The sequence below is a fragment of the Pseudomonas sp. DW-iso17 genome, from assembly GCF_058725345.1.
The window spans coordinates 114,003-171,327 of the sequence record NZ_JBZXEA010000047.1; the positions used below are offsets into that span (position 1 = coordinate 114,003).

General features: G+C 61.2%; 52 protein-coding genes, 1 other RNA gene and 1 riboswitch (2 of these 54 only partly in view). Of the genes, 22 read left to right on the plus strand and 31 right to left on the minus strand.

Going from position 1 to position 57,325, the window contains the following annotated elements; genetic code table 11:
- The 3 genes from AC4PS6_RS26875 to AC4PS6_RS26885 form a co-directional block, all read left to right on the plus strand.
- Positions 1 to 831, plus strand: the 3' portion of a protein-coding gene (locus AC4PS6_RS26875; RefSeq protein WP_014716988.1) for a chemotaxis protein CheV. Its footprint begins 72 nt before the window's first position; only the last 831 of its 903 coding nucleotides appear in the window; its start codon lies off the left edge, out of view; it ends in the stop codon at positions 829 to 831.
- 3 nt (positions 832 to 834) lie between these two features.
- Positions 835 to 1,317, plus strand: a complete 483-nt coding sequence (locus AC4PS6_RS26880; RefSeq protein ID WP_020301249.1) for a GNAT family N-acetyltransferase — start codon at positions 835 to 837, stop codon at positions 1,315 to 1,317.
- Between the two features lie 108 nt (positions 1,318 to 1,425).
- On the plus strand, positions 1,426 to 2,169 hold the full coding sequence (locus tag AC4PS6_RS26885; protein ID WP_014716986.1) for a YkgJ family cysteine cluster protein: 744 nt from the start codon (positions 1,426 to 1,428) through the stop codon (positions 2,167 to 2,169).
- Positions 2,170 to 2,240: 71 nt separating this feature from the next.
- Here AC4PS6_RS26885 and AC4PS6_RS26890 read toward each other — a convergent pair whose 3' ends face one another.
- Positions 2,241 to 3,023 carry a transporter substrate-binding domain-containing protein gene (locus AC4PS6_RS26890; RefSeq protein WP_014716985.1) on the minus strand — a complete coding sequence of 261 codons (783 nt, stop codon included), beginning with the start codon at positions 3,021 to 3,023 and terminating at the stop codon, positions 2,241 to 2,243.
- Between the two features lie 162 nt (positions 3,024 to 3,185).
- Positions 3,186 to 3,419 (minus strand): hypothetical protein, encoded by a 234-nt coding sequence (locus AC4PS6_RS26895; RefSeq protein ID WP_014716984.1) that lies wholly within the window; start codon positions 3,417 to 3,419, stop codon positions 3,186 to 3,188.
- 214 nt (positions 3,420 to 3,633) lie between these two features.
- Between AC4PS6_RS26895 and AC4PS6_RS26900 the strand changes: the two genes are divergently transcribed.
- The 6 genes from AC4PS6_RS26900 (at position 3,634) to AC4PS6_RS26925 (ending at position 13,248) form a co-directional block, all read left to right on the plus strand.
- Positions 3,634 to 4,800 (plus strand): efflux RND transporter periplasmic adaptor subunit, encoded by a 1,167-nt coding sequence (locus tag AC4PS6_RS26900; protein WP_336827001.1) that lies wholly within the window; start codon positions 3,634 to 3,636, stop codon positions 4,798 to 4,800.
- Complete coding sequence (locus AC4PS6_RS26905; protein ID WP_336827002.1) at positions 4,797 to 7,892, plus strand: multidrug efflux RND transporter permease subunit; 3,096 nt, start codon at positions 4,797 to 4,799, stop codon at positions 7,890 to 7,892. Before AC4PS6_RS26900 ends, AC4PS6_RS26905 begins: the two co-directional genes overlap by 4 nt.
- A gap of 7 nt (positions 7,893 to 7,899) precedes the next feature.
- On the plus strand, positions 7,900 to 8,592 hold the full coding sequence (locus tag AC4PS6_RS26910) for a heavy metal response regulator transcription factor (protein WP_137270406.1): 693 nt from the start codon (positions 7,900 to 7,902) through the stop codon (positions 8,590 to 8,592).
- Positions 8,582 to 9,946, plus strand: coding sequence for a heavy metal sensor histidine kinase (locus AC4PS6_RS26915; RefSeq protein WP_019816941.1), 1,365 nt, complete (start codon positions 8,582 to 8,584; stop codon positions 9,944 to 9,946). The genes AC4PS6_RS26910 and AC4PS6_RS26915 overlap by 11 nt, the downstream gene beginning before the upstream one ends.
- Before the next feature lie 380 nt (positions 9,947 to 10,326).
- On the plus strand, positions 10,327 to 11,649 hold the full coding sequence (locus AC4PS6_RS26920; RefSeq protein WP_336827003.1) for an OprD family porin: 1,323 nt from the start codon (positions 10,327 to 10,329) through the stop codon (positions 11,647 to 11,649).
- 102 nt (positions 11,650 to 11,751) lie between these two features.
- Entirely contained in the window at positions 11,752 to 13,248 is a 1,497-nt protein-coding gene (locus tag AC4PS6_RS26925; protein WP_014716978.1) for a GGDEF domain-containing protein, read from the plus strand.
- A 173-nt stretch (positions 13,249 to 13,421) separates the two neighbouring features.
- On the opposite strand, the gene lpxC is transcribed toward AC4PS6_RS26925, so the two are convergent.
- From lpxC to rsmI, 18 genes are all read right to left on the minus strand, one after another.
- Positions 13,422 to 14,333 (minus strand): UDP-3-O-acyl-N-acetylglucosamine deacetylase, encoded by a 912-nt coding sequence (gene lpxC / locus AC4PS6_RS26930; protein ID WP_003171886.1) that lies wholly within the window; start codon positions 14,331 to 14,333, stop codon positions 13,422 to 13,424.
- 112 nt (positions 14,334 to 14,445) lie between these two features.
- A complete protein-coding gene (gene ftsZ, locus AC4PS6_RS26935) occupies positions 14,446 to 15,642 on the minus strand; it encodes a cell division protein FtsZ (protein WP_014716977.1) in 1,197 nt (398 codons plus the stop codon).
- Positions 15,643 to 15,717: 75 nt separating this feature from the next.
- Positions 15,718 to 16,980: a cell division protein FtsA gene (gene ftsA / locus AC4PS6_RS26940; RefSeq protein ID WP_336827004.1), complete on the minus strand. Its 1,263-nt coding sequence runs from the start codon at positions 16,978 to 16,980 to the stop codon at positions 15,718 to 15,720.
- A gap of 15 nt (positions 16,981 to 16,995) precedes the next feature.
- Complete coding sequence (locus AC4PS6_RS26945; RefSeq protein ID WP_019816943.1) at positions 16,996 to 17,865, minus strand: cell division protein FtsQ/DivIB; 870 nt, start codon at positions 17,863 to 17,865, stop codon at positions 16,996 to 16,998.
- A 4-nt stretch (positions 17,866 to 17,869) separates the two neighbouring features.
- The gene (locus tag AC4PS6_RS26950) at positions 17,870 to 18,826 is read right to left on the minus strand and encodes a D-alanine--D-alanine ligase (RefSeq protein WP_106111002.1); all 957 of its coding nucleotides are present in this window, start codon (positions 18,824 to 18,826) and stop codon (positions 17,870 to 17,872) included.
- The gene (murC, locus tag AC4PS6_RS26955; RefSeq protein WP_003188677.1) at positions 18,823 to 20,271 is read right to left on the minus strand and encodes a UDP-N-acetylmuramate--L-alanine ligase; all 1,449 of its coding nucleotides are present in this window, start codon (positions 20,269 to 20,271) and stop codon (positions 18,823 to 18,825) included. Before murC ends, AC4PS6_RS26950 begins: the two co-directional genes overlap by 4 nt.
- Positions 20,264 to 21,334, minus strand: a complete 1,071-nt coding sequence (gene murG / locus AC4PS6_RS26960; RefSeq protein ID WP_019816945.1) for an undecaprenyldiphospho-muramoylpentapeptide beta-N-acetylglucosaminyltransferase — start codon at positions 21,332 to 21,334, stop codon at positions 20,264 to 20,266. Before murG ends, murC begins: the two co-directional genes overlap by 8 nt.
- On the minus strand, positions 21,324 to 22,547 hold the full coding sequence (gene ftsW / locus AC4PS6_RS26965) for a putative lipid II flippase FtsW (protein ID WP_003188673.1): 1,224 nt from the start codon (positions 22,545 to 22,547) through the stop codon (positions 21,324 to 21,326). The genes murG and ftsW overlap by 11 nt, the downstream gene beginning before the upstream one ends.
- The gene (gene murD, locus AC4PS6_RS26970) at positions 22,544 to 23,890 is read right to left on the minus strand and encodes a UDP-N-acetylmuramoyl-L-alanine--D-glutamate ligase (protein WP_014716972.1); all 1,347 of its coding nucleotides are present in this window, start codon (positions 23,888 to 23,890) and stop codon (positions 22,544 to 22,546) included. Before murD ends, ftsW begins: the two co-directional genes overlap by 4 nt.
- A 6-nt stretch (positions 23,891 to 23,896) precedes the next feature.
- Complete coding sequence (gene mraY / locus AC4PS6_RS26975; protein ID WP_003188670.1) at positions 23,897 to 24,979, minus strand: phospho-N-acetylmuramoyl-pentapeptide-transferase; 1,083 nt, start codon at positions 24,977 to 24,979, stop codon at positions 23,897 to 23,899.
- On the minus strand, positions 24,979 to 26,349 hold the full coding sequence (locus tag AC4PS6_RS26980) for a UDP-N-acetylmuramoyl-tripeptide--D-alanyl-D-alanine ligase (protein WP_336827006.1): 1,371 nt from the start codon (positions 26,347 to 26,349) through the stop codon (positions 24,979 to 24,981). Before AC4PS6_RS26980 ends, mraY begins: the two co-directional genes overlap by 1 nt.
- Positions 26,342 to 27,805: a UDP-N-acetylmuramoyl-L-alanyl-D-glutamate--2,6-diaminopimelate ligase gene (locus tag AC4PS6_RS26985; protein WP_019816948.1), complete on the minus strand. Its 1,464-nt coding sequence runs from the start codon at positions 27,803 to 27,805 to the stop codon at positions 26,342 to 26,344. Before AC4PS6_RS26985 ends, AC4PS6_RS26980 begins: the two co-directional genes overlap by 8 nt.
- On the minus strand, positions 27,805 to 29,547 hold the full coding sequence (locus AC4PS6_RS26990; RefSeq protein ID WP_019816949.1) for a peptidoglycan D,D-transpeptidase FtsI family protein: 1,743 nt from the start codon (positions 29,545 to 29,547) through the stop codon (positions 27,805 to 27,807). The genes AC4PS6_RS26985 and AC4PS6_RS26990 overlap by 1 nt, the downstream gene beginning before the upstream one ends.
- Entirely contained in the window at positions 29,547 to 29,840 is a 294-nt protein-coding gene (ftsL, locus tag AC4PS6_RS26995) for a cell division protein FtsL (RefSeq protein WP_003188663.1), read from the minus strand. The genes AC4PS6_RS26990 and ftsL overlap by 1 nt, the downstream gene beginning before the upstream one ends.
- Entirely contained in the window at positions 29,837 to 30,784 is a 948-nt protein-coding gene (gene rsmH / locus AC4PS6_RS27000) for a 16S rRNA (cytosine(1402)-N(4))-methyltransferase RsmH (protein ID WP_003188661.1), read from the minus strand. The genes ftsL and rsmH overlap by 4 nt, the downstream gene beginning before the upstream one ends.
- On the minus strand, positions 30,781 to 31,236 hold the full coding sequence (mraZ, locus tag AC4PS6_RS27005; RefSeq protein WP_003171868.1) for a division/cell wall cluster transcriptional repressor MraZ: 456 nt from the start codon (positions 31,234 to 31,236) through the stop codon (positions 30,781 to 30,783). Before mraZ ends, rsmH begins: the two co-directional genes overlap by 4 nt.
- A 355-nt stretch (positions 31,237 to 31,591) precedes the next feature.
- Positions 31,592 to 31,945, minus strand: an RNA gene (gene rnpB, locus AC4PS6_RS27010) — RNase P RNA component class A.
- 96 nt (positions 31,946 to 32,041) lie between these two features.
- Positions 32,042 to 32,947, minus strand: a complete 906-nt coding sequence (gene rsmI / locus AC4PS6_RS27015) for a 16S rRNA (cytidine(1402)-2'-O)-methyltransferase (protein ID WP_102666466.1) — start codon at positions 32,945 to 32,947, stop codon at positions 32,042 to 32,044.
- A gap of 176 nt (positions 32,948 to 33,123) precedes the next feature.
- Between rsmI and AC4PS6_RS27020 the strand changes: the two genes are divergently transcribed.
- The 4 genes from AC4PS6_RS27020 to AC4PS6_RS27035 all read left to right on the plus strand — a co-directional run bounded on the left by AC4PS6_RS27020 (position 33,124) and on the right by AC4PS6_RS27035 (position 36,571).
- On the plus strand, positions 33,124 to 34,935 hold the full coding sequence (locus AC4PS6_RS27020) for a penicillin-binding protein activator (protein ID WP_014716968.1): 1,812 nt from the start codon (positions 33,124 to 33,126) through the stop codon (positions 34,933 to 34,935).
- The gene (locus tag AC4PS6_RS27025) at positions 34,935 to 35,306 is read left to right on the plus strand and encodes a YraN family protein (protein ID WP_133633243.1); all 372 of its coding nucleotides are present in this window, start codon (positions 34,935 to 34,937) and stop codon (positions 35,304 to 35,306) included. Before AC4PS6_RS27020 ends, AC4PS6_RS27025 begins: the two co-directional genes overlap by 1 nt.
- Positions 35,307 to 35,399: 93 nt before the next feature.
- A complete protein-coding gene (locus AC4PS6_RS27030; RefSeq protein WP_007904374.1) occupies positions 35,400 to 35,993 on the plus strand; it encodes a phosphoheptose isomerase in 594 nt (197 codons plus the stop codon).
- A complete protein-coding gene (locus tag AC4PS6_RS27035) occupies positions 35,990 to 36,571 on the plus strand; it encodes a BON domain-containing protein (protein ID WP_003188655.1) in 582 nt (193 codons plus the stop codon). The genes AC4PS6_RS27030 and AC4PS6_RS27035 overlap by 4 nt, the downstream gene beginning before the upstream one ends.
- Positions 36,572 to 36,793: 222 nt before the next feature.
- On the opposite strand, the gene AC4PS6_RS27040 is transcribed toward AC4PS6_RS27035, so the two are convergent.
- Entirely contained in the window at positions 36,794 to 37,564 is a 771-nt protein-coding gene (locus AC4PS6_RS27040) for a YiaD family glycine zipper/OmpA-like lipoprotein (RefSeq protein ID WP_020301258.1), read from the minus strand.
- Positions 37,565 to 37,742: 178 nt separating this feature from the next.
- Positions 37,743 to 38,387 (minus strand): MBL fold metallo-hydrolase, encoded by a 645-nt coding sequence (locus AC4PS6_RS27045; RefSeq protein WP_014716965.1) that lies wholly within the window; start codon positions 38,385 to 38,387, stop codon positions 37,743 to 37,745.
- A 155-nt stretch (positions 38,388 to 38,542) separates the two neighbouring features.
- Here AC4PS6_RS27045 and AC4PS6_RS27050 point away from each other — a divergent pair, with 155 nt between their 5' ends.
- The 4 genes from AC4PS6_RS27050 to AC4PS6_RS27065 are packed head-to-tail and all read left to right on the plus strand — an operon-like array spanning position 38,543 to position 41,976.
- Positions 38,543 to 39,133, plus strand: coding sequence for a paraquat-inducible protein A (locus AC4PS6_RS27050; RefSeq protein ID WP_014716964.1), 591 nt, complete (start codon positions 38,543 to 38,545; stop codon positions 39,131 to 39,133).
- The gene (locus AC4PS6_RS27055) at positions 39,130 to 39,774 is read left to right on the plus strand and encodes a paraquat-inducible protein A (protein WP_014716963.1); all 645 of its coding nucleotides are present in this window, start codon (positions 39,130 to 39,132) and stop codon (positions 39,772 to 39,774) included. The genes AC4PS6_RS27050 and AC4PS6_RS27055 overlap by 4 nt, the downstream gene beginning before the upstream one ends.
- Entirely contained in the window at positions 39,755 to 41,404 is a 1,650-nt protein-coding gene (locus AC4PS6_RS27060) for a PqiB family protein (RefSeq protein WP_014716962.1), read from the plus strand. The genes AC4PS6_RS27055 and AC4PS6_RS27060 overlap by 20 nt, the downstream gene beginning before the upstream one ends.
- 14 nt (positions 41,405 to 41,418) lie before the next feature.
- Entirely contained in the window at positions 41,419 to 41,976 is a 558-nt protein-coding gene (locus AC4PS6_RS27065) for a PqiC family protein (protein WP_019816952.1), read from the plus strand.
- Positions 41,977 to 41,985: 9 nt separating this feature from the next.
- On the opposite strand, the gene AC4PS6_RS27070 is transcribed toward AC4PS6_RS27065, so the two are convergent.
- Complete coding sequence (locus AC4PS6_RS27070) at positions 41,986 to 44,715, minus strand: winged helix-turn-helix domain-containing protein (RefSeq protein ID WP_014716960.1); 2,730 nt, start codon at positions 44,713 to 44,715, stop codon at positions 41,986 to 41,988.
- An 89-nt stretch (positions 44,716 to 44,804) separates the two neighbouring features.
- Between AC4PS6_RS27070 and AC4PS6_RS27075 the strand changes: the two genes are divergently transcribed.
- Positions 44,805 to 44,969, plus strand: coding sequence for a hypothetical protein (locus AC4PS6_RS27075; RefSeq protein WP_153649474.1), 165 nt, complete (start codon positions 44,805 to 44,807; stop codon positions 44,967 to 44,969).
- Positions 44,970 to 45,045: 76 nt separating this feature from the next.
- Here AC4PS6_RS27075 and AC4PS6_RS27080 read toward each other — a convergent pair whose 3' ends face one another.
- The 4 genes from AC4PS6_RS27080 to AC4PS6_RS27095 form a co-directional block, all read right to left on the minus strand.
- A complete protein-coding gene (locus AC4PS6_RS27080; RefSeq protein ID WP_014716959.1) occupies positions 45,046 to 46,410 on the minus strand; it encodes a DUF1329 domain-containing protein in 1,365 nt (454 codons plus the stop codon).
- A 42-nt stretch (positions 46,411 to 46,452) separates the two neighbouring features.
- The gene (locus tag AC4PS6_RS27085) at positions 46,453 to 48,312 is read right to left on the minus strand and encodes a DUF1302 domain-containing protein (RefSeq protein WP_003188640.1); all 1,860 of its coding nucleotides are present in this window, start codon (positions 48,310 to 48,312) and stop codon (positions 46,453 to 46,455) included.
- A gap of 332 nt (positions 48,313 to 48,644) precedes the next feature.
- Entirely contained in the window at positions 48,645 to 50,327 is a 1,683-nt protein-coding gene (locus tag AC4PS6_RS27090) for a fatty acid--CoA ligase (RefSeq protein ID WP_492181065.1), read from the minus strand.
- 265 nt (positions 50,328 to 50,592) lie between these two features.
- A complete protein-coding gene (locus AC4PS6_RS27095; RefSeq protein ID WP_014716957.1) occupies positions 50,593 to 51,225 on the minus strand; it encodes a LysE family translocator in 633 nt (210 codons plus the stop codon).
- 84 nt (positions 51,226 to 51,309) lie between these two features.
- On the opposite strand from AC4PS6_RS27095, the gene AC4PS6_RS27100 reads away from it, so the two are divergent.
- The 3 genes from AC4PS6_RS27100 to AC4PS6_RS27110 all read left to right on the plus strand — a co-directional run bounded on the left by AC4PS6_RS27100 (position 51,310) and on the right by AC4PS6_RS27110 (position 54,148).
- On the plus strand, positions 51,310 to 52,275 hold the full coding sequence (locus tag AC4PS6_RS27100; protein WP_058409900.1) for a 2-hydroxyacid dehydrogenase: 966 nt from the start codon (positions 51,310 to 51,312) through the stop codon (positions 52,273 to 52,275).
- A gap of 30 nt (positions 52,276 to 52,305) precedes the next feature.
- Positions 52,306 to 53,304, plus strand: a complete 999-nt coding sequence (locus AC4PS6_RS27105; RefSeq protein ID WP_014716955.1) for a methyltransferase — start codon at positions 52,306 to 52,308, stop codon at positions 53,302 to 53,304.
- Between the two features lie 50 nt (positions 53,305 to 53,354).
- Positions 53,355 to 53,476: riboswitch (yybP-ykoY riboswitch) on the plus strand.
- Between the two features lie 87 nt (positions 53,477 to 53,563).
- Entirely contained in the window at positions 53,564 to 54,148 is a 585-nt protein-coding gene (locus AC4PS6_RS27110) for a TMEM165/GDT1 family protein (protein ID WP_014716954.1), read from the plus strand.
- 231 nt (positions 54,149 to 54,379) lie between these two features.
- Here AC4PS6_RS27110 and AC4PS6_RS27115 read toward each other — a convergent pair whose 3' ends face one another.
- The 4 genes from AC4PS6_RS27115 to AC4PS6_RS27130 all read right to left on the minus strand — a co-directional run bounded on the left by AC4PS6_RS27115 (position 54,380) and on the right by AC4PS6_RS27130 (position 56,452).
- The gene (locus tag AC4PS6_RS27115) at positions 54,380 to 55,198 is read right to left on the minus strand and encodes a M48 family metallopeptidase (protein ID WP_014716953.1); all 819 of its coding nucleotides are present in this window, start codon (positions 55,196 to 55,198) and stop codon (positions 54,380 to 54,382) included.
- Positions 55,199 to 55,318: 120 nt separating this feature from the next.
- Positions 55,319 to 55,939 (minus strand): SOS response-associated peptidase, encoded by a 621-nt coding sequence (locus AC4PS6_RS27120; RefSeq protein WP_014716952.1) that lies wholly within the window; start codon positions 55,937 to 55,939, stop codon positions 55,319 to 55,321.
- Between the two features lie 37 nt (positions 55,940 to 55,976).
- Positions 55,977 to 56,237, minus strand: a complete 261-nt coding sequence (locus AC4PS6_RS27125) for a putative signal transducing protein (protein WP_014716951.1) — start codon at positions 56,235 to 56,237, stop codon at positions 55,977 to 55,979.
- A 32-nt stretch (positions 56,238 to 56,269) separates the two neighbouring features.
- On the minus strand, positions 56,270 to 56,452 hold the full coding sequence (locus AC4PS6_RS27130) for a CPXCG motif-containing cysteine-rich protein (RefSeq protein WP_032903367.1): 183 nt from the start codon (positions 56,450 to 56,452) through the stop codon (positions 56,270 to 56,272).
- 132 nt (positions 56,453 to 56,584) lie between these two features.
- On the opposite strand from AC4PS6_RS27130, the gene AC4PS6_RS27135 reads away from it, so the two are divergent.
- On the plus strand, positions 56,585 to 57,325 hold the 5' portion of the coding sequence (locus AC4PS6_RS27135) for a 1-acyl-sn-glycerol-3-phosphate acyltransferase (protein WP_014716949.1). It continues 423 nt past the right edge of the window; the window shows 741 of its 1,164 coding nt (coding positions 1-741); its start codon is at positions 56,585 to 56,587; its stop codon lies beyond the right edge, outside the window.

The window sequence follows — 57,325 nt, forward strand, 5'->3', positions numbered from 1 at the left end:
GCCATCAACCTGTTGAAAGTCAGTGAGATCATCCCCTGCCCGCCGTTGACCAAGCTGCCGGAGTCCCACCCGCACGTCAAAGGCATCGCCACCTTGCGCGGCGCTTCGTTGTCGGTGATCGACTTGAGCCGCGCCCTGGGTGAAATGCCTTTGCAAGACCCGGACGGCGGCTGCCTGATCGTCACCGATGTCAGCCGTTCCAAGCAGGGCCTGCATGTTCAGGCGGTGAGCAAGATCGTGCATTGCCTGACCACCGATATCCGCCCGCCGCCCTACGGCTCCGGCGGCAATCGGGCGTTTATCACCGGTGTGACCCAGGTGGAAGGTGGCCTGGTGCAGGTGCTGGATATCGAGAAAGTCATCCATGGCATCGCCCCGGCACCGATTGAAGCGGCGCCGACCGACCTGACCATGGAAGAAGCCGAAGTGCTGGGCAACGCCCGCATCCTGGTGGTGGACGACAGCCAGGTGGCTTTGCAGCAATCGGTACACACCCTGCGCAACCTCGGCCTGACCTGCCACACCGCCCGCAGCGCCAAGGAAGCCATCGACGTGTTGCTGGAACTGCAAGGCACGGTTGAACAGATCAACGTGGTGGTGTCGGACATCGAGATGTCTGAGATGGACGGCTACGCCCTCACCCGCACCCTGCGCGAAACCCCGGATTTCAAGGACCTCTATGTGCTGTTGCACACCTCCCTGGACAGTGCGATGAACAGCGAAAAAGCGCGCCTGGCCGGCGCCGACTCGGTGCTCACCAAGTTCTCATCCCCAGAGCTGACCAAATGCCTGGTGGTCGCCGCGCAAACCGTGGCGCAAAAGGGGCTGTAAGCCTTGGCCGAGTATTACCAGTTGCTGCGTCGCGACCTCACCGGCAGCCTGCCCGCCCCGCAGTGGCCAGCGAATACCCGGCTGGATCATTATCGCGATGAGCTAGCTCCGGCGATCCATGCCGTGCTGCGCATGACCCAGGACCAGGGCGGCGGCCGTGTCGGCCACCTGGAGGAGTGGCGCCAGCAGTTCGTCACCGATGCCGACTACGACCCGACGCTGTGCCTGGTGGCCAGTAACCACGACGGTGTTCTCGCAGTGGCCCAATGCTGGACCAGCGCCTTTATCAAGAACCTGGCCGTACACCCCTGTGCCCAAGGCCAAGGGCTGGGCCGCGCCTTGCTGCTGCACAGCTTCCAGGTGTTCAAGCAGCGCAGCGAACCCTATGTCGACCTCAAGGTGCTGGAGAGCAACCTGCGCGCCCGGCAACTGTACGAAAGTGCGGGCATGCGATTTGTGCTGCGCGACGTCGTATCCAAGGGCTGATCCTCACTGGCGCATAACTTGCTTCCAGAGCCCCTGAGCGGTAGATAGAGGTAAAAACCCGTCACCCCTCAAGCGTGCCCTCTGACCTTGCCTGGTGACAGATCCGCCATGAACACACACTTTTCCTGCGTCGGTTGCGGTAAATGCTGCAGCGACCATCACGTGCCCCTGACCCTCGAAGAAGCCCGCAGTTGGGCGGCGGACGGTGGCAACGTCATCGTTCTGGTCGAGGGCTTTCTCGGCAATGGCCTGGGCCTGCCCCTGCAACAACGGGAACACGCCGAGCGCCGCTCAGTGGTCGTGCCCAGCGGCAATACCGAGGCGTTTGTGGCAATTACCTTTGCCGCCTACAACGCCGGACGCTGCCGGAATCTTGACGAAGACAACCGCTGCCGCATCTACGAACGGCGCCCGCTGGTGTGCCGCATCTACCCGATGGAGATCAACCCGCATATCCCGCTGAACCCGAGCGCCAAAGACTGCCCGCCCGAATCCTGGGAGCAAGGCCCCGCGCTGATCGTCGGTGGCGAGTTGATGGACGCACAACTGGCCGAACTGATTCGCCGCTCACGCCAGGCCGACCGTGATGACGTGCAGACCAAAGAAGCGGTGTGCGCGTTGCTCGGCATCCGCACGACCGCGCTCAAGGGCGACGGGTTTACCGCGTACTTGCCGGATATGCAGGCGTTTGCCCAAGCCATTGAACAGGCGGTTGAACAGCCGGCGGTGACCCATGAATGGGTGTTTCATGTGTCCGGGATGGACGTCGCCGAACAGGTGCTGGATGCCGGAGCGCAAATTGCCACTGAGGTGCCAGCCAATTATGCGTTTATCTCGTTGAGGGCGGCTTAAGCCGCTGCGGCCTCATGACGGTATGGGTATCTAATTCAACTTCGGGTGCAAAGCTGCACACACATTAGCGCTCATGGACGGGCGGGCAATACACCGAGGCGATAGGGCTGGAGGATGCGTTGGTATTCGCCATTCTGCATCAGTTGCTCAAGCGCATGATTAAGCTCATTACGCAACGCGGTATCGGTTTTTCGCACCGCGATCGCCACGCTATTACCCAGCAGGCCAGACGACACAGGCGGGCCCATGAAGTCGAAGTCCAGGCCATCGGCCGTGTCGAGCAGGGCTTCACGGATCTCCACGACGCCTTGCAGGGTCGCATCGATATCGCCCGAAACCAGGCTCTGCACCAGTTGGTCGTTCAGCCAGAAACTCCTGATGATCACTCCCGCCGGAGCCCACTGCGACAGGGCGTAGGCTTCACGATTACTGCGCACCAACACCCCGACCCGCTTGCCCTTGAGCAAGCGCCGATCAGGGCGCAGGCCTGAGGTTTTACGCGCCACCAGCCGCGTGGTGATCGGGTAGAGGTCATCGGTGAAACTCACCCGTTTGCGCCGACGGCAGGTGGGCGCCATGCCCATGATCGCGTCGAACTGCCTGGCTTCAAGGGCCGGGAAGTTTTCCATCACGACCTGGTCAACCCAGGTACAGCGCACGTTGAGCTGCTCGCAGAGGGCATTGCCCAGTTCGATATTCAGCCCCACCAATTGCCCTTGGGAATTGCGGCTTTGAAATGGCGGGAAATGCGCGGCAACGGCGAAACGGATTTCACGCCGCGGTTGCACGTCGACGGCAACCGCAGTCGACGAGAGCAAGAGGACGAGCACCGCACAGAGGTGTATCAGGGCCACGGGAATGTCCTTTTCCGGAAAGCTGACTCACCACGCCCCGATGAGCGTCATCGGGACGAAGCAAACGCTGTGCAAGCTTTCAAGAATCGGTCGCGGACCTACAAGCAGAAATTTCTACGGGCAATGTAGGTAACAGCCTATAACGCACCTACGGTTTTAATCTCAGCGTTTACCCATGGACCGGCGAGTGCCCGGAGGCGCCATGCCCGGCGTCTTGGTATGGCCGTTCTTGGCGCCGCCTTTGTACCAGGGCTGGCTGGCATTCTTGGCGCCAGCCAGCTCGCCCGGTTTGAAGGGGAACTTAAACGCCGGGATCTCGGTTTTTTCAACGCCGTCGGCGGTGGCCGAATCGACGAGGTCAGCCGCGTCGACAGGGGGTTGGGTTGGGGAAGTCATAGGGGCTCCGGCGCAGCTATAGGTGTAAAAGCGCGAGTATACGGGGGCAAAGCGGCAAGCGGTAAGCTTCAAGCCACAAGTAAAACGCGCTAGCTGTCGCGGCTGTCAGTTTCGCGTCACCGTGCTGACCGTATTACCGGGCTATAAAGCAGCTACCCAACCTTCAACTGGCAGCTTGCGGCTTAAAGCGTGCAACTGCGTCCCGGCGCCTCCCATGCAGATAAAACGAAACACGGCCCTGATGGTGGGCGTCCTCTTGATACTAGCGGTGGCCGCCTGGGCCGTAACACGGCCTGCCAAGCCCCGGCTGGCTGCGCCCACGGCGATCCCGGTACGGGTGGTGAGCGTCGCGCAACAGGACGTTCCCAGGTTCATCAGCGGCATCGGCTCAGTGCTGTCGTTGCACAGTGTGGTGATTCGCCCGCAGATCGACGGCATCCTCACCCAGTTGCTGGTCAAGGAGGGCCAATCGGTGAAGGCCGGCGACTTGCTGGCGACCATCGATGACCGTTCGATCCGCGCCAGCCTCGACCAGGCCAGGGCGCAATTGGGCGAAAGCCAGGCGCAGTTGCAAGTGGCGTTGGTCAATCTCAAGCGCTACAAAGCGCTGAGCATCGACGACGGCGTGTCCAAACAGACCTATGACCAGCAACAGGCGCTGGTCAACCAGCTCAAGGCCACCGCGCAGGGCAACCAGGCGGCCATTGATGCGGCTCAAGTACAACTTTCCTATACCCAGATTCGCTCCCCGGTCAGCGGCCGCGTGGGCATCCGTAACGTGGACGAAGGCAACTTCCTGCGCATGAGCGACACCCAGGGGCTGTTTACCGTCACCCAGCTCGACCCGATTGCCGTTGAGTTCTCCCTGCCACAACAGATGCTGCCGACCTTGCAGGGCCTGATTGCCGCCCCCACCCGGGCCACCGTCGACGCCTACCTGGGCGCCGACACCGACAACCAGACCGGCGACCTGCTCGGCGAAGGCCACCTGAGCCTGATCGACAACCAGATCAGTTCCACCACCGGCACCCTGCGGGCCAAGGCCGAGTTCAGCAACCCGGCGCATAAGCTATGGCCGGGGCAACTGGTGACCATCAAGGTCCAGACGGCCCTCGACAAGAACGCCCTGGTGGTACCGCCGACCGTGGTGCAGCGCGGGCTGGACTCACATTTCGTGTACCGCGTAAGCGCTGACAAAGTCGAGGTGGTGCCGGTGCAAGTCGCCTACCAGAACAGCGACATCAATATCATCAAAGGCGTGCAGGCCGGCGATGTGCTGGTCAGCGATGGGCAATCGCGGCTCAAGGCCGGTGCGCAGGTGGAGGTGCTCAAGGAGCCGCCGCAAGTGATCCACACCGCCAACGCCGAGGTGCAACCATGAGTGCAAGCCGGTCGCCCTCGGCCTGGTGCGTTGACCATCCGGTCGCCAGCCTGTTGCTGACCTTCGCCCTGGTGTTGCTGGGGATTATTGCCTTCCCGAACCTGGCCGTCGCGCCACTGCCGGAAGCGGAATTTCCGACCATCCAGGTCACCGCGCAACTGCCCGGCGCCAGCCCGGACACCATGGCCTCATCGGTGGCCACGCCTCTTGAGGTGCAGTTCAGTGCCATCCCCGGCATGACCCAGATGACCTCCAGCAGCGCCTTGGGCTCCAGCCTCTTGACCCTGCAGTTCACCCTGGAAAAAAGCATCGACACCGCCGCCCAGGAAGTCCAGGCCGCGATCAACACCGCGTCCGGCAAGTTGCCCAGCGACATGCCGAGCTTGCCCACCTGGAGGAAGGTCAACCCGGCGGACAGCCCGGTGTTGATCCTCAGTGTCAGTTCCAGCAGCATGCCCAGCACCGAGCTGAGCGACTACGTGGAAACCCTGCTGGCGCGCCAGATCAGCCAGATCGACGGCGTCGGCCAGATCAACATCACCGGCCAGCAACGCCCGGCGATCCGCGTGCAGGCGTCGCCCGACAAGCTCGCGGCCATCGGCCTGACGCTCGCCGACATACGCCTGGCCATCCAGCAGTCGAGCCTGAACCTGGCCAAGGGCGCGATCTATGGCGAAAACAGCGTGTCCACCCTGTCGACCAACGACCAGCTGTTTCACCCGGAGGAATACGGCCAACTGATCGTTTCCTACAAGAACGGTGCGCCGGTTCAACTGCGCGATATCGCCAAGGTCATCAATGGTTCGGAAAACGCCTACGTGCAAGCCTGGTCCGGCGATACGCCAGGGGTGAACCTGGTGATTTCACGCCAGCCTGGCGCCAACATCGTCGACACCGTCGACCGCATCCAGGCCGAGTTGCCGCGCCTGCAAGGCATGTTGCCAGCCTCGGTGCAGGTCAGCGTGTTGACCGATCGCACCAAGACTATCCGCGCCTCACTGCATGAAGTGGAAATGACCCTGCTGATCGCCATCCTGCTGGTGGTGGCGGTGATGGCATTGTTCCTGCGTCAACTGTCGGCGACGCTGATTGTGTCTGCGGTATTGGGTGTGTCGCTGGTAGCCAGTTTCGCCCTGATGTATGTGATGGGGTTCAGCCTGAACAACCTGACCCTGGTGGCCATCGTGATCGCCGTGGGCTTTGTGGTGGACGATGCGATTGTGGTGGTGGAGAACATTCATCGGCACCTGGAGGCTGGCCTGGGCAAACGTGAAGCGGCGATCAAGGGCTCGGGTGAAATTGGCTTTACCGTAGTGTCCATCAGCTTCTCGCTGGTGGCGGCGTTTATTCCGCTGCTGTTCATGGGCGGAGTGGTCGGTCGGTTGTTCAAGGAGTTTGCGTTGACGGCCACCGCGACCATTCTGATTTCAGTGGTGGTTTCGCTGACATTGGCCCCGACGCTGGCCGCCTTGTTCATGCGTGCCCCTACCCACCCTGCCCACGCCAAACCCAGCTTCAGCGAACGCCTGCTGGCCGGCTATGCGCGCAACCTGCGCCGGGCCTTGGCGCACCAACGCAGCATGGCCGCGATCTTCGTAGTAACCCTGGCCCTGGCGGTGGTCGGCTATGTGTTCATTCCCAAGGGATTCTTCCCGGTGCAGGACACCGGTTTCGTGCTCGGCACCAGCGAAGCGGCGGCCGATGTGTCGTACAAGGACATGGTCGCCAAGCACAAGGCCCTGGCCGAGATCGTCAAGGCCGACCCGGCGGTGCAGGCGTTTTCCCATTCGGTGGGCGTTACCGGCAGCAACCAGACCATCGCCAACGGCCGCTTCTGGATCGCCTTGAAAGACCGCAGTGAGCGCGATGTGTCCGCCAGCCAGTTCATCGACCGCATCCGCCCACAACTGGCGAAGGTGCCTGGCATCGTGCTGTACCTGCGCGCCGGCCAGGACATCAACCTGAGCTCCGGCCCCAGCCGCGCCCAGTACCAATACGTGCTCAAGAGCAACGACGGCCCGACGCTGAACACCTGGACCCAGCGTCTCACCGAAAAACTGCGCGCCAACCCGGCGTTTCGCGACCTGTCCAACGACCTGCAACTGGGCGGCAGCATCACCCATATCAGCATCGACCGCCAGGCCGCCTCACGTTTCGGGCTGACCGCCACCGATGTCGACCAGGCGTTGTACGACGCCTTCGGCCAGCGCCAGATCAACGAGTTCCAGACCGAGATCAACCAGTACCAAGTGATACTTGAACTGGACAGCCAACAGCGCGGCAAGGCCGAAAGCCTCGACTATTTTTACCTGCGCTCGCCATTGACCAACGAGATGGTGCCGTTGTCGGCCTTGGCCAAAGTCGACCCGCCCACGGTCGGGCCGTTGTCCATCAGCCATGACGGCATGTTCCCTGCTGCCAACCTGTCGTTCAACCTGGCGCCCGGCGTAGCCCTGGGCGATGCAGTGATCATGCTCGACCAGGCCAAAAACGAAATCGGGATGCCGAGCACAATCATCGGCAACTTCCAGGGTGCGGCCCAGGCGTTCCAGAGCTCGCTGGCCAGCCAACCCTGGCTGATCCTCGCGGCGCTGGTGGCGGTCTACATTATTCTGGGTGTGCTGTACGAGAGTTTTGTGCACCCGCTGACGATCATTTCCACCCTGCCCTCGGCGGGCCTCGGTGCGCTGGTCATGCTGTGGCTGCTGGGCCAGGACTTTTCGATCATGGCCTTGATCGGCCTGGTGCTGCTGATCGGCATCGTGAAGAAAAACGGTATCTTGATGATCGACTTCGCCCTGGAGGCGCAGCGGGTACGCGGGCTGCCACCCGAAGATGCGATTTATGAAGCCTGCGTCACGCGGTTCCGGCCGATCATGATGACCACCCTTGCCGCGTTGCTCGGCGCCGTGCCGTTGATGCTCGGCGCAGGCCCTGGGGCGGAACTGCGCCAGCCGCTGGGCATCGCGGTGGTCGGTGGCTTGCTGGTGAGCCAGGCGCTGACGCTGTTCACCACGCCGGTCATATACTTGTACCTTGAACGTTTTTTCCACAGGCCCAAACCAGCGCTGACGCTGGCGACCACACACTGAGGCGGTCATGCGCGTCCTGATTATTGAAGATGAAGAAAAAACCGCGGACTACCTGCACCGCGGCCTGACCGAGCAAGGCTACACCGTCGATGTGGCCCAGGAAGGTATCGAGGGCCTGCACCTGGCGCTGGAAAACGATTACGCCGTGATCGTGCTCGACGTGATGCTGCCCGGGCTGGATGGCTTCGGTGTACTGCGCGCCTTACGCGCCCGCAAGCAGACGCCGGTGATCATGCTCACCGCCCGCGAGCGCGTTGAAGACCGCATCCGCGGCCTGCGCGAAGGCGCCGACGATTACCTGGGCAAGCCGTTTTCGTTCCTGGAACTGGTGGCCCGCCTGCAAGCCCTGACCCGCCGCAGCGGCGGCCATGAACCGGTGCAGGTCACCGTTGCCGACCTGTGGATCGACCTGATCAGCCGCAAGGCCAGCCGCAACGGTGTACGCCTGGACCTGACCGCCAAGGAGTTCTCGCTGCTCAGCGTATTGGCGCGACGCCAGGGCGAGATCCTGTCCAAGACCGCGATTGCCGAGATGGTCTGGGACATCAATTTCGACAGCGATGCCAACGTGGTGGAAGTGGCGATCAAGCGTCTGCGCGCCAAGCTCGACGGGCCGTTCGAACACAAGCTGCTGCACACCATTCGCGGCATGGGCTATGTGCTGGAGAACCGCATACAGGAAAACCACAGTGGTCGCTAATTCCATCGCCCTGCGCCTGAGTGGCATGTTCACCCTGGTGGCGCTGCTGATCTTTCTGTTAATCGGCGGCGCGCTGTACCAGCAGGTCGACCGTGGCCTGGGGCTGTTGCCAGGTGCCGAGTTGGATGCGCGCTACAGCGTGCTGGAATCGTCGATCAATCGCTTCGGCACGCCGGAACATTGGGCCAAGATCAGGTCCAAGCTCAAGCTGTTGGGGGAAGAAGACAAGCGCATCCGTTTCTGGGTGGTCAGCAGCGACCCGAGCTACGAATACGGTGAGCCGGACGCGCAGATTCGCGCCTTTGCCGAAGGCGCCACAGGTAAGCGCGACCTGCGCCTGCCGGGTCACGATTATCCCTTCAAGGTGCTGGTCAGCCAATTTGCAGCCAAGGACCAGCGCCCGGCGTTGCGCTTTATGATTGCCATCGACACGGAGAACTTCCGCGCCACCCAGCATCACTTGCTGGTGGCGTTGATCAGCCTCGCGCTGGTGGGTGTAATACTGGCGGCACTGCTGGGGTTCTGGGTCGCGCGTATCGGCCTCAAGCCCTTGGGCAAACTCTCGGATGAAGCGCAAAAGCTTGCGCCGCCGAAACTCTCCGGGCGCCTGCAATTGTCACCCTTGCCGCCCGAGCTGAGCCAATTCGTCAATTCGTTCAACGCCACCCTCGACCGGGTTGAACAGGCGTATTCGCGCTTGGAATCGTTCAACGCCGACGTTGCCCATGAACTGCGCTCGCCGCTCACCAACCTGATCGGCCAGACCCAAGTCGCGCTGACACGCGGGCGTTCGGCCGAACACTATTTTGAGGTGCTGCAATCGAACCTGGAGGAGCTGGAACGGCTGCGCTCGATCATCAACGACATGCTGTTCCTTGCCAGCGCCGATCAGGGCAGCAAAGCCACCAAGCTGATCGAATGCTCCCTGGCCGATGAAGTGGCCACCACCCTCGACTATCTGGATTTTATCCTCGAAGACGCCCAGGTTCAGGTGCGCGTGGACGGCGATGCCCTGGTGCAGATCGAAAAAGCCCACCTGCGGCGTGCGCTGATCAACCTGCTGAGCAATGCCGTGCAACACACCGCACCCGGACAGATTATCGACGTGCATATCCAGGTGCAGGAGAAGCAGGTGGCAATCGGCGTGACCAACCCCGGCGACGCGATTGCCAGCGAACACTTGCCACGCCTGTTCGAACGCTTCTATCGGGTGGATGCCTCGCGCAGCAACAGCGGGGCCAATCACGGATTGGGGCTGGCGATCGTCAAGGCGATTGCGTTGATGCATGGCGGGGATGTGTTTGTGCGCAGTGAAGGCGGTGGCAATACGTTTGGTATCACCCTGCCGATCTAAACAACTCGGTCAAAATGTGGGAGCTGGCTTGCCTGCGATAGCATCACCACGGTAGGCCTGGCATACCGAGGTGCCTGCATCGCAGGCAAGCCAGCTCCCACAGAAGATCCCATGGCCCTCACTGTTGCGATTTGGGCAATAGTTATTATCTTGTTACACTCTGTATCGCACCGCTCCCCTGCGTTACTTTGACGCATCGATGAGCGCGACGGCAAAGACAGCTGACCACTCACCCGAATTTCCCTCGACTTATTTCCAGGGCTCTACACTGGGAATCTGTCTTAAAGCCGCTGACTTCAGCGGCTTTTTTTTGCCGTGAAAAAAGGCCGGGCACACCCCACGACACTGGCCGTTCATGATTGACCAAAGGAGCTCCACCGGTGAAGAACTCGCTGACGTTCACCCCGTTATTCCTCGCAATCGCAGCAACGATCATCCCGCTTGCCCACGCGGCAGACGCCCCGCCCGTCGAAGGCTTCGTCGAGGGTTCACACCTCACGATCAACACCCGCAACTACTACATGAACCGCGACCGGCGCGATATTCATACCGATGACAGCAAGGAGTGGGGTCAGGGTTTTATCGGCACCTTCGAATCCGGCTACACCCAGGGCCCCATCGGCTTGGGCCTGGACGTCAATGCCATGCTCGGCCTCAAGCTCGACGGCGGTGGCGGTACGGATGGTTCCAGCATCCTTCCGTATGGCAGCGGCAACGGCAAAGCGCCGGGTTCGTTCTCGACGGCTGGCGGCACCTTGAAGCTGCGCGCCTTCGACACCGAACTGAAAGCCGGCGACCTGTTCCTCAACAACCCGGTGATCGCCGGCGGCATGACACGCATGTTGCCGCAGACTTTCCGTGGCGTGAGCCTGACCAACCACAGCTTTGACGGCTGGATGTTCGAAGGTGGCCAGGCCAGTTTCACCAAACTCTATAACCAGAGCGGCCATCGGCGTATTGGTACCAGCTACGGCACGCTGCCCGCCAACACCGACAGCCAGCACCTGGACTGGGCTGGCGTGTCGTTCAGCGGGATCGAGGGGCTGACCAGCAACCTGTACGCGTCCGAGCTCAAGGACGTCTGGCACCAGTATTACTACGACCTGGAATACACCTACGCCCTGAACGACCTGGTCAGCCTGACGCCCGGCCTGCACTACTACCATACCCAGGACACCGGTCAATCGCTGCTGGGGGATATCGACAACAACACCTACAGCCTGCATTTCACCGTGGGCGTGGGTAACCACAGCGTCACAGCGACTTATCAGCGGGTCAATGGCAACACGCCGTTCGATTACATCACCCAGGGCGACAGCGTGTACCTGGACAACTCCCAGCAGTACTCGGATTTCAACGGGCCCAATGAGCGCTCCTGGAAGCTCAAGTACGCCTACGACTTTGCCGGCCTCGGCGTGCCCGGCCTGACGTCCGCCGTGTCCTACATCAGCGGCAAGACCGACCTGACCAAGGTCGACCCCAACAGTCGCGGCTACAGCAACTGGTACAGCGCCGATGGCAAGGATGCCAAGCACTGGGAGCGCGATATCGACCTGAAATATGTGGTGCAGGGCGGCAAGGCCAAGGACTTGGCCGTGCGCCTGCAATGGGCGACCAATCGCGGCAGCAATGGCTACTCGGCGGTGGACCGGGATGTGGATGAATACCGTGTGATCGTGGACTACCCGATCAACGTGTTCTGAGTACAGGTAGGAGCGAGCTTGCTCGCTCCTACAGGTTGGCTTTGCGCCATATTTAAGAGTTGCTACTACGCTAAGGGCATTCTCAATGCAGAAGTGTGCCCGATGAGTTCAAGCCCTACCCGCCCCAACCGCCGCCCGGAGCGCCTGCTGATCCTGGGCAGCACGCTCACGGTGTTGCTGATCGTGGGGGTCGTCACTGCGCTGCTGATTCGTGAACATGCCAACACCCTGCAGACGGCCAAGCGCACCGCCAACACCATCACCCAATTGATCGACGCTGACGTGCTGCGCAATGTCGAACTTTACGACATGGCCCTCAAAGGCTTGATCAGCGCCACCGAGCGCACCGACCTGCAAGACGTTTCAGAGAGCATCCGTCATTTGGTGCTGTTCGATCGTTCCGCAGCGGCGCCCTACAAGGGCGATATCCTGCTGTTGGACCCGGCTGGCGAGGTGATTGCCGATTCCTCCCTGCTCACGCCCAAACTGGGTAACTTTGCCGACCGGGACTACTTTCGGGCGCACCGCACCAACCCCGACCTGGGCCTGTATATCAGCCGTCCGTTCATGGCGCGCTGCCAGTGTGCCGACCCCTGGCGCATCGCGTTCAGCCGTCGCGTTTCGTCACCGGATGGGCGCTTCCTGGGAGTGGCAGTCGCGTCCATGCGCCTGTCGTACTTTCATCAGTTATTCAGCAGCTTGAACATCGGCAGCAACAGCACCATCAACCTGCTCAACCACCAAGGCATCCTGCTGGCGCAAGAGCCTCTGCTGGAAGCAGATATCGTCGACAAGGACCTGAGCCAGCGCCCGAATGTGGCGCGCATGCTGCGCGAACGGGACGGCAGCTTCCAAAGTATCTCCAGTGTCGATCGCCAGGCACGGCTCTACAGTTTTTCGAATGTGGGCAACTTGCCGCTGATCGTGGCAGTGGCCTTGTCCAGCAATGAAATGTTCGCCCCCTGGCGACGCGCGGCGTGGCTGGTCAGCATCGCGACCGGAGTGTTGTGCGTGGGCCTGTTGTGGCTGACCTGGGCACTGTGCATGGAGCTGCGCCGTCGCCATCGCGCCGAACAGGTGCTGTCAGAACTGGCAGCCACCGACGCCCTTACCGGCCTGGCCAACCGCCGCACGCTGGACGAACGCTTGCGGCTGGAATGGGACCGGGCACAACGCTCCATCGAGTCGTTGAGTGTGCTGATGATCGATGTGGACCACTTCAAGGCCTTCAACGACCGCCACGGCCACCAGGGCGGCGATGAGGCGTTGCGCGCAGTCGCGCAGGTGATCGCCAGCCATATCCGCCGCCCTGCCGACCTGGCGGCGCGCTATGGCGGAGAGGAGTTCGCGGTGGTGTTACCCAATACCGACGCCAAGGGGGCGTGGGTGATCGCCGAGCATATCCGCAAGGGGGTCCAGCACTTGCCGCGCAAGGCCGGGGATGAGCAACCAATCACGGTGAGCATCGGCATGAGTACTTGGCAAAAGCACAGCCGTATTTCCCTTGAAGACCTGCTGCTCAAGGCTGACCAAGCGTTGTATCAGGCCAAGCACAGCGGCCGTAACCGGATAGTGGATGTTTCAAAGACCTCAAACTGATGAGGTCAGGTGTGGGAGCTGGCTTGCCTGCGATGGCGGTGGGGCAGCTATCTATAAGCTAACTGGCCGACCGCTATCGCAGGCAAGCCAGCTCCCACATTTGGATATTCGTCAGGCATAAAAAAAGGCCACCTGAAGGCAGCCTTTCAAAACTAAAGAAAGAGAGTTGTTACTTACACCGCCGCAACGGGACGCATGTAAGAGATCGGTGCGGTGCTGGCATCTTCGAAGGTCACGACTTCCCAAGCGTCTGTCTGCTCAATCAACTTGCGCAGCAGCTGGTTGTTAAGGGCGTGGCCCGACTTGAAGCCTTTGAACTCGCCTATCAGGCTATTGCCCAGCAGGTAGAGGTCACCGATTGCATCGAGGATCTTGTGCTTCACGAATTCGTCTTCGTAGCGAAGGCCGTCTTCGTTCAGTACACCATCCGCGTCGACCACAATGGCGTTTTCCACGCTGCCGCCGAGTGCGAGGTTGTGCTTGCGCAGGTACTCGATGTCACTCATGAAACCAAAGGTACGGGCGCGGCTGACTTCTTTTACAAACGAAGTGCTGGAAAAATCCACGCTTGCACTTTGGGTGCGGTCACGGAATACCGGGTGATCGAAATCGATCTCAAAGCTCACTTTAAAGCCTTCGAACGGGACGAAGGTGGCGCGCTTGTCGCCGTCTTCTACTGTCACTTCCCGCAGAATGCGAATGAACTTCTTGGCTGCGTCCTGTTCTTCCAGGCCGGCAGATTGAATCAAGAATACGAAGGGTCCAGCGCTGCCATCCATGATCGGGACTTCGGACGCGGAGAGCTCGACGTAGGCGTTATCGATGCCCAGGCCAGCCATGGCCGAGAGCAAGTGCTCCACCGTGTCCACTTTGACGTCACCGTTGACCAGAGTGGTCGACATCGTGGTTTCGCCAACGTTTTCCGCGCGAGCAGGAATCTGCACCACAGGGTCCAGGTCGGCACGAACAAACACGATGCCGGTGTCGACAGGTGCGGGCTTGAGGGTCAGGTATACCTTCTCCCCGGAGTGCAGACCTACACCTGTGGCACGGATAATATTCTTCAGGGTGCGTTGTTTAATCATGGCTTGGACCGCTTCAGCGCAAATTGCGAACTGGTATCAACAAAGGCTGGCGATAATAACAGACCAGACCTTTGCTGAACACCAATCACCTTCATAGCCCTGATACATTCCATTAATCGGCCTGACGACGCAGGAATGCCGGGATGTCCAGGTAGTCCAGGTCATCTTGCGGATTCGGGCTACGGGACGCCGCAGCACCGGCCTGAGCCTGGTTGCGCATCACGGTCGGACGGTCCAGGTCACGGTAGTTCACCGACGGCAGTTCCTGGCGAGCAGGGGCTGGGGCAGCAGTTGCCTGGCTGGCCTGGCTAGTGTGCAGGGTGTTGTCGATGACCTTTACAGGCTTCTCGATTTTCGCACCCAGGCCGGTCGCAACCACGGTTACATGCAGTTCGTCGCGCATGTCCGGATCGATAACGGTACCCACCTTGACCATGGCGTGCTCGGACGCGAAGGCTTCGATGATGCTACCCACGTCGGAGTACTCACCCAGGGACAGGTCGGGACCGGCGGTGATGTTCACCAGGATGCCGCGTGCGCCTTGCAGGTTCACGTCTTCGAGCAACGGGTTGCGGATGGCCGCTTCGGTGGCCTCGCGTGCACGGTTCGGACCGCTGGCGCAGCCAGTGCCCATCATCGCCATGCCCATTTCGCTCATGACCGTACGAACGTCGGCAAAGTCGACGTTGATCATGCCCGGACGCTTGATGATGTCGGAGATACCGCGAACGGCACCGGCCAGTACATCGTCAGCCTTGGCGAACGCAGACAGCAGGCTTGCGTCCTTGCCCAGGATGGTCAGCAGTTTCTCGTTGGGGATGGTGATCAACGAGTCGACGCTTTCAGACAGCAGACGGATACCTTCGTCGGCGATCTGCATGCGCTTGCGGCCTTCGAACGGGAACGGACGCGTCACGACAGCAACGGTCAGAATCCCCATTTCCTTGGCCACTTCGGCAATGATCGGTGCAGCACCGGTACCGGTACCGCCGCCCATGCCGGTGGTGATGAACACCATGTTGGTGCCTTGCAGCACTTCGGCAATACGCTCGCGGTCTTCCAGGGCGGCTTGACGGCCGACTTCCGGATTGGCGCCAGCGCCGAGGCCTTTGGTCACCGCGGTGCCCAATTGCAGGATGGTCCGCGCGCCGATGCTTTTGAGCGCCTGGGCATCAGTGTTGGCGCAGATGAACTCAACGCCTTCAATGTTGCTCTTGACCATGTGGTTGACAGCGTTGCCGCCGCCACCGCCGACACCGATTACTTTGATAACCGGGCTAGCGGGGATGTTGTCTACGAGTTCGAACATGTTCCCTCTCCTTTCATTTTCTCTAGTTTTTTCGCCTACTGCTTGTTGCGGGTGTTGCGGTGTCGCGGTAAATCTTTAGAAATTGCCTTGTACCCAGCTTTTGATCCGGTCCAGCAGCGGCGCTTTCTCATCGTCATCGCTGCGGTAGCTGTCACGGATGCTCGGGCCCGACAGGGAAATGCCGTCGGTCTGCTTTTGCAGCCCGTACAACAGCAAGCCCACACCGGTGGAATAAATCGGGTTGCGCACCACGTCGCCCAGGCCCTTCACGCCATGGGGCACGCCCAGGCGCACCGGCATGTGGAAGATCTCTTCGGCCAACTCGACCGCGCCTTCCATCTTCGAGGTACCACCGGTCAGCACGATGCCGGCCGGGATCAAATCTTCGTAGCCGCTGCGGCGCAGTTCAGCCTGAATCAGGGTGAACAGCTCGTCGTAGCGTGGCTCGACCACTTCGGCCAGGGCCTGGCGCGACAGCTCGCGGGGTGGACGATCACCCACGCTTGGCACCTTGATGGTCTCACCGGCACCGGCCAGCTTGGCCAGGGCGCAGGCGTAGCGGATCTTGATTTCTTCGGCGTACTGGGTCGGTGTGCGCAACGCCATGGCGATGTCGTTGGTGACCTGGTCGCCGGCAATCGGGATCACGGCGGTGTGACGAATCGCACCCTCGGTGAAGATCGCGATGTCGGTGGTGCCGCCGCCGATGTCCACCAGGCACACGCCCAGCTCTTTTTCGTCGTCGGTCAGTACCGAGTAGGCCGAGGCCAACTGCTCGAGAATGATGTCGTCGATTTCCAGGCCGCAGCGGCGCACGCATTTTTCAATGTTCTGTGCGGCGTTGACGGCGCAGGTCACCACGTGAACCTTGGCTTCCAGGCGAACGCCCGACATGCCCAGGGGCTCGCGCACGCCTTCCTGGTTGTCGATCACGTAGTCCTGCGGCAGGGTGTGCAGCACGCGCTGGTCCGCCGGGATCGCCACGGCCTGGGCGGCGTCGAGGACGCGCTCAAGGTCGGCCGAGCTGACTTCACGGTCGCGGATCGCCACGATGCCGTGGGAGTTCAGGCTACGGATGTGGTTGCCCGCCACGCCGACGAACGCCGAGTGAATCCGGCAACCGGCCATCAGCTGCGCTTCTTCGATAGCGCGCTGGATCGACTGCACGGTGGACTCGATGTTCACCACCACGCCCTTCTTCAGGCCCCGGGACGGATGCGTGCCAATACCGACGATTTCGATCGCGCCGTCTTCCCCGACCTCGCCCACCAGCGCCACCACCTTGGAGGTGCCGATATCGAGACCGACGATCATTTTGCCGCTTTGCACGTTTACCATGGGTCCTGCCTCTTCTTAATTCTTCGCGACAGCGGGTTGTGCTGCCGTGGGCGCAGCCGGTGTACGCCAGCCGACGGCCAGGCCGTTGGCGTAACGCAGGTCGACGCTCGCAATGTTCGTAATCTGTTCTTTCAAGGTTTTTTCATAGATGGCAATAAAGCGGCGCATCTTTTCCACCAAGCGGTCGCGTCCCAGCAACAACTCGATGCCCGGGCCGGAACTGCCTGCCCCGGTCGTCAAAAACCAGCTGCCCCGCTCACGCAATTCCAGGCGTGCAATGGAGAAGCCCAGTGGCCGCAGCATCTGGCTCAAGGCCTGGTACTGCTGCATCACTTGCTGCTGCGCCCGCTGCGGCCCGAACAGCTGCGGCAGGTGTTCATAATTGGCCAGCTCACGCGGGGTGAACGCCTGGCCCTGGTTGTTCAACAGCGCTTCATCGCCCCAACGGGCCACGGGCAGTTGTTCTTCCAGGCGGATCGTGACCTGGTCCGGCCATACACGGCGAACTTCGGCGTGGGCGATCCACGGCATCTGTTCCAGCTCCGAGCGCATGCCAGCCAGGTCGATGGTAAAGAAGCTCGCCGCCAGGTATGGGCCGATGCGCTGCTGTACCGCTTGCTGGCTGATGTAGCTCAAGTCGCCCTGCACGCTGATCTTGGTGATCGGCCGGTCGGCATACGGCAACAGACGCTGCGCGCCTTCGTACGTGCCAAAGCCCAGCACCACCAGCAGCACCGGCCAGAACAGCGCCTTGATAAAACCAAAGTTGGCTTTTGGCAGGCGCGCCGACATCGGCTCTTTAGCCACCATTCGGCTTGCACCCCGTGGCACCGGCTTGCGGCTCGGTGCTTGTGGGGGCTGATGACGAAGCGATGCGCCGTTCATGTGTTTAGCCTCTTGGCTCAATGCTGTCGGCCAGGATCGCCAGCACTAACTGCTGGAAATCCAGACCGGCGGCACGGGCTGCCATGGGAACCAGGCTGTGGTCGGTCATGCCCGGTGCGGTGTTGACTTCAAGGAACCAGAAATTCCCTTGGTCATCCTGCATCACGTCTGCCCGCGCCCAACCGGCGATACCCAGCGCCTCACAGGCTTTCGCCGTGAGGTCCATCAATTCCTGTTCCTTGGTTGCTTCGAGCCCACACGGGATCCGGTACTGAGTATCGGAAGCCAGGTACTTGGCGTCGTAGTCATAAAAGGTGTGGGGCGTGCCCAAAGCGATGGGCGGCAATACCTGGCCACGCAGGGTGGCGATGGTGTACTCGGGACCGGAAATCCACTGTTCCACCAACACTTGCGAATCGTAGGTACTTGCCGCTTTCCATGCGTCGATCAATTCGGCGGCCGAGTTCACTTTGGCCATGCCGATACTGGAGCCTTCATGGGCTGGTTTGACGATCAAAGGCAGGCCCAGTTCCTTGGCCGCAGAAATACAATCGTCTTCACTGCACAGTACGGCGTGACGTGGGGTCGGAATGCTCAGGCTGTGCCACACCTGCTTGGTGCGCAACTTGTCCATCGCCAAGGCCGATGCGAGGATGCCGCTGCCGGTGTAAGGGATGCCGGCGCATTCGAGCAGGCCCTGCATGCTGCCGTCCTCACCGCCGCGGCCGTGAAGAATGAGAAAGGCGCGGTCGATTTTTTCAGCCTGCAGACGGGCAAGGAAGTCATCGCCCACATCGATACCGAAGGCATTCACGCCAGCACTTTGCAGCGCCTCAAGCACCGCATTGCCGGACTTGAGCGACACTTCGCGCTCAGCGCTCTTGCCGCCGAACAACACGGCCACGCGACCGAAGTCGGCAGGCGCAAGGGTGGAAAACAGGGAGCCGTAATCAGTGGTCATTTCGACTTCCCCTTGGCGGCGGCTGCAAACAGCGGGCTCGCCAGCAACTTGGGCGCAAGGCCACCGATATCACCGGCGCCCTGGCACAGCAGGATGTCGCCGGCGCGCAGCAGCGGCTTGACGATAGGCGCCAGGTCCACGCCACGCTCGATGTAGATCGGGTCCAACTGGCCGCGCTGGCGGATGCTGTTGCACAACTTGCGGCTGTCAGCGCCCGGGATCGGTTCTTCACCGGCCGGGTAGACTTCCATCAGCAGCAGCACGTTGGCATCGGCCAGTACATTGACGAAATCGTCGTACAGGTCGCGGGTGCGGCTGTAGCGGTGCGGCTGGTACACCATAACCAGCCGGCGCTCCGGCCAACCACCGCGCACGGCCTTGATAACGGCCGCAACTTCGGTCGGGTGGTGCCCGTAGTCGTCCACCAGCATCACGTCACCACCTTCAACCGGCAGTTGGCCGTAGACCTGGAAGCGACGGCCCACACCGGCAAAGCGCGACAGGCCCTCGACGATGGCTTCATCGCTGACGCCTTCATCGGTGGCAATGCAGATGGTCGCCAAAGAGTTCAGCACGTTGTGGTTGCCCGGCATGTTCACCGACACGTCCAGCGGCTCGCGATCGGGGCGCAGCACGGTGAAGAAGGTTTGCATGCCTTCCTGGCGCACATTGATTGCGCGCACGTCGGCGTCTTCGCTGAAGCCGTAGGTCACGGTAGGGCGTTTGACCTGGGGCAGGATTTCACGCACCACCGGGTCGTCCAGGCACACCACCGCCAACCCGTAGAACGGCAGGTTGTGCAGGAAGTCGACGAAGGTTTTCTTCAACTTGTTGAAGTCGCCATCGTAGGTCGCCATGTGGTCTTCGTCGATGTTGGTGACGACGGCAACCAGCGGTTGCAGGTGCAGGAAGCTCGCGTCACTTTCATCGGCTTCGGCGATCAGGTAGCGGCTGGTGCCGAGCTGGGCATTGGTACCGGCTGCATTCAGGCGGCCACCGATGACGAAGGTCGGGTCCAGGCCACCGGCGGCGAACACCGAGGCGATCAGGCTGGTGGTGGTGGTCTTGCCATGGGTACCGGCGACGGCGATGCCGTGGCGATAGCGCATCAGCTCGGCGAGCATCTCGGCACGCGGCACCACAGGGATACGGCGCTCAAGGGCGGTGGCCACTTCCGGGTTGGACGTGTTCACGGCGCTGGACACCACCAGCACGTCAGCCTCGGCGGCGTTCTCGGCACGGTGGCCGATGAAGATCTGTGCGCCAAAGGACTTCAGGCGCTCGGTGACCGGCGACTCTTTCAAGTCCGAGCCGGACACCTGGTAGCCCAGGTTCAGCAACACTTCGGCAATCCCGCACATGCCCACGCCACCGATACCGACGAAGTGAATACGACGGATGCGGCGCATCTCGGGTTGCGGCATGGCTTTCTGATTCTCAACCATGGGCCACCTCCAGGCAGATATCGACCACGGTGCGGGTTGCGTCAGGTTTGGCCAGGCGGCTTGCGGTGCTCGCCATGCTGTTGAGTCGTTCCGGTTGCATCAAAACCTCGGTCAGGCGTGCGGCCAAATCGGCGGCGCCAGTCGTTCTTTGCGGCAGCAGGAAGGCAGCGCCCTCCCCGGCCAAATATTCGGCGTTGCGGGTCTGGTGATCGTCGATGGCGTGGGGCAAAGGCACCAGCAAGGACGGCAGACCGGCGGCCGCCAGTTCACTGACGGTCAGCGCACCAGCGCGGCAGACCACCAGGTCGGCCCAGCCATAGGCTTGGGCCATGTCTTTGATGAAGGGCTGTACATTGGCCTCTACACCGGCCTCGCGATAACGCGCGGCGGTGACTTCATCGTGGTTCTTGCCGGCCTGGTGGAAGATCTCCGGGCGCACATCCTCAGGAAGTTGCGCAACGGCTTCAGGCAGCAATTTATTCAGCGGCTCGGCGCCCAGGCTTCCGCCCAGGATCAGCAGGTGAGCCTTGCGCCCCGCCAGCGCGTCACGCGCAATGGCCATGAACAGTTCGGTACGCACCGGGTTACCGGTGGTGCGAAGCTTGTCGGAGGCGGCGAAGGTTTTCGGGAAGGCTTCACACACCCGCGCAGCCAACGGCACTAGCAGACGGTTGGCAGTACCGGCGACGGCGTTCTGTTCGTGAACGATCACCGGCACACCCGCGAGTTTCGCCGCAACACCACCAGGGCCGGTCACATAACCGCCAAAGCCGAGTACACACACCGGCTTCAACTCGCGAATGATCCTGCGCGCCTGCATGACCGCCTTGAGCAACACGAACGGTGCCTTGAGCAATGACAACTTGCTCTTGCCACGCAGGCCGGTGACGTTGATCAAATGCAGCGGCAAGCCGGCATTGGGCACCAATTCGTTTTCAATGCCACGGGGCGTACCCAGCCAGTGCACGGTGTAGCCACGGTTCTGGAATTCACGGGCGCAAGCCAGGGCCGGGAACACATGGCCCCCGGTGCCGCCCGCCATGATCAGCACGTTAGCGCCCATGGGTCGGCTCCTCGGCGAAGTCGCTTTCGCTGAACTCCATCTCTTCGCTGCCCAGGTGGGTGCGACTCTCCCACTCGATACGCAGCAACAACCCGAGACAGGCGCAGCAAATCACCAACGAGCTGCCGCCGTAACTGAGGAACGGCAAGGTCAGGCCCTTGGTCGGCAGCAGGCCGACGTTCACGCCGATGTTGATCAGGAACTGGCCGATCCACAGGAAGGCCAATCCATAGGCAACGTAGGCGGCGAAGAACTGCTTGGCCTTCTCGGCCCACAAGCCGATGTACATGGCGCGCACGCAGACGAATACAAACAGTGCCACGGTGCACAGCGAACCCACCACACCCAACTCTTCGGCCAATACCGAGAACACGAAATCGGTGTGGGCTTCCGGCAGGTAGAACTGCTTCTGCACACTGTTGCCCAGGCCCACACCCAGCCACTCGCCGCGACCGAAGGCGATCAGCGCCTGGGTCAACTGGTAGCCGGAGCCGAACTGGTCGGACCAGGGGTCGGTAAAGGTGATCAAACGCGCCATCCGGTAGGGTTGCGCCTGCACCAGGATGGTCACCGCCGCGACGGCCAGCACCACCATCAAGGTGAAGCGGAACAGCCCGACACCACCCAGGAACAGCATCGCGGCGGCGGCGCCCATCATCACGACCGTGGCCCCGAAGTCGGGCTCCATCAGCAGCAGGCCAGCCATGGGCAGCAGCACGATGAACGGCTTGAAGAAACCCATCCAGCTTTCGCGTACTTCTTTCTGACGGCGCACCAGGTAACCGGCGAGGTAGATCACCACGAACACCTTGGCGATTTCCGACGGCTGCACGTTGAACGCGCCGAAGCCGATCCAGCGCATCGAACCGTTCACCTCGCGGCCGATGCCGGGCACGATCACCATGACCAGCAAGCCGAACGCACCGATCAGCATCAGCCAACCCAGACGCTGCCAGGTAGCAATCGGAATCATCATGGTGACGATGCAGGCGCCCAGGCCGATCACCAGGTACACCAGGTGGCGGATCATCATGTACAGCGTGTTGCCCGACTGCACGGCGGCCACTTCGGAGGACGCCGAAGTGATCATCACCAGGCCCAGGCCGAGCAGCGCCAGGCAACCGGCGAGCATCGGGAAATCGAGGTCGATGCCGCGCCCGGTAATGATCGGCGACGGGTATGGCTTGATGATGTTTCTCAGGTTGAGGCTCATGCCAAAGCCTCCACGGCGCGGGCGAACAGTTGGCCGCGCTCTTCATAGTTCTTGAACATGTCGAAGCTGGCGCACGCGGGCGACAGCAACACAGCATCGCCAGGCTGGGCCAGGGCTTTGCACTGGGCAATGGCGTCGTCCAGGGAAGCTGCGCGTACTTGCGGTACAGCGTCACCGAGGGCGGCGGCGATCAGGTCCGAATCGCGGCCCATCAGCACCACGGCGCGGCAATGGGCGGCCACTGGAGTTTTGAGGTCCTTGAAGTCGGCACCCTTGCCATCACCACCGGCGATCAGCACCAGCTTGCCGTCGATATCGGCCCCCAGGCCTTCGATGGCCGCCAGGGCTGCACCGACATTGGTGGCTTTGGAGTCGTTGTAATAGCTGACGTCATTGAGGTCGCGCACCCACTGGCAGCGATGCTCAAGCCCGGCAAAGGTGCGCAGGCTCGCGAGCATGGCGTCGAACGGCAGGCCAACCGCGTGACCGAGCGCCAAGGCCGCCAGGGCATTGGACTGGTTGTGTGCGCCACGGATTTTCAGTTCGCGTACCGGCATCAGGTTCTGGAATTCGAACGCCAGGTACTTCTCGCCGTTCTCTTCACGAATGCCGAAGCCTTTGAAGTCCGGTTTGCCCAGGCCGAAGGTCCAGCAGGGCATGCCCTCGCCTATCAGCGGACGGCTCAGGGCATCCTGACGGTTGACGACAAATTGCTTGGCGCCACGGAAGATCCGGTGCTTGGCCAAGTGATAAGCCGGCAGGCCGCTGTAGCGGTCCATATGGTCTTCGCTGACGTTCAATACCGTCGCCACTTCAGCGCCCAGGTCGTGGGTGGTTTCCAGCTGGAAGCTCGACAACTCCATCACGTACAACTCGACGTCGTCGCTGAGCAAATCCAGTGCCGGCACGCCAAGATTGCCGCCGACGGCCACACGCTTGCCCGCCGCAGCCGCCATCTCGCCGACCAGAGTGGTGACGGTGCTTTTGGCGTTGGAACCGCTGATGGCCACGATCGGCGCCTTCGCGTTGCGTGCGAACAGGTCGATATCGCCAGACAGCTTCACGCCACGGGCCGCAGCCGCTTGCAGGGCCGGTGTCGCCAGGGCCAGGCCCGGGCTCACGTAGAGCTCGTCGGCACGGCACAGAAACTCGACATCCAGCTCGCCACAACGCACTTCCACGTGCGGGTAGTCACGGCGCAGCGTGACCAGCTCCGGTGGATTTTCCCGCGTATCGGCCACGGCAAACGACGTGCCCCGGTTCGCCAGGAAGCGAACCAGGGACATGCCGCTCTTGCCGAGGCCGACAACGATGCGGAAGTGGTCTGAAGCGATCAGGGACACTCGTTTCTACCTCAGTTTCAGGGTGGCAAGGCCGACCAGTACCAGAATCACGGTGATGATCCAGAAGCGGACAATCACGCGTGGCTCAGGCCAGCCCTTGAGTTCAAAGTGGTGGTGAATCGGCGCCATGCGAAACACGCGGCGCCCGGTCAACTTGAAGGACGCCACCTGGATGACCACCGACAGGGTTTCCATCACGAACACGCCGCCCATGATGAACAGCACGATTTCCTGGCGAACGATCACCGCGATGGTGCCCAAGGCCGCGCCCAGCGCCAGTGCGCCGACGTCGCCCATGAAGACTTGTGCTGGGTAGGTGTTGAACCACAGGAACCCCAGGCCGGCACCGATCAGCGCACCGCAGAACACGATCAGCTCACCGGCGCCCGGTACATAAGGGATCAGCAGGTATTCAGCGAATTTCACGTTACCGGAGAGGTAGCAGAAGATGCCGAGCGCGCCGCCCACCATCACCGTCGGCATGATCGCCAGGCCGTCGAGGCCATCGGTCAGGTTCACCGCGTTGCTGGAGCCGACGATCACGAAGTAGGTCAGCACCACAAAACCGACACCCAGTGGGATGCTCACATCCTTGAGCATCGGGATAATCAAGGTGGTTTCCACGGCACTTGGCGCGGTGGTGTACAGGAAGATCGCGGCGGCCAGGCCGAACACCGACTGCCAGAAATACTTCCAGCGGCTTGGCAGCCCCTTGGAGTTTTTCTCGATCACTTTGCGGTAGTCATCCACCCAGCCGATGGCACCGAACAGCAGGGTCACCAGCAACACCACCCACACGTAGCGGTTATGCAGGTCGGCCCAGAGCAAGGTGCTGACGCCAATGGACGACAGGATCAGCGCACCGCCCATAGTCGGAGTGCCGGACTTGGACAGGTGCGACTGCGGGCCGTCGTTACGAACCGATTGACCAATTTGCAGGTTCTGCAGGGTGCGGATCATCCACGGCCCTAAAAACAGCGACAAAGACAGCGCGGTCAGCACACCCAGAATCCCGCGCAGGGTCAGGTACTGGAAGACCGCGAAGCCTTTGTGGAACTGTTGCAGATACTCAGCCAGCAGCAGCAGCATTAATGTTTCTCCGTACTTGAGCCACACAAGGCTGCGACGACGTTTTCCATCACCGCGCTGCGCGATCCCTTGATCAAAATGGTTGTGTGTTTGTCATGTTCAGCCGCCGTCAACGCCTGGATCAGCTCGGCCTGGCTGGCGAAATGCTGCGCGCCGGGGCCGAAAGCGTTGACCGCATGAGCCATGTTCGTGCCAACGGCATAGAGCGCGTCCACTTTGCCGGCGGCATAGGCGCCGACTTCACGGTGGCCTTGTTCAGCCCAATCGCCCAGTTCGCCGATATCGCCCAGCACCAGCACCTTGCGCCCATCAAAGCCTGTAAGCAGGTCCACAGCGGCATTGATGGAGGACGGGTTGGCGTTGTAAGTGTCATCAATCACGCGCATGCCGTTGCCAGCCAGTTGCGCCACAGTGCGGCCCTTGACCGGCTGCACCGCGCCCAGGCCCGTGGCAATGCCGAACAGCGACACACCCAGGGCATGGGCGGCAGCGGCGGCGGCCAAGGCGTTGGCGACGTTATGGTTGCCCAGCAGGTTCAACTGCACGTGCTCATCACCTTGCGGAGTGTGCAAGGTGAAGGACGGGCAGCCACGGGCATCGACATTGATGTTGGAGGCGTGAAAATCGGCTGCGGCATTCAGCACTGCAAACGTCAGGACCTTGCGACCGGCAGCGCGTACACGCCAGGTCTCGAACGCCTTGTCATCCAGGTTCAGTACCGCAGTGCCCGAGGCGTCGAGGCCCTCAAGGATTTCGCCCTTGGCTTCGACGATTTTTTCCGGGCCGCCGAACTCACCGACATGGGCGGTACCGGCGTTGTTGATGATCGCCACGTGAGGCTGGGTCAGCGCCACGGTATAGGCGATTTCGCCGATGCGCGAAGCCCCCAGTTCAATCACTGCCGCCGTGTGTTCCGGGGCCAGTTCGAGCAGGGTCAGCGGTGCGCCGAAATCATTGTTCAGGTTGCCACGGGTCGCGAGTACCGGCCCGCGCGTACGCAAGACGCCAGCTAGCAGTTCCTTGACCGTGGTCTTGCCGCTGGAACCGGTAATGGCCGCCACCGGCTTATCAAAAGCAGCACGGTTAAGCGCACCCAGTTGGCCCAGGGCCAGGCGGGTGTCGGCTACCAGCAATTGCGGCAAGGCAGAATCGGCCACTTCACGCTGCACCAAGGCACCGACGGCACCTTTGGCGGCAACGTCGTTGAGGTAGTCGTGACCATCGAAACGCGGGCCGGCCAGGGCGACAAACAGCTGCCCCGACTGGATGTTACGACTGTCGATACTGACGCCGGTGAATGTGCAGTCGTTCGACAGCACACGGGCCGACAGGGCCTGGGCCAGTTCGCTGAACGTCATCGCCTTAAGCATGGGCGACCTCCCAGGCGGTCAGGGCGTGATCCGCCTCGACCAGATCGGAGAAGGCATGGCGCTCACCGTTGATTTCCTGATAGTCCTCGTGGCCTTTACCCGCGAGCACCACGACGTCGTCCGCGCCGGCACTGGCGATCAGTTGGGCAATGGCGGCGCCGCGACCAGCCACAAACGTGACCTTGGAGGCGTCTTTGAAACCGACACGGATGTCGTCGAAAATCTGGCTCGGGTCTTCGCTGCGCGGGTTGTCGTCGGTGACAAGTACGCCGTCGGCCAAACGCTCGACGATCTCGGCCATCAATGGGCGCTTGCCGCGATCGCGATCACCGCCGCAACCGAACAGGCACAGCAGTTTGCCTTTGGCATGTGGGCGCAGGGCTTCGAGGACTTTTTCCAGGGCATCCGGTGTGTGGGCGTAATCGACCACCACCAGCGGTTGCGTGCCGCCACCCAGGCGCTGCATGCGACCGGCCGGGCCTTCCAGCTTCGGCAGTACCCGCAGGATTTCATCCAGGGCGTAGTCCAGGCCCAGTAATGCACCGATAGCGGCGAGCACGTTGCTCAGGTTGAACCGCCCGAGCAAGGTGCTGCGCAAGTGGTGCTCGCCCTGCGGCGTCACCAATGTGGCGCGCACGCCTTCATCATTGAATTGGGCTTCGCGGCAATACAGGTAGGCACTGGCATCTTGCAGGCTATAGCTGATCAGGCGCGCGTCGCTGTCTTCGCCCGCCAGTTGGCGGCCAAACGCGTCGTCGAGGTTGACCACCCGGCACTTCAGGTCATTCCAGGCAAACAGCTTGGCCTTGGCGGCAGCATACGCCTCCATAGTGCCGTGGTAGTCGAGGTGATCGCGGGACAGGTTGGTCATCACCGCCACGTCAAAGGCCAGAGCAGTGACACGCCCTTGGTCCAGGCCATGGGAAGACACTTCCATGGCAACCGCCTTGGCGCCGGCCTTTTTCAGGTCGGCCAGGGTCGCTTGCACGGCAATCGGGTTTGGCGTGGTGTGCAGGCCGCTTTGCAGCGCGCCATAGAAACCGGTGCCCAGGGTGCCGACGATGCCGCAGTGCTGACCCAGCAGGTCCAAAGCCTGGGCGACCAATTGGGTCACGCTGGTCTTGCCGTTGGTGCCCGTCACGCCCACCAGGTTGAGCTGGCGGCTCGGGTCACCATAGAAACGCCCGGCGATGTCAGAAAGCTGCGCAGCCAGGCCCCTGACCGGAATCAACGGCACATCGGTGATCGGCAGCACGGTGGCGCCTTCCACTTCATAGGCGACCGCAGCCGCACCGCGTTGCAGGGCATCGGCGATATGCGCACGGCCATCGAGCTTGCCGCCAGGTACCGCCAGGAACAGGTCGCCGGCGCGTACATTACGACTGTCCAGGGTCAGCTCACGAATCAGCAGATCGTGGCCGGCATGGGCAAAAATCTTGTTCAGGCTAAGAGACATCAGCCGCGCCCTCCATTGGCTTTGACAGCGGCAGCCGGTGGACCAGCGTTGGCTTGTTGCGTCGGCGGCAGGTTGTCCGGCGTGATATTCATCAAGCGCAGGGTGCCGGACATCACTTTGCTGAACACCGGCGCCGAAACCAGGCCACCGAAGTAGCCGGCTTTACTAGGCTCGTCGATGACCACGACGATGGCGTAGCGAGGGTCGCTCATCGGGCCGAAGCCCGCGAACAGCGAACGGTAGGAGTTTTCGGCATAGCCCTTGGTGCCCACCGAGGTCTTACGCGCCGTACCGGACTTGCCAGCAACGTGGTACGCCGGCACCTGGGCGCGGAATACGCCGCGCGGTGCCTCGATCACTTGTTGCAGCATGCCTTGCATGGTCTTGGCGACGTTTTCCGGGATCACTTGGGTGGCTTTTGGCGCTTCGTCGACGTGGATCAGGCTCAGCGGAACCATACGGCCGTTATTGGCCAATACCGAGAACGCGTGGGCCAACTGGATGGCGGTCACCGACAGGCCGTAGCCGTAGGACAGCGTGGCAGTTTCGGCTTTTCTCCACTCGCGGTAGTTCGGCAGGTTACCGACCCGCTCGCCCGGGAAGTCGAGGCCGGTGGGTTGGCCCAGGCCGATCTTTTGCGCCAAGTGATAAATAGTCTCGCCGCCGATATCGAAGGCCACCTTACTCATGCCGACGTTACTGGAGTTGATCAGGATGCCGGTCAGGTCCAGCACTGGCCCCTCGGTGCGGGACACGTCACGAATGGTGTACTTGCCCAACTGCAAGGTGCCTGGGTAAACCTCGACCTTGTCGCTGGGTTTCCAGCGGCCGGTTTCCAGGGCAGCGCTCATGGAGATCGCTTTCATGGTCGAGCCCGGCTCGAACACGTCGATCATCGCGCGGTTACGCATCATCGCCGGCTGAAGGTTGCGACGGTTGTTCGGGTTGTAGGTCGGCTGGTTGACCATGGCGAGGATCTCGCCGGTCTTCACGTCCATGATCACCAGGCTGCCGGCCTTGGCGCCGTTCTCGATGATCGCGTTACGCAGTTCGCGGTTGGCCAGGTATTGCAGGCGCAAATCGATCGACAACGCCAGAGGCTTGCCGGCCTTGGCGTTTTTGGTGACCTGGACATCCTTGATCAGTCTGCCGCGCCGATCCTTGATGACCTGCCGCTTGCCGGGAACGCCGGCCAGCCATTCGTCGTAGGCCAGTTCGACACCTTCGCGACCATGGTCATCGATATCGGTAAAGCCGACCATATGCGCGGTGGTTTCACCGGCCGGGTAGAAACGACGAAACTCCTCGATGCCGTAGACACCGGGGATTTTAAGGTCGAGCACTTGCTGGCCTTGCTCAGGGGTAAGCCCGCGCACCAGGTAGATGAATTCTTTGTTGGCCTGGGCTTCCAGGCGCTCGGTCAGGGCCTTGCGGTCTTGCCCCAGGGCAGCGGCCAGTTCAGGCCACTTGTCCTTGGCAACTTGAAGTTCCTTGGCGTTGGCCCACAGGGTGGTCACCGGGGTACTGACGGCCAGAGGCTCGCCGTTACGGTCGGTGATCAGGCCACGGTGCGCAGGAATCGGAATATGCCGCAGGCTGCGGGCGTCACCCTGGCCGATCAGGAAGTCGCGGTCGACGACCTGCAGGTCGAAGATGCGCCAGACAATCGCCCCCACCATCAATGCCAGCAAGCCGAGCATCAGGCGGAAGCGCCACGGGTAGAGTGCCCCTTCGAGTTTCATCATGGCGCCACCATGCGAACTTCAGCCGCGCCAGGGATGTGCATCTTCAATTGTTCAGTGGCCAGCACTTCGATACGGCTGTGAGCCGTCCAGGTGCTTTGCTCAAGGATCAGCCGGCCCCACTCTGCCTGGGCTTTGTCACGCACGCTCAATTCCCCGTACAGGGTATTGAGCAACTGGCGGTTCCAGTGGGCGCTGTAGGACACCGCAATCGCGGATACCAACACGCCGACAAACAGCAGCAACATAAAGAAGCTGCCGCCCGGGAGGGGCTTGGCGAAAAGCTTGCTCACCGCAATTTCTCCGCAACACGCATGACGGCGCTACGGGAACGTGGGTTGGCCTTGAGTTCGGCTTCGGAAGCGAACTGCGCTTTGCCATGGATTTTGATTTTCGGCACAAAGGCTTCGAAACGCACCGGCAGGTTGCGCGGCAGGTTATCGGATTCGCCCTTGACCAGGCGACGCATGAACAGTTTGACGATGCGGTCTTCCAGGGAGTGGAAGCTGATCACCACCAGGCGACCGCCCACTTCCAAAGCATCCAGAGCGGCTTCGAGGCCGGCCTCCAGATCGCCCAATTCGTTGTTGACGTGGATACGCAGGCCCTGGAACGCGCGGGTAGCCGGGTTCTTGCCCTTTTCCCAGGCAGGGTTGGCCACTTTCAGCACTTCGGCCAGGTCAGCGGTGCGTTCGAACGGCTGGATTTCGCGGCGCTCGACCACGGCACGCGCCATTCGACCGGCGAAGCGCTCCTCACCGTATTCCTTGAACACACGGGCGATTTCTTCCACCGGCGCGGTGGCGATGAATTGTGCGGCACTGACCCCACGGGTAGGGTCCATGCGCATATCGAGGGGGCCGTCGTTCATGAAACTGAAGCCGCGCTCCGGGTCATCGAGCTGTGGCGAAGACACGCCCAGGTCGAGCAGAACCCCGGCCACCTTGCCCGCCATGCCGCGCTCGGCAACTTCGGCCCCCAACTCGGCAAAGCTGCGCTGCACAACGACAAAGCGGCCGTCTTCGGCCGCTAGCGCTTGCCCGGTGGCAATCGCTTGAGGGTCTTTGTCGAACCCAAGGAGTTTGCCGTCGGACCCGAGCTGGCTGAGTATCAACCGGCTATGCCCGCCCCTGCCGAATGTGCCATCGACATAGCAGCCATCGGCACGTACGGCGAGAGCCTCGACGGCTTCGTCAAGCAGTACGGTGATGTGGTTAAAGCCGCTATCAATAGTCACAGGATCAAATCACGCAGTTCATCAGGCATGGCGCCCGGTTGTTGAATAGCAGCCAGGTCCGCTGCAGACACAGCATCCCAGGCATCTTCGTCCCACAATTGGAACTTGTTCAGTTGGCCTACCAGCATTGCGCGCTTGTCGAGCTTGGCGTACTCGCGCAGTCGCGGCGGCACCAGGAAACGACCACTGCCATCGAGTTCAAGGTCGACGGCATTACCGATCAGCAAACGCTGGAGTCGGCGGTTTTCTTCACGCAATGAAGGCAGCGCGCGCAACTTGGTTTCAATCAACTCCCACTCATCGAGGGGGTAAACACACAAACAGGGATCAACGGCGTCAATCGTAATGATTAACTGCCCCGAACTTCGCGAAATGAGCTCGTCACGATACCGGCTCGGCATAGCGAGACGGCCTTTTGCATCGAGACTGATAGCGTTAGCTCCGCGAAACACAGATGCGTTTCTCCAAATTTTAGCGTTTTACGTTCAAAAAACCCACTTTGTGCCACTTTCCGCCACTTGCGCACACTATAGGAATGCGCCTACCACACCGTCAAGGCGCGTATTCAAGGAAAAGCCTTACAGAACGGAGATTTAGGAGGGTAAAAGGAGGAGAAACGAGAGTTTTGCGATGTTTTTGACTCAACAACAGCAAATAGCTCAAAGAGCTAGAGCGCAAAGTTAAAGTAATTTATTAAGAGTAAGATTTTTTTGGTATTACGAAGATGCATCTGCCAATGATTTGGCAGGGAGGGATTCTTGCGTTACTACCGGGTTTGCGCACGAGATTCGAACGCAAGGAAAAAAGGTGGAGAGTCGATCTGTAAGCCGGGTTCTGTCTTGAACAGTCATTCGTCTACGATGGCCATCACTGGACATCTTTAGCAACCTACCCGGTCCCAGCGCGGGCCACGCCTTGGGACCCTATTTGGTCTTGCTCCAAGTGGGGTTTACCTAGCCACGAACTGTTGCCAGTCGTGCGGTGCGCTCTTACCGCACCTTTTCACCCTTACCGGCACCGAAGTGCTTAGGCGGTTATTTTCTGTGGCACTTTCCGTAGGCTCACGCCTCCCAGGCATTACCTGGCACTTCGCCCTATGGAGCCCGGACTTTCCTCCCCCCCCTAATTTTCATAGAGGGCAGCGACTGTCCAATCGACTCTCCGCCGCGAAGGTTAACGGCACGGCGGCTTGAGGACAAGTATTAAAAGTGCAGCATTGCCATCACGTTCAGACGAAATACAGATTTGCCCCTGGAACTATTCGGCCTTCTGTTTATCGAGCGCGACCTGATACAACACATTCTTGCGCACACCGGTAATTTCGGCAGCCAGGGCGGCGGCGCGCTTGAGCGGCATTTCCTTGAGCAGCAAATCGAGGACGCGCATGGCCTCGCTGCCCACCGCGTCTTCATTCTCCGGCGCGGTCCAGCCTGCTACCAGCACCACGCATTCGCCGCGCTGCTGATTGCTGTCGCCCTCGACAAACGCTCGCAGTTCCTCCAGCGGCAACCCCTTGAGGGTTTCGAAGGTCTTGGTCAACTCCCGGGCCAACAAGGCCAGGCGCTCGCCGCCGAACACCAGCTCCATGTCTTGCAGGCACTCAAGGATGCGATGCGGGGCCTCATAGAAGATCAAGGTGCGCGGCTCTTCTTTAAGTGCCTGCAAACGCGCCCGACGCCCTACGGCCTTGGCGGGCAGGAAGCCTTCGAAGATAAAGCGGTCCGAGGGCAACCCGGCGGCCGATAATGCAGCAATCAGCGCGCAGGCTCCTGGAACAGGCACTACATTGATACCAGCGACGCGCGCCTGGCGGACCAGATGGTAACCAGGATCGGAAATCAGAGGCGTGCCCGCGTCGGAAATCAGCGCCACGTCATCACCCGCCAAAAGACGCGTGATAAAGCGGCTACCCTCTTCACGTTCGTTGTGTTCGTGGCAGGCCGCTAATGGCGTGCTGATACCAAAATGCTGCATCAACCGTTGGGAGTGCCGCGTGTCTTCTGCCGCGATCAATTTCACCTCGCGCAACACCTTCAGCGCCCGGGCACTGATGTCGTCCAGGTTGCCAATGGGCGTCGCCACCACAAAAAGCGAGCCAGCAGTGGAATTCAAAGGACCTGGAGCAGTCAAAGCGCACACCTCGATGGTTGGCAAAAGCCACATTGTAGCGCGTAGACGCCTTGAAAATATGCCATCACGGCCGATGCCGTTTCAGCCACCGTCAGCTATTGGCAACATTTGCACGACCTAAATCCACGGTTTAACGCCATGAACATCGCGCCTGGGCCAGTGCTTGGGTACACTTCCACGCTAATTTGATCGGTATCAGGAACACTTACATGATCGCTTGCCTGCGGCTGCTCTCCGCCCTCTGCCTCGCTGCCTTGCTGGCCGCTTGCGCCAGTTCGCCCTCCTCCAGTCTTGGCGAACTGCCACGCACGCCCGATGCCAGTATCGAGCAACTGCTCGAACAGGCGACGAACGCCAAGACGCCAGAAAAAGCCGCGTTGCTGCGCCTGAGCGCGGCGGACCTGGCCTACCAGCAGAACAATCCCGGCCGCTCCTCGCAGATCCTCGCGCAAGTGCCCCTGGATGCCCTGAAGCCAGCCGCGCAAGTATTTGCCAGCACCCTGGCGGCAGAACTGGCCATGGGGCGCAACCAGCCCAAGGCGGCCTTGGCAGCGCTGAACCACCCTAGCCTGCAAAACCTGAAGGAACTGCCGACCGACCAGCAGATCCGCACCGGTACCGTACATGCACGCGCCTATGAAGCCGACGGCCAGACCCTCGCCGCCGCTCGCGAGCGGGTGGCCATGGCGCCCCTGCTGACGGCTGAAGCTGCCAGCAGCAACCACGAGGCTATCTGGGTATTGATTGCCGCGCTGCCAGCCGAACAGCTGCAAGCTACCGGCAACCCGACCCTCGATGGCTGGATCACTCTGGCCCAGGCGGTCAAGGGCGCCGGTACGCTGGAGCAACAACAAGCCGCCATCGACACCTGGCGCGCTCAGAACCCAGGGCACCCGGCGGCAGTGCAACTGCCAGCACCGCTGACCAAGCTCAAGGAACTGGCCAGCCAGCCCCTGAACAAGATTGCCCTGCTGCTGCCGCAGGAAGGTCCGCTGGCTGCTGTAGGCAAAGCGCTGCGCGAAGGCTTCATGGCGGCGCACTACCAGGCTGAGCAAGCCGGGCAGAAGCCGCCGGTCATTGAGTTCTATGACAGCTCGCGCCTGGCCTCCCTCGACGAGTTCTATGCCAAGGCCCAGGCCGCCGGTGTGCAACTGGTGGTCGGCCCGCTGGAAAAACCGCTGGTCAAGCAACTCAGCGCGCGCCCGCAGTTACCGATCACCACCCTGGCCCTGAACTACAGCGAGACCGATCAGGGCCCGGCGCAGTTGTTCCAATTCGGCCTGGCCGCTGAAGACGAAGCCCGCGAAGTGTCGCGCCGTGCCCGTGCCGATGGCCTGCATCGCGCCGCCGCCATGGTGCCCCGTGGCGAATGGGGTGAGCGTGTCTACAAGGCGTTCCGCCAGGATTGGGAAGCCAATGGCGGTACCGTCATGGGCGTTGAATATGTCGACCAACCTGTGGCCCTGGCCCAGCAGATCGCCGATCTGTTCCAACTGCGCAAGAGCGAAGGCCGCGCCAAGAGCCTGCAAAGCACAGTCGGTACCGACGTCGCCGCCCAGCCTTCGCGTCGCCAGGACATCGAGTTCATCTTCCTGGCCGTCACGCCGCAACTGGCCCAGCAGATCAAGCCGACCCTGAACTTCCAGTACGCCGGGGATGTGCCGGTATACGCAACCTCCCACGTGTACAGCGCCAGCGGTGATCGTAACCAGTACCTGGACATGACCAACGTGATGTTCTGCGAAACCCCTTGGCTGCTTAATACCACCGACCCACTGCGCAACCAGGTCGCCGCGCAATGGCCGCAAGCCAATGGCAGCCTGGGCCGCCTCTACGCGATGGGCGTCGATGCCTACCGCCTGGCGCCACGCCTGGGCCAGCTCAAGGCACTGCCGGACACCCGTGTCGACGGCCTCTCGGGCAACCTGGGTATCAGCGCCAACCAGCGCGTTGATCGCCAGATGCCGTGGGCGAAGTTCGTCGGCGGCGACATTCAGCGCCTGCCCGATACCCCACGCTGATGCCCGAGCGGTCCAGCGCACACAGCGGCAAGGATGCCGAACTGCATGCACTCAACTACCTGCAACAACAGGGTCTGCGCCTTCTGGCGCAGAACTGGTTATGTAAACGCGGCGAGCTTGATCTGGTCATGCTTGACGGCGATACAGTAGTATTCGTCGAAGTCCGCTACAGAAAACACGCACAATGGGGTGGCGCGCTCGCCAGTATCGACGAGCGCAAGCGTCAAAAGCTGATACTCGCTGCGCAGTTTTTCCTGCAAAAAGAGCATCGCTGGGCTGACCGCCCCTGCCGTTTCGATGTGGTTGCAATGGAAAGCACCCCGTCAGGCACAGCTGATCTGACCTGGCTCAAAAATGCCTTTGACAGCTGATTCGCCGGGCACCTTCACCACTCACTTTTGCTCTTTGCTTTGCGGGCTGCACATTACCTGTGCCAAACAGCCGCGCTACTTAAGGTCACACAGATGGACATGCAATCCCGAATTCGCCAGCTTTTCCAGGCCAGCATCGACACCAAGCAACAGGCGATGGACGTACTTGCACCGCACATCGAGCAAGCCAGCCAGGTGATGGTCAACGCCTTGCTCAACGAAGGCAAAATGCTTTCGTGCGGCAATGGCGGTTCGGCTGGCGATGCCCAGCATTTTTCCTCCGAGCTGCTCAACCGTTTCGAACGTGAGCGCCCGAGCCTGCCGGCTATTGCCTTGACCACCGACTCATCGACGATCACTTCGATTGCCAACGACTACAGCTACAACGAAATCTTCTCCAAGCAGATCCGCGCCCTCGGCCAGCCGGGCGATGTATTGCTGGCGATTTCCACCAGCGGCAACTCGGCCAATATTATTCAAGCGATCCAGGCCGCACATGATCGCGAAATGATTGTCGTAGCCTTGACCGGTCGCGACGGCGGCGGCATGGCTTCGCTGCTGCTGCCGGAGGACGTGGAGATTCGCGTCCCGGCCAATGTCACTGCACGCATCCAAGAAGTTCATCTGCTGGCGATCCACTGCCTGTGCGATCTGATCGACAGCCAACTGTTCGGGAGTGAAGAATGACCGTTAATCGCCTCAGTCTTTTGGCCATCACGCTGTGCGTCGCCATCAGCGGCTGCAGCTCGGCTATCACCGCTACACGAGACACCCCTATCCAGGACGACCGGGGCACGCGCACCTTCGGCAGCACCATTGATGATTCGCTGATCGAAACCAAGGTCAAGGTCAACGTTGCCAAGGCGGCCACCGACCTGGGCAACGGTGCCTCGCGCATCGTGGTGACCAGCTTCAACGGCGTAGTCCTGCTGGCAGGCCAAACCCCGCGCGCCGATCTCAAGGCCCAGGCCGAGCAAGCCGCCGCCGGCGTGCAACGCGTGAAGAAGGTCCACAACGAACTGCAGGTCATGGACCCGATCACCCTGCTGGCCATCAGCAACGATGCCTTGCTGACCACCAAGATCAAGGCCCAGATGCTCACCGACAGTGCGGTGCCTGGTTCGCGGATCAAGATCGTCACCGATAACGGCATCGTCTATATGATGGGCCTGCTGACCCAGGCCGAAGCCACCCGCGCCGCCAACCTGGTGCAGGGCGTGTCGGGCGTACAGAAGATCGTGAAGGTGTTCGAATACATCGACTGATGTAGAGTCCTTGATCGTTCCCACGCTCTGCGTGGGCACGCATCCCGTGACGCTCCGCGTCACCACCCCACAGGCCGCGACTTTTGCGCCATCAGTGGGACGCGGAGCGTCCGAGCGGGCATTCCCACGCAGAGCGTGGGAACGATCAACGCAGAGCGTGGGAACGATCAAAAAAAGGGCGCCGTGCATTGACTGCACGGCGCCCTTTTTAATGCCCAGCGTTTACTGGTATTGCTGGTACGGGTTGCCCTGGAACTGGTTGTTCTGCTGTGGCGCCTGCTGCTGGCCAGGCTGGCCGTATTGCTGGCCAGGGATCGGGCCGAGGTTGACTTCGACGCGACGATTCTGGGCGCGGCCGTTCACATCGCCGTTGCTGGCAATCGGGTTATCCGGGCCGGCCCCGCGTGCGCTCAGGTTGGCACCGTTGACACCTTGGGAGGTCAGGTAGTTGGCCACGCTCTGCGCACGGCGCTGGGACAGGTCCATGTTCAGTTGACGGCTACCGGTGCTGTCGGTGTAGCCAACGATCTGGATGGTGTTCTGGTTGAACTGCTTGAGGGAGTTGGCTAGGTTGTTCAGCGGCTGATAGAAGCTGCTGGAGATCGCGTCCGAGTTGGTGGCGAAGGTAATGTTACCCGGCATGATCAGCTTGATCTGGTCGCCCTGGCGCTGCACCTCAACCCCGGTATTGGCCATGCTTTCGCGCAGTTTTTTCTCCTGCTGGTCGGCGTAGTAGCCGTAGCCCGCCGCACCGGCACCCGCAACGACTGCGCCAATCAGCGCGCCCTTGCCACGGTTGTTATGGTCGATGGCTGCACCGGCCAATGCGCCAGCCAGCGCACCGAGGCCGCCGTACTTGGCGGTTTTGCTCATGCCGCTTTCGGAACCATTGCTGGCCTGTCCCTGGCTGCCGTCATAAGGGTTAGGTGAAGCGCAGCCAGACAACAGGGCTACGGCGGTAGCGACAACAAGCAGACGACGCGGAGTGAACATGAAGGAAGCTCCTACTTTTGCATTCTGTGATGCAGAGGACATTGGCAATGGACCTGTGCCGAGTTTGGAACGCGACAAACGGCAAAAATTCCGTGCAGGGGTGCGTAAAGCATAGCTGTCTTTGGCTCGGGCCTGTGCCTGTGTGTCTGTACCGGCTTGTATCAGAGCCGACAACCCATCACGCACGCACGAAAGGATTCTCCCGCATCTCATCGCCCAGCAACGTATCCGGACCATGCCCAGTGACCACCGTCGCGCCTTCGTCCAGCGTATACAGGCGCTGCTTGATCGACCGCACAATCGTCGCCTGGTCGCCGCCCCATAAATCCGTACGCCCTACCCCGCGACGAAACAAGGTATCGCCGGCGATCAACAGCTTGGCGTCGGCAAACCAGAAACTCATCGAGCCCGGTGTATGCCCTGGGGTGTGCAAGGCCACGCCGCAGCCGCAGGCCAGTTCTTCGTCATGCTCCAGCCAGCGATCCGGAGACGGCACCGGGACGTAGGGCACGCGAAACATCTGGCATTGCATTTCCAGGTTGTCCCACAGAAATTGATCATCCTTATGCAGGTGCAACGTAGCACCGGTCTTTTCCTTCAATTGGCCGGAAGCCAGGAAATGATCAAGGTGAGCATGGGTGTGGATAATGCTCACCACCTTCAGGCCCAGCGCATCAAGGCGCGCCAGAATCAACTCGTGATTGCCGCCGGGGTCGACGACGATGGCTTTTTTTGTGACCGGGTCACCAATGATGGTGCAGTTGCACTGCAACGGGCCGACGGGGAAGGTTTCGCGAATCAACGGTTGTTTTTCAATAGTCATGGGTGTCCTGCAAGCTCTCTGGCGCGTTCCAAGTGCAGTATGGTGTAGCTTGCCCCTGCTCTGGAAGGAGTCGATTGCGCGGTCTATCCGCTGCTAAGCTACACACGCGCCATTGAAATCCCCCGCTGCAGTCAGTCGCATTTGGAGCAACACCCATGGCGAATCAACAGATCATCTGCGAGCACTGCGACTGCGTGTACGAGAAAGTCACGCTCGCCAAACATCAAAAAGCCCTATGCGTACGTTGCTCGGGCGTACTGCAGCGCTATAACGGCTTGTCGGTGCAGCAACGCCTCGCCCTGACGGTGACTGCCGCAGTGCTGTGGACCTTCGCCAACTTTTATCCGGTGATGAGCATCAGCCTGCAGGGCTTGAAAAACAGCGCCACCCTCTGGGACTCAGTGGTTGCACTGAGCCTGGGGCCGATCACGTTCATTGCCTTGGTAGCGGCGATTTCCATCATTATCGCGCCGGTGTTTCAGCTGCTATTGCTGATCTGGGTGCTGAGTTTCGCCTTGGCCGGCAGGCGCTCGCCGGCGTTCAAGCTGTGCATGCGCTGGCTCGAAGCACTCCGGCCCTGGAGCATGCTGGAGGTGTGCCTATTGGGCGCGATGGTCGCGGTGTTCAAGCTGGCCGGCATGCTGGATGTGATCCCAGGCACCGGCCTGTTCGCCTTGGCCGCCCTGAGCCTGTTGCTGATCCGCATTGCCGGGCGCGATGTGCGCGACCTGTGGGACACCGTATGAATTCACCGCCCACCGCCCGCGAGCTGAACCTGTGCCTGTGCCACACCTGCGGCCAGCCCTGCGACATGCGCCTTGAGCCCACCGAGTGCGACCGCTGTGGCGCCGCGCTGCATCGGCGCAAGGTGCAGTCCCTGACCCGAACCTGGGCCTACATGCTCACCGCCCTCGCCTTTTATGTCCCGGCCAATTTATTGCCAGTGATGAACACCACCATGCTCGGCTCGGGCGCAGACAGCACCATCATGAGCGGCGTGCTGGAGTTCTGGCAACATGGCGCCTGGGACATTGCGCTGATCATTTTCATCGCCAGCATTGCCGTGCCGGGCATCAAGTTCCTGTCGCTGGGGCTGCTGCTGGTCACTGTGCAGCGCAATAGCCAGTGGGCGCGCAAGGAGCGTTCGAAGCTGTTTCGGTTTATCGAACTGATCGGCTATTGGTCGATGCTCGATGTCATCGTGGTCGCCCTGGTGGCCGCACTGGTGAAGTTTCAAGCCCTGGGCACGATAGAACCGCGCCTGGGCATTCTGTTTTTTGGCCTGGTGGTCGTGTTTACGATGCTCGCGGCCATGAGCTTTGATCCCCGGCTAATCTGGGAAAACCCACATAACGAGGAGACCTCGGATGAGCTCATCCAAGGCTGACACCCCTGCGGGGCAACCCGTGATCAAGACGCGTCGTTTCAGTGTCTCGCTGGTCTGGATCGTGCCGATTGTCGCCGTACTGGTGGGGATCTCGCTGGTGATTCACAGCGTCATGCAACAAGGGCCGACCATCGTCCTCAACTTCAAGACCGGCAGCGGGCTGGTTGCCAACAAAACCGAGGTCAAATACCGCAACGTGGTGATCGGCCAAGTAACCGCCGTAGCTCTGAGTGATGACCAGAAAAGCGTCAATGCCACCGTCGAGCTGGTCAAACAGGCCGAAAGCTTCACCCGCGAAGATTCGAAATTCTGGGTGGTGCGCCCGCGCATCGGCGCAGGCGGCGTGTCGGGCATCGACACGTTGTTGTCCGGCGACTACATCGGCGCGGACATCGGTCAATCCGAGACCCGCGCCAAGCACTTCACCGGCTTGGAAAACCCGCCGCCCATCACCTACGGCGAGCCGGGCAAGCGCTTCACCCTACACACCCAGGCCCTGGGCTCCCTGGATATCGGCTCGCCAGTCTATTACCGGAAGATCCCGGTGGGCCAGGTAGTGGCCTATGAGCTGGACAACGAGGGCAAAGGCGTGAATGTCGAAATCTTCGTGCATGCGCCCAATGATGTGTACATCACCGAGAACACGCGGTTCTGGAATGCCAGCGGCGTCGACTTGAGCGTCGGCGCCAACGGTTTCGCGCTGAAAACCGAATCCTTGTCGTCCATGTTGATGGGCGGGATCGCCTTCCAGGCGCCGCCCTACAACCCCAATGACAAACCGGCCGAAGAAAGTCGCAGCTTTGAATTGTTCGAAGACCAGCAAAGCGCCCTCGCCCCGCCCAACGGCAAGGGGCAATACATGGTCCTGCGCTTCGATCAGGCCCTGCGCGGGCTGAAAGTCGACGCACCGGTGGAGTTCCTCGGCGTCGAGTTCGGCAGGGTTGTATCGATCAACCTGGATTTCGATGCGAAGAAACGCACCTTCCCGGTCAATGTCGGCATCGTGATCTACCCGCAACTGCTCGGCGAGGCCCACACCAAGCTGCTCAAGGCCATGAACAATAACCCTGACGATGAGGCAGCCGGCGTACGCCTGATCGGGACCTTCATCGAAAACGGCCTGCGCGCCCAGGCTCGCAGCGGTAACTTGCTGACCGGCCAGCTCTACATCGCCCTGGACTTCTACCCCAAGGCGGAAAAAGTCGCGTTCGACCCGAACCAGCGCCCCGTGGGCATCCCCACCATCCCGGGCAACCTGGAACAGCTGCAAGAGAAGTTCGAAGGCATCGTCAACAAGATCAGCCAACTGCCTGTCGAGCGTATTGCCGGCAACCTCGACGCCAGCCTGGTCGAACTGCGCAAGGGCCTTGCGCAATTCAACGCCAAGACGCTGCCGGGTGTGCAAACGACCTTGGCCGACGTGAGCAAGACCCTGCAATCGGCCAGTTCAACCCTGGCCGAAGACTCGCCGCAGCGTGAACAACTGACCCAGACCCTCGACGAGTTGGGGCGCATGTCGCGTTCCCTGCGCGAGCTTTCGGATTATCTGGGCCGGCATCCGGAGTCGCTGATTCGCGGCCGCCCCGATAACGCCGCACCGACGGACCTGCAAGGGCCACCCCGCAAATGACCATTGGAGCCGCCATGACATTGCCGTTGAAGATCACGTTACTGAGCGCCCTGCTGCTGCTCGGTGCCTGTCGCAGTGAACCCATCGCTTTTCATACCCTGACCCCGGCGCACTTGAGCCCGAGTACGCGAGCAGAGGCCGGCGGTGTGCGCATTGAGAGCATCAGCGTGCCGCCTCAGGTCGACCGCGCGCAGATAGTGATCCGCCAGGGCGACAGCGGCCTGGCGATTCTTGAAACCCAGTGGTGGGCCGCCACCCTCGCCGATGAACTGAGGAGCGCCTTGGTCGATCAATTGGCCAACAGCAATGCCCGGCAAGCCGTGGCTTTACGCGTAGACGTGCAGCGGTTTGACTCGGTACCGGGGCAGTACGCATTGCTCGATGTGCGCTGGCGCCTGAGGCAAGTCAATGGCGATCGCCCGGCCTTGACCTGCCGCACCACCTTGCAATCACCTGCCGGGCCGAGCATCGACGAGTTGGTGGTGGCGCATCAGAACAACCTCAAGCGTTTCGCGGCGCTGATCAATCAGACCGTCGACACCTCACTCAAAGGCTGCCCGACCACGCCATAAACCCAGGGCTCAGGCCAACAAGCCCATGGCCTTGGCCCGCGCTACTGCCTGGGTACGACGCTCCACGCCGAGCTTGCTGTTGATGTGGCTGGCGTGGGTCTTCACCGTGTGCAGAGAGATGAACAACTGGTTGCTGATTTCCTGGTTTGAACAGCCTTGGGCAATCAGTTGCAGCACCGCCAGCTCTCGGGTGCTGAGGGTTTCCTGTTGAGGTGCGGCTTCAACTGCGCTGACTTGGGGCAGCAACGCCAGCAAGCTCTGATTGAGCAGCCCATGGGAATCCTTGCCCAACTGCTCGCGCATCCACTGCGGGTAACCCTCCAACAACCGTTGAAACGGCTGCAACGCACCACCCGAACCGGCTTCCAGGGCACGGGCGAACACCGGCCTGGCCTTGGCTTCCTGGCCATTATCCAGAAGTAACTGCACCTGCTGGACCAGCGCCATCAGGGCAATCATCTGGCGCCCACTGTCATGAGCCTGCTGGGCCAGCGCTTCCAGGCGTTGCAGCGCGCTGTCGGGCTGATGGCGCGTGGCATCGAGCGCGGCTTGTTGCAGCTCGATATGTTGCGGCAAGTGCGGATGAAACTCGGGGGCGGCCGCAGCGTGCTCGCCGTTGTAGGTCTGCCCCAGGCGGGCCAGCCAGGCGTCGGCCAGGTCAGTGCGCCCCTGGGCCAGCCACAACTCGCATTTGATCAGGGTGATCATCGCCAGGTAATAGATCGGCGGCACATCCCAGATGTGCATCAAGCGCTCGGCCTCGGCCAGTTCGGCAAAAGCATGGGCAAACTCCCCACGCCGCCCTTCGAAGCTGGCGATGACGCAGTGCCCGATCAGCACGCTGATATCGCGGCAGGCACGGGCCTCGGCCAGGCCGGCGCGCAAACGCGCCAGGCCGGCTTCGGGCTGGTAACGCACCAGCAGCAGGTACCCCTCGTACAGCGACAGGCGTGCGCGCACGGCATACAGGCGCTGGGGCGCCAGCCCATGCAGGCGCTCAAGGCCCTGGCGGGCTTCATCCAGGGAACGCAGGATCTCCCCCCGCGCCTGCAGCACCCGCGCCCGGTCGTAATGGGCCAAGGCTTCAAACAAGGGGTTACCGACGCGCTGCGCCAGCTCCAACGATTCGCGGTTCAGACCACGAGCGCGCCACAGGTCGGCATCGACGATCGCCAGGTTGGACAGGGTCGAGAGGCACATCAGGCGCTGGCCGTAACGCTTTGGCGGCAAGCTTTCCAACGCTTCGTTGCAATAGCGCTGGGTCAGCTCACGGTCTCCGCGCCCACGGGCAATAATCCCGCTCAGCGCCAACCATTGGGCCAACATGGATTTTTGCGCGGTGGCCGATGGCGCCGGCAGGAAGCGGCTGAGGTAGCTGGACAGCTCCTGCGCTGCATCCAATTGGCATGCGAGCCCCAGCGCCCAGCTGTACAGCACGATCAAACGCGGCGTGCTGATCAGCAGGCTGTCGGGCAAGTCCATCTTCCAGCGCAGCAGCATGCCGATGTTCTGCTCTGCCAGCAGTTGCTCTTCGGACAGGTTCTGCACCAGATTCGCCGCCACATCCAGATGCCCGGCCCGCAGCGCCTGCTCCACCGCCTCGTCGATCAAGCCCTGGGTGTTAAACCAGCGACAGGCGCGCAAGTGCAGGCTGGCCGGCGGCAAGGTGGCGCTTTTCTCGCGGCGGGTACGCAGCAGGTCGGAGAACAAATGGTGATAACGGTACCAGTGCCCTTGCTCATCCAACGGCACCAGGAACACTTGATGAGCCTGCAAATAGCGCAGGATTTCTGCGCTGTCATGGGCCTCGCGGACGGCGTCGCATAATTCGCTGCAAAAACGCTCCTGAGGTGCGGTGTCATACAGGAACGCTTGCACTTCTGCGGGCAGGCAGTCGATGACTTCTTCGAGCAGGTAATCGCGAATCAGCCCTTCGCCACCGTGCAGGCTTTGCGGCAAGGCGCCCTCACTGCCGGCTTCGGAGGCCGCCAACAACCAGAAGCGCAGGCCGGCGACCCAGCCCTCGCTACGACGGATCAGGTTTTCCAACGCCTCACCGCGCAATGCATTGCCGTGTCCATCCAGCACCGCCAGGGATTCGTCATGGGTCAGGCGCAGGTCTTGCTCATGCAGTTCCAACAGGTGTCGCGACAGACGCAGGCGTGCCAGGTGCCAGTCCGGACGCTGCCGGCTGGTGACCAGCACCACCAGGCCATCAGGCAAATGATTGAGAAAAAACTGCAGGCAGCGATCCAGCACCGGGCCTTGGGCCAAGTGATAGTCATCCAGCACCAGCAATAACGGCGAACGTGCAGACAGGTGCACGGCCAGTTCGTCGAGCAGGCCATCGAGCCATTCTTCGAAGGCAAAGGGTTGGTGACGCTGGCGCATTTTCAGCAACCCCAGGGATTGGGCGCCGAGTTGCGGGAAATACTGTTGCAAGCCGTCGAGCAGCCGCTCCAGGAAACGGCCGGGGTCGCTGTCACGAGGGCTCAGGCCCAACCACAGGCTTTGCCACTGGGCTGGCAAGCCCTGGCAGAACTCCACCGCCAACGAACTCTTGCCGAACCCCGCGGGCGCGCTGACCAGCAACAGTCGCCCATCAAGGCCCGCATTCAGCCGTTCGCACAGGCGCGGGCGCAGCACGTAGCCGTCAGGCAGCGGGGGCCGGTAGAAGCGGCCTTCCAGCGGCGGCATCACCACACTGGCAGGCCCATGGGTTCGGGACAGATCAGTCATCGCCGGGCTCTTGTAGAAGGCTGTTGTCGGCATTGCAGATGTCCGCAGACTAGCGGTAAAAGCGGCGGGATTGTAGATCTTTGCAACAAATGGCTGAAAAAGAACTGCGACAAGAAATATCCCTTCCAGCCGCCAAGCAAGAAGCAGGAGCGAGCTTGCTCGCGAAGCACAAAAAAAAACGCGCCCATCCAGGAATGATCGTTCCCACGCTCTGCGTGGGAATGCAGACTTCGACGCTGCGCGTCGACTTTTGAGGCGTGACGCAGAGCGTCACAGGAAGCACTCCCACGCAGAGCGTGGGAGCGATCATTCAGAGAGCATCAGCAGAGGTTAGCGAACACCGTCCTGGCGCAGGGCCGCAGGGGTGAAGTCGCTGGTGCTGGCGGTGAAGCCGAAGTCATAGGCCTGCTTCTCTTCGTTCTTCATGCCCAGGGCTAGGTAGCGGCCGGACTGCAGGTCGTAGAGGGTTTCCAGGGCGTACCACGGCACTTGCTTGTCGTAGTAGTTCTCACCATGGGCCTCGGCGACGCGCCACAGTTGGCCACGACCGTCGTAGTGGTCGATCACCGCTGCCTGCCAGGTGTCTTCGTCGATGTAGAAGTCACGCTTGGCGTAGATGTGGCGCTGGCCTTCCTTCAAGGTGGCGACCACGTGCCAGACACGGCGCAGCTCGTAGCGAGCCAGGTCCTGGTTGATGTGGCCAGCCTTGATGATATCGGCGTACTTGAGCTTGGGATCGTCGATCTTGTAGCTGTTGGAGGCAATGTAGATTTCTTTCTTGCCTTCCAGCTTCCAGTCGTAGCGGTCCGGCGCACCGTTGTACATGTCGAGGTTGTCGGAGGTGCGCAGGCCATCGGCGGCAGTACCCGGCCCGTCATAGGACACTTGCGGCGCCCGACGCACACGGCGCTGCCCGGCGTTGTAGACCCAGGCCGAACGCGGTTCTTTGACCTGGTCCAGGGTTTCGTGCACCAGCAGCACACCACCGGCCAGGCGCGCTGGCGCAGTCACTTGCTGCTTGAAGTAGAACAGCACGTTGCCTGGGTTTTTCGGATCGAAATCCTTCATCTTGTCACGGAACACGAACTGGTCGCGGAAGTACACCAGGCTGTAGGAACCGTTGGTTTGCGGGGTGGCCTGGGTAACCAGGCGGGTCACGCTGCCGCCGCGGTAACGGGTAATGTGGTTCCAGATCACTTCAACGCCGCTCTTGGGAATCGGGAACGGGACGGCGGTTTCGAAGTTTTCCAGACCGTTGCCGCCGGACACCAGGTTGGTGGTGGTGGCGTTTTTCTTGATCGAGGCAAACACCTCGGCCGGCACGGTGGCGCCGCGATGGGTCGGGTACACCGGCATCTTGAAGCTGTCCGGGTAACGCTTGAACATCGCGTATTGCCCGGGGGCCAGCTTGTCTTTGTACTGCTCGACGTTCTGCGCGGTGATGGTGAACTGCGGTTGCTCGCTGGCATACGGGTTGGCGAGGAAACCACGGGCGTCGACCGCACCGGCATTGGTCGGCAATGGCGACCATTTTGGAATGGTGCCGGCCGCGTTACCGGCCATCTCGGCGCCCATCGGGGTCAGGGTCGTGCCGAGCTTGGCGGCTTCATCTGCCGAGACTGCCGCCATGACGTTACTCGCCAGGATCGACAGCCCAAGCACACCCACGTGCAACAGACTTTTTGTTATTTTCATGCTCTGGTCTTCCTGAATACATGCCACTTGAAAAGAGTGTGCTTAGAAGTTGGCGCCGAAGCTCAAGGCGACAAAGTCGCGGTCATCCACGGTGCTGAACTTGCCACCAAAGAAGTTGGTGTACGCCAGGCTCGCGGTATAGGTGTTCTGGTATTCGGCATCCAGGCCCAGGCTGACCGCCTTGCGACCTTCTTCAAAGTTGCCGCCAGGGCCTGGCGAGTAACCTTTGACGTCATGGGACCAGGCCACGTTGGGTTTGAGGTTCACGCCGGCGAACACGTCCGGGTATTCCCAGATGGCACGGGCGCGGTAGCCCCAGGACGTTGCGGTGGTATAGCCGTCGTTGTTGCAGTTGGTGTTCAGGCCAGCAGCGTTGGGCAAGCCGGCGCCGTTGGCGGTGGAGTTGTTGAGGGCGTTGCAGAACCCACCTGGCAGCGTGCCTGGGCCGAACACCGGGTCGCGGCCGTAACGAGCCTGGGATTTGCTTTCCAGGCCACCCACGTGGGTCACGCCGATTTCACCGACGGTGGTGAGGCGGCTGGCGCCCATGACCTGGTCGAAGAAGTGCGTGAAGGTGGTCTGGAACTGGGTGACCTCCTTGCGGTTGTAGCCGTGCAGGTCCTGGCCCGGCGTGCCCTTGAGCACGGACGCATTGCCAAAGCCGGGGATCGGCGTGACACCGGCGAACAGAATGTCAGTGGTGCTCAACTGCACCGGCGCATTCGGACGGTAGCTCAACTCACCGCTCCAGGCGGTGCCGGTAGGCAAGGTGGTGGAGAAACTCAGGCCGTAGAGGCGAATATCTTCCGGGTACTCGACGAAGTAGTTCGAGCTACCCGCCACGATCAACGGTCGCAAGGCCCCCAGTGGCCCCAGCGGACGCGTGTAGGCCGCCGATGGCGCGCCCTGCGCGCTGAAGATCGGCGCACGGCTGTGGTAGTTCATGAAGTAGGCGCCGAATTCGGTATCCAGCGGTTCGAAGTTGTAGCGCATGGCCACGCCAAACTGGCCGCTGTCGCGGGCATCACGGTCCGGCCCACGGCGCACCAGCACGCCTTCGCTGTTCACGTCCACCCCCAAGGCACCCAGGGTCGGCAGGGCGGCGGCAGGAATGGTCGAACGCTTGTTCAGTACCCGCAGGTTATTGCTGCAACCATCGGAGATCACGTCCGGCTGCGAGAAGAACGTGCCGCAGTTATCGGTCACGGTCTGGTCCCACTCCAGCTGGTAAAACGCCTCGGCCGACAGGTTGTCGGTGAGCGACTGGGACACGTAGAACATGTTCACCGGGATCAAGCCTTCCTTGATCTCGGCCCCCGGACGGCGAAACGCCGACACGTCGATCGGGTTAATGGAGTTGATGCCGCCGCCGATGAAGGTACTTTCGCCCCAGCTCACCACCTGCTTACCAAAACGCACGGAACCCGGCGCATCGGCAATCGAGTAGTTGTGGTAGACGAATGCGTCGAGAATCTGCCCGCCCGAAGACTTGGCGCCTTCCTTGCGGTTGTTGTCGCTGATGTCCTTGAACGGACGGCTTTCGTCCTTGAGTTCAAAGTCGTACCAGTACTTGCCCCGCACAAACACACCGGTGTCGCCGTACTTCAGTTCCAGGTCGTGGATGCCCTTGAAGATCTTCGAGAACGTCTCGCCGCGCTTGAAGTTCAAGTGCCCGTCATCGGAGGTCTGGGACAGGCCCTTGCCGCCGTTGTTGGCACCGATCAGGTCACGATTGGGTTTGGCCGTGGACCAGCTCGCCCCCACGGAAAGCGACGAGTCAAAGCTCCCTTCGATTTCACCAATGTTGAAACTGACGCCGAATGCCGGCCCGGCGAGCGTAGAAGCGAGGCTGACGGCCAGGGGCAGTCTTGCCCGGCGCCAGAACTGGTTTACTGAGGTCATCGACGCTACTCCATGTGCATATTTTATTGTTATGGCAGTGAGCCCTTTCTTCAGATGTAACGGCCGGGATACAACGATTCCAATGCCGCATCGCCACCGAGCCTCCATGGCTCGAAGCGCAACATCCGCGAAAAACTCTGAAAGGGACTATAGCCAGAGGGGGGTAGTGCTTGATCCCTCTAAAGTGTGATTTGCATCACCAACCTGTCTGCCACAACCCTTTCGCCACGCCGACGAAGGTCGACGCGGGAAGGATGGCTGAAATTCGGCAAATCACAAGTAAAGGCTTGATATAGAGCATTGCCGCGCCCGAACGGGCGCGGCGAGAAGGTTTAGAGCGTGGACAGGAACGTGCTGTTGTTGGCCTGCCATTCGATGATGTCGACACGGATACGTTTCTTGTCGAGTTTGCCGACACTGGTCTTGGGAATTTCAGTAACAACGGCGATCTGGCTCGGGATCGCCCACTTGCTCAAATGGCCCAGCTCGACAAAAGGCTTGAGGTGTTCCTTGAGCTCTCGCGCATCGATCACATGCCCTTCACGCACCACCAACAAGGCGAAGGGCCGCTCGCCCCATTGCGGGTCGGCAATGCCCACCACCGCCACTTCCCGTACCGCCGGGTGGCGGCTGACCAGATCTTCGAGTGCCAGGGAAGAGATCCATTCGCCGCCGGTCTTGATCACATCCTTGATGCGGTCGCGGATATCAATCACACCGAAGGCATCCAGCGTGGCCACATCACCGGTGTGCAGCCAGCCACCGGCCCATAGCTCGGCGCCCTTGTGCGGCTCGTTGTAGTAACCCTCGGTCAGCCACGGCGCGCGCAGGACCAGTTCGCCCTGGGTTTCGCCATCGGCGGGTAGGAAACGACCGTCGGTGTCCATGATTGCCGCCTCGACCAACGGGCCCGGCACACCGGCCTTGATGCGGTAGGTGGTGCGCTCATCTTCGCTGCCGGCCATCAGCTCATCATTGAGGTGAGCGCAGGACACCAGCGGCCCGGTCTCGGACATGCCATACGCAGCGGTCAGCTGAATGCCACGAGCCTTGGCAGCTTCATACAGCGAACGGTTGAGGGCGCTGCCGCCGATGACGATTTTCCAACCGCCGAAATCCACGTTCTGCGCAGCCTTGGCGTTGAGCACCATTTGCAGAATGGTCGGCACACAGTGGGAGAACGTCACCTTCTCCTTGCGCCACAGCTCCACCAGGTATTCCGGGTCGTAGCGGCCGGGGTACACCTGCTTGAGCCCGAGCATGGTCGCCACATACGGCAAGCCCCAGGCGTGTACGTGGAACATCGGCGTGATCGGCATGTACACGTCGTTGGTGCCCAGCAGCCGCACGCTGTCGACGCTGCCCATGATGGTCGCCACGCCAATGGTGTGCAGCACCAGTTGCCGATGGGTGAAGTACACACCTTTGGGGTTACCGGTGGTGCCGGTGGTGTAGAACGTGGTGGCGACCGAGTTTTCGTCAAAATCCTCGAAGTCATAGCTGGGGCTGGCGGCGGCCAGCAGGGTTTCATACTCACCCACCAGGTTGGGTAGCTCGGCGGTGAGGGTGTCACCATCGGTAATCAACAAGGTCTTGTCGACGGTGGTGAGCTGCCCGGCAATGGCCTGGTAGAGCCCCACGAACTCACTGTTGACCAGCACAAAGCGGTCTTCGGCGTGGTTCATGGTGTACAGAATCTGTTCTGGCGACAGGCGCACGTTGATGGTGTGAATCACCGCGCCGATCATCGGGATGGCGAACATGCACTCCAGGTAACGGTGGCTGTCCCAGTCCATCACCGCCACAGTATCACCAGCCTTGACCCCGGCTTCGGTCAGCACATTGGCCAGGCGCGCAACGCGCTCGATCAACGTCGGGTAGCTGTAGCGCAGCTTGTCGCGGTAGATAATTTCCCGGGTCTTCTCGTAGCGAGTCCCGGACATCAACAGGCGCTTGATCAACAGCGGGTACTGGTACGCACCTTCGGCGGGCGGGATAACACGGGTCTGCAACATAAGAATCCCTTTAATGACTGCACGGTCTTGGCTTGAAGACCTGCACTGTAGAGCGCTTATGTTTCAACCAAATCAGCCAAAGGAATGATTTGCAGGCACCAGCAAATGCTAGCGTTACGCCATTACCGAGGACCTAATGAGACCCAATGTGGGAGCGGGCTTGCTCGCGAATGCGGAGTGTCAGCCAGTATATCTTTGACTGAACCACCGCATTCGCGAGCAAGCCCGCTCCCACATTTGGACTGTGCTGACTTGAGAAAAGTGATTATTTCATGCTGGTAAAGGCCAGCTTCACCCCGATGGCAATCAACACCGCGCCCATGGTCCGATCAAACCAATGACCCATCTTTGCAAACCCGGCGCGCACGCGCTGCTGGCTGAACAACATGGCCACCAGGCAAAACCACAGGGCCGTGGCCACCGCCAGGTACACACCGTAACCAGCCTGTACCGCCAGCGGCGTGTGGGGGTTGATCACCACGGTGAACAGCGACAGGAAGAACAGCGTGGCCTTGGGGTTCAAGCCATTGGTCACAAAGCCTGCGGTAAACGCGCCGCGTGGGGTGCGCTCGCCCGCTTCACGGTGCAACTCGCCCTCGGCTGCAGGCTTGGCCGGCTGAGCGCGCAGGGCCTTGAAGCCGATGTACAGCAGGTACGCGGCTGCGGCCCACTTCAACGCATTGAACAGCACAATAGACTGGGACACGATCAAGCCGATACCCAGCAACGAGTAACCCACATGCAGGAAAATCGCCGAACCGACACCCAAGGCCGTCCAGGTTCCGGCACGGCGGCCGTGGGTCACGCTTTCACGCACCACCACGGCGAAATCCGGGCCGGGGCTCGCCACTGCCAACAAGTGAATCAAGGCTACGGTCAAAAACTCGGCGACGTACATGCTCACTCCATTAAGTAACTGATTATTTCATCTGATAGGCTCGGCAGATTACGCCTTCGAACCTCGTCGCAAAAGGTACAGTTGATCATGAACAATCGCCGCGCCGTCTTCCTCGACCACCCTTCCCTGGACTTGGGCGACCTCGACCTCAGCGGTTTGCATGACTGCTTCAGCCAGCTTCAGTTGTTTGAACAGACCACGCCAGAAAATGTTCTGGAGCGCTTGCAGGGCGCCCAAGTCGCCATCAGCAATAAAATCCCGCTCACGGCGCAAACCCTGGCCGCCTGCCCCGAGCTCAAACTGATCCTGGTGTCGGCCACTGGCACCAACAATATCGACCTTGAAGCGGCCCGCGCCCACGGCATCACCGTGAGCAACTGCCAGGGCTATGGCACGCCGTCGGTGGCACAACATACGATCATGCTGCTGCTCAACCTCGCCACGCGCTTGAAGGACTATCAACAGGATGTGGCCGCTGGCAAATGGCAGCAGGCCAAACAGTTTTGCCTGCTGGACCATCCGATCGTCGAACTGGAAGGCAAAACCCTCGGCCTGCTCGGCCACGGTGAATTGGGCAGTGCCGTGGCACGCCTGGCTGAAGCGTTCGGCATGCGCGTGGTGCTCGGCGCGATACCTGGGCGCCCTGCCCGCGCCGACCGTGTGCCGCTGGACGAATTGCTGACCCAGGTCGATGCGCTGACCCTGCATTGCCCACTCAATGAACACACCCGCGACTTTATCGGCGCCCGTGAACTGGCGCTGCTCAAGCCCGGCGCGTTTATCGTCAACACCGCACGCGGTGGCTTGATCAATGAACAGGCCCTGGCCGACGCGCTGCGCAGTGGTCATCTTGGCGGCGCCGCGACTGACGTGTTGAGTGTCGAGCCGCCAGTCACTGGTAATCCGCTGCTGGCGGGAAACATTCCACGCTTGATCGTCACGCCCCACAACGCCTGGGGCAGTCGCGAAGCGCGGCAGCGCATCGTCGGCCAGCTCACGGAAAACGCCCAGGGCTTTTTCAACGGCGCCCCGCTGCGCGTCGTCAGTTGATAAACTGCGCCCCTTTTCAAGGAGCAGACTATGGATCCGCGCAGTGAAGTACTGCTTCGCCAGGCCGAACTTTTTCAAGGCAACCTGCTGCTCGTAGGTTTGCCTGCCGACGATTTGCTTGGGCGCCTGCCCAATGCCCACGGCTGGTGCTGGCATGCCGGTGACCAAGCGGCGCTCGATGCGCGCTTCGCAGAGCGCAGCCAGTTTGGCGTGACGGTGCCAGAGCGCGCCTTTGATGCGGCGGTGATTTTCCTGCCCAAGTCCAAAGACCTCACCGACTACCTGCTCAACGCCGTGGCCGCGCGCCTGCCTGGCGCTGAGCTGTTTCTGGTGGGCGAGAAAAAGGGGGGTATCGAAAGCGCCGCCAAACAGATGGTTCCGTTCGGCAAACCGCGCAAGCTCGATAGTGCACGGCATTGCCAGCTGTGGCAGGTCACCGTCGCCAACGCGCCGCACGCCGTGGAGCTTGAGAGTCTGGCACAGGTCTTCGACGTACCGCTGGCCGAAGGCCCGCTGAAGGTGGTGAGCTTGCCAGGGGTGTTCAGCCATGGTCGCCTGGACCGCGGCACCGAGTTGTTGCTGGAGCACTTGGACAAGCTGCCCAGCGGCAACCTGCTCGATTTCGGTTGCGGCGCCGGGGTGTTGGGAGCTGCGGTCAAACGCCGCTACCCGCATAACACCGTGACGATGCTGGATGTGGATGCCTTCGCCGCCGCCAGCAGTCGCCTGACGCTGGCAGCGAACGGCCTGGAAGCTGATGTGTTGACCGGTGACGGTATCGACGCCGCGCCCATGGGTTTGAATGCGATTTTGAGCAATCCGCCGTTCCATGTCGGCGTGCACACCGATTATTTCGCCACGGAGAACCTGCTGCGAAAAGCGGCGAAACACCTGGCAAAAGGTGGCGAACTTCGCCTGGTCGCCAATAGTTTCCTGAAGTACCAGCCACTGATCGAAGAGCATTTGGGCATCTGCGCAATCAAGGCCGAAGGCAATGGTTTTCGCATTTACCGCGCCAAGCGTCCCTGACGGAGGTTTGAAAAAGAACGCTTGCCGAATGGGTTTTGCCTAGGCAGAATCCGCAGCGTCCTAGGGGAGTAGTCTCCCACGAGCGCCATGCTCGTCCGGCATACGTCAACATACTTGGTCAGCAGACCATGGCGTATGCGACCCAGGAGTCCGCACAGACGGACCGGGGTTTGACAAGACCTATGACACGCACACCTTACCCGGGGCGGGAAGGCTGTACGTGTCATAGCCGTGTCGACCCGCCCCTGGAAACTACCTGATGCTGGATTCACTACTCGTTCCTACCGCAATCGTTGCCTTGGCCGAAATCGGCGACAAGACGCAACTGCTCGCACTCATCCTTGCTGCGCGCTTTCGCAAGCCCTGGCCGATCATCGCCGGTATCGTCGCCGCGACCCTGGCCAACCATGCGGCGGCCGGTGCCGTGGGCGCCTGGTTCGGGAGTTTCTTCTCGGATGCGGTGCTGCACTGGATCCTCGCCGCGAGCTTCTGCGCCACGGCGCTGTGGACTCTGGTGCCGGACAAACTCGATGATGACGAAGCCAGTACCACCCGTAAGTTCGGGCCCTTCCTGACCACCTTGATTGCATTCTTCCTCGCCGAAATCGGTGACAAGACCCAGATCGCCACGGTGATGCTGGCGGCGCAATACCCGGAACTTTGGCTGGTGATTATCGGTACCACCCTGGGCATGTTGATTGCCAACGTTCCGGTGGTGCTGGCGGGGAATTTTGCCGCGGAGAAGCTGCCGCTGACCTTGATTCGTCGCTTGGCGGCTACGGCGTTCTTCGTGCTGGCGATTATTGCGGTGTACAAGGCCATGCAGAGCAGCGGCTGGCTGTAAACCGATCAGGGCGGGAGGAGCGGGCTTGCCCGCGATAGCGGCGTATCAGTCACTGAATCTGTTGCTGAACGGGCGTTATCGCAGGCAAGCCAGCTCCCACAATGGTCCAGAATCAGCGCCTGGCATAGGACCCTGTGGGAGCGGGCTTGCCCGCGAAGGCGAGGTATCAGTCACTGAATGAGTCACTGCAACACCGCATTCGCGAGCGAACTCGCTGCCACAGGGCGTCGATCAGGACTTCTTGGCCTGCTGGTAGAGCGGCATTACCTTCGGAATCGCCGCCTGCAAGGACGCGATGCGGCTGTCGGAAGCCGGGTGCGTGCTCATGAATTCCGGCGGTGCGCCTTCCGAAGCCTTGGCCATCTTGTTCCACAAGGTGATGGCCGCGTTCGGGTTGTAACCAGCGCGGGCGGCCAGTTCCAGGCCGATCAGGTCGGCTTCGTTTTCATTGCTGCGGCTGTTGGGCAAGGTCATGCCGTAGTTGGCCACGGTATCGGCCAGTGCCAGGCTGTCCTGGCCGAGACCGAATATTGCCCCGGCGCCCTGCTTGGCCATCTGGATACCGTAAGCCTTGGACATGGCTTCTCGGCCGTGCTCACGCAAGGCGTGGGCGATTTCATGGCCCATCACGGCGGCCAGTTCGTCATCGGTGAGCTTGAGGTTGTCGATCAAGCCGCTGTACACCAGGATCTTGCCGCCAGGCCCGCAGTTGGCGTTCATCTCATCGCTTTTGATCAGGTTCACATCCCAGTTCCACTGGGCCGCATCCGCGCGGAAAGTCGGAGCCTGGGCGATCAGGCGCTTGGCAATGGCCTGCACGCGCTTGGCGTTGGCGCTGGTCTTGTCCAACACCCCTTTGCTGCTGGCTTCACCCAGGGTCTGCTGATAAGACTGGGCATACATCTGGTCGACTTCCTGGCTCGACAGCATGCTGAACATGTACTGCTTGCGCTCCACCCCAACGGCGCCGCCGCTGGTGGTATTGACCGACTGACAACCCGCCAGCAGCATCGCTGCAACCAAACCGCTTACCACCAATGACTTCTTCATGAACACGCTCCCTGAAAACATGGCGCGTATCGTAGGCGGTCATTGGTATCTGCGCCAGATACACCAGACGTTTAACCGCTGAATTTCAGATACATCCGAACGCGACCGGACTGGCAAAGCTCACGCCGGGGTCAGGCACTCGGGCCCATTGAGCTTCGGATCGTTGACCATATTGGCCAGCACCCGCTCGCGCAGCACGGCAGGCTCAGCCGCCAGCAGGCTCTGCAATACATGCAGCGGTGTCTCGGGGTCGAGCCAGGCGGCCTGCGCTGCCGCGTCCAGGATCAATGGCCGGCGCTGACTTTGCGCCGCTTGGGTAACCACCGCCGTACTCAGCCATACCTGCTCCTGCACCGGATACGCTTCCCACACTGCGGCAAAGAACAACGTGGAGCCCTCCCCCGGCGTGAGCCAATACGGGCGCTTGCGCTGGGTGCCGCGCCATTCGTAGAAACCGTTGGCCGGCAGCAGGCAGCGGCGCTGGCGGAACGCTTCACGGAACATCGGTTGTTCGGCCAGGGTTTCGGCGCGGGCATGGGCTGGAGTACGCGACAGGTCTGTCAGCCAAGGCGGCGTAAGGCCCCAACGGGCACGCGCCAGGGTGAGCTGGCCTTCGCTCAGGCGCTGGATCAGTACCGAATCATTGGGGGAAATGTTCCACTGGGCCTGCTGATCCGCGGGGAAGCCGGGCAAGGCAGCAAAGGCAGGGTTCCAGCGAAACAGGGCATAACGTCCACACATGGGGCAACACGACTCTTGGGGTAAACCGACCGACAGCCTAACAGACCAATACGTCGGGGAAGCTGTCGGGTTCGTCGCCGGGCAACGGTTGCGCGCCGATATAGGCAGTGATCAGCTCGCGGGCAACAGCCGCCTGATCGTTATCGACCTCCAGCCCCAGCAAGCCGAAGATCGGCAACTCGCCCGTGCCGCCGAGCAGGTGGCGCCCCACCAGATGCGCCTCGATGCCTTCACTGGCAAGCATCTGCTGCAACAACTCGCCCTCCATCAGGTTTTCCGGTTCGTAGACTCGCTGCATGGGCGTACCTTTTTATTCGTTCCCGCTGCGCATTATTCATTTTCGCTGCGGGTTTCAAGCATCCACTCTTCACCATGAACTTGCAGGTCGAATGTGATCGGCCGGCAACACACTTGGCAGTCTTCTATATAGGTCTGGTCACCACCGGACAAATCCACCGTTGTCTCGACCCCTTCGCCACAATAAGGACAATCGTACAGCGCAGTTTCGAGCATCGCAGTCTCCCAGGTGACTTGTGCGTATAATCGCCGGTCTATTTACAGGGCTATTCTTGGCCGGCCCCTTATTCGGACCGCACCCTGACATTTCCTTTTACTTACCCTAGCCGTTTCTAACAAGAGAGCATGATGGGCGAATTCGATACCATCCGACCTTACAACGACAGCGAAGTCCCGGCAGTGCTGGCGCGCCTGTTCAGTGACAAGGCCTTTCTGGACATCCTGACCCACTTCCGCTTCCCGCGCTTTGCAGGCGCCCTGGGCTGGCTGCTCAAGCCAATGATCGCGCGCAAACTGCGCCGTGAGTTCGCTGGCGTCACCACCGTGGCCACGCTGCAGGACAAGGTCGAGTACTACGTTGACCACACCATTGACCGGGCGACCGACGGCGTGACCTATACCGGCGTCGAGCAACTGAAATCCGGCACCGCCTACCTGTTCCTGGCCAACCACCGCGACATCGTGATGGATCCGGCCTTCGTCAACTACGCCGTGTACCACGCCGGCCTGCCGACGCCGCGCATCGCCATCGGCGACAACCTGCTGCAAAAGCCGTTTGTCAGCGACCTGATGCGCTTGAACAAGAGCTTCATCGTGCACCGTTCGATCACCGGGCGAAAGGAGAAGATGGCGGCTTACAACCTGCTGTCGGCCTACATCAACCATTCGATCCGCAACGACTGCCAGTCGATCTGGATTGCCCAGGCTGAAGGCCGGGCCAAGGATGGCGATGACCGTACCGAATCGGCGATCCTCAAGATGTTCCACGTCAGCCGCAAGGACGAGCCATTTGCCGAGGTCATCCAGTCGTTGAACCTGACGCCGGTGTCCATCAGCTACGAGTACGACCCTTGCGATGCCGCCAAAGCC

Coding starts and splice junctions, on each gene's coding strand:
- ftsA (WP_336827004.1), bottom strand. CDS start 16,980: ATGGTAAACGTGCAAAGCGGCAAAATGATCGTCGGTCTCGATATCGGC.
- AC4PS6_RS27080 (WP_014716959.1), bottom strand. CDS start 46,410: ATGAAAATAACAAAAAGTCTGTTGCACGTGGGTGTGCTTGGGCTGTCG.
- ftsZ (WP_014716977.1), bottom strand. CDS start 15,642: ATGTTCGAACTCGTAGACAACATCCCCGCTAGCCCGGTTATCAAAGTA.
- AC4PS6_RS26910 (WP_137270406.1), top strand. CDS start 7,900: ATGCGCGTCCTGATTATTGAAGATGAAGAAAAAACCGCGGACTACCTG.
- AC4PS6_RS27065 (WP_019816952.1), top strand. CDS start 41,419: ATGACATTGCCGTTGAAGATCACGTTACTGAGCGCCCTGCTGCTGCTC.
- AC4PS6_RS27030 (WP_007904374.1), top strand. CDS start 35,400: ATGGACATGCAATCCCGAATTCGCCAGCTTTTCCAGGCCAGCATCGAC.
- murG (WP_019816945.1), bottom strand. CDS start 21,334: ATGGGCGCTAACGTGCTGATCATGGCGGGCGGCACCGGGGGCCATGTG.
- AC4PS6_RS26980 (WP_336827006.1), bottom strand. CDS start 26,349: ATGCTTAAGGCGATGACGTTCAGCGAACTGGCCCAGGCCCTGTCGGCC.
- AC4PS6_RS27025 (WP_133633243.1), top strand. CDS start 34,935: ATGCCCGAGCGGTCCAGCGCACACAGCGGCAAGGATGCCGAACTGCAT.
- ftsW (WP_003188673.1), bottom strand. CDS start 22,547: ATGAGCCTCAACCTGAGAAACATCATCAAGCCATACCCGTCGCCGATC.
- rsmI (WP_102666466.1), bottom strand. CDS start 32,947: ATGTGGCTTTTGCCAACCATCGAGGTGTGCGCTTTGACTGCTCCAGGT.
- murC (WP_003188677.1), bottom strand. CDS start 20,271: ATGGTTGAGAATCAGAAAGCCATGCCGCAACCCGAGATGCGCCGCATC.
- AC4PS6_RS26945 (WP_019816943.1), bottom strand. CDS start 17,865: ATGAACGGCGCATCGCTTCGTCATCAGCCCCCACAAGCACCGAGCCGC.
- AC4PS6_RS27040 (WP_020301258.1), bottom strand. CDS start 37,564: ATGTTCACTCCGCGTCGTCTGCTTGTTGTCGCTACCGCCGTAGCCCTG.
- lpxC (WP_003171886.1), bottom strand. CDS start 14,333: ATGATTAAACAACGCACCCTGAAGAATATTATCCGTGCCACAGGTGTA.
- AC4PS6_RS27110 (WP_014716954.1), top strand. CDS start 53,564: ATGCTGGATTCACTACTCGTTCCTACCGCAATCGTTGCCTTGGCCGAA.
- AC4PS6_RS26925 (WP_014716978.1), top strand. CDS start 11,752: ATGAGTTCAAGCCCTACCCGCCCCAACCGCCGCCCGGAGCGCCTGCTG.
- AC4PS6_RS26985 (WP_019816948.1), bottom strand. CDS start 27,805: ATGTCTCTTAGCCTGAACAAGATTTTTGCCCATGCCGGCCACGATCTG.
- AC4PS6_RS27085 (WP_003188640.1), bottom strand. CDS start 48,312: ATGACCTCAGTAAACCAGTTCTGGCGCCGGGCAAGACTGCCCCTGGCC.
- AC4PS6_RS26950 (WP_106111002.1), bottom strand. CDS start 18,826: ATGACCACTGATTACGGCTCCCTGTTTTCCACCCTTGCGCCTGCCGAC.
- mraY (WP_003188670.1), bottom strand. CDS start 24,979: ATGCTGCTGCTGCTGGCTGAGTATCTGCAACAGTTCCACAAAGGCTTC.
- AC4PS6_RS27125 (WP_014716951.1), bottom strand. CDS start 56,237: ATGCAGCGAGTCTACGAACCGGAAAACCTGATGGAGGGCGAGTTGTTG.
- AC4PS6_RS27105 (WP_014716955.1), top strand. CDS start 52,306: ATGGATCCGCGCAGTGAAGTACTGCTTCGCCAGGCCGAACTTTTTCAA.
- AC4PS6_RS27130 (WP_032903367.1), bottom strand. CDS start 56,452: ATGCTCGAAACTGCGCTGTACGATTGTCCTTATTGTGGCGAAGGGGTC.
- AC4PS6_RS26905 (WP_336827002.1), top strand. CDS start 4,797: ATGAGTGCAAGCCGGTCGCCCTCGGCCTGGTGCGTTGACCATCCGGTC.
- AC4PS6_RS27020 (WP_014716968.1), top strand. CDS start 33,124: ATGATCGCTTGCCTGCGGCTGCTCTCCGCCCTCTGCCTCGCTGCCTTG.
- AC4PS6_RS26900 (WP_336827001.1), top strand. CDS start 3,634: ATGCAGATAAAACGAAACACGGCCCTGATGGTGGGCGTCCTCTTGATA.
- AC4PS6_RS27050 (WP_014716964.1), top strand. CDS start 38,543: ATGGCGAATCAACAGATCATCTGCGAGCACTGCGACTGCGTGTACGAG.
- AC4PS6_RS27075 (WP_153649474.1), top strand. CDS start 44,805: ATGGCTGAAAAAGAACTGCGACAAGAAATATCCCTTCCAGCCGCCAAG.
- AC4PS6_RS27095 (WP_014716957.1), bottom strand. CDS start 51,225: ATGTACGTCGCCGAGTTTTTGACCGTAGCCTTGATTCACTTGTTGGCA.
- AC4PS6_RS27055 (WP_014716963.1), top strand. CDS start 39,130: ATGAATTCACCGCCCACCGCCCGCGAGCTGAACCTGTGCCTGTGCCAC.
- AC4PS6_RS26990 (WP_019816949.1), bottom strand. CDS start 29,547: ATGAAACTCGAAGGGGCACTCTACCCGTGGCGCTTCCGCCTGATGCTC.
- AC4PS6_RS27120 (WP_014716952.1), bottom strand. CDS start 55,939: ATGTGTGGACGTTATGCCCTGTTTCGCTGGAACCCTGCCTTTGCTGCC.
- AC4PS6_RS26895 (WP_014716984.1), bottom strand. CDS start 3,419: ATGACTTCCCCAACCCAACCCCCTGTCGACGCGGCTGACCTCGTCGAT.
- AC4PS6_RS27035 (WP_003188655.1), top strand. CDS start 35,990: ATGACCGTTAATCGCCTCAGTCTTTTGGCCATCACGCTGTGCGTCGCC.
- AC4PS6_RS26885 (WP_014716986.1), top strand. CDS start 1,426: ATGAACACACACTTTTCCTGCGTCGGTTGCGGTAAATGCTGCAGCGAC.
- AC4PS6_RS27115 (WP_014716953.1), bottom strand. CDS start 55,198: ATGAAGAAGTCATTGGTGGTAAGCGGTTTGGTTGCAGCGATGCTGCTG.
- AC4PS6_RS27070 (WP_014716960.1), bottom strand. CDS start 44,715: ATGACTGATCTGTCCCGAACCCATGGGCCTGCCAGTGTGGTGATGCCG.
- AC4PS6_RS27090 (WP_492181065.1), bottom strand. CDS start 50,327: ATGTTGCAGACCCGTGTTATCCCGCCCGCCGAAGGTGCGTACCAGTAC.
- AC4PS6_RS27060 (WP_014716962.1), top strand. CDS start 39,755: ATGAGCTCATCCAAGGCTGACACCCCTGCGGGGCAACCCGTGATCAAG.
- AC4PS6_RS27045 (WP_014716965.1), bottom strand. CDS start 38,387: ATGACTATTGAAAAACAACCGTTGATTCGCGAAACCTTCCCCGTCGGC.